The sequence below is a fragment of the Thalassobacillus sp. CUG 92003 genome (assembly GCF_013618635.1).
Taxonomy (GTDB): Bacteria; Bacillota; Bacilli; order Bacillales; family Halobacillaceae; genus CUG-92003.
Genome location: NZ_JABLSJ010000017.1, coordinates 1 through 56,463, shown reverse-complemented (window position 1 = coordinate 56,463; position 56,463 = coordinate 1). Strand labels below are relative to the sequence as shown.

The following is a 56,463-nucleotide window of genomic DNA, read 5'->3' as shown; positions in this document are numbered from 1 at the left end:
AGGATGGTACGATTCAGGATCAAGTCGCCTATTCAGATCGGGACAATTAATTATGTTACCCCCTCAGAAAACCGTTATGATTAGGGTTTAATACCGGTTTTCTGAGGGGGTTTTTAGGTGCTTATAAGATATACCAAACGAGTTACGTTTAATAACCTTTAATAAGGCAATGGATGGACGTCGCCCCTTCATTAAGGTAAGATGGTGAAAGTGAATACAGAGGATAGGAGTAGGATGAACATGACTTTAAATGGACAACAGCGCAGCAACATTCAACCAGGAGCAGAAGTGGAGATTGTATTAAAGAAAGACCAACGTACAGGGGCATTGACGCGAGGAGTCGTGAAGGATATATTGACTAATTCGCCTCAACACCCGCATGGGATCAAAGTACGTCTGCAAGATGGTCAAGTCGGTCGCGTAAAAAATGTAGTATCTTCATAATACTGGGGTGCATAAGTCTATCCGTTTTGTTTCAAGTTCAAGAAATCACGGTAAGGAAGTTCAATCGTAAAGAATGGTTCCTCTTCTTCGGTAGCTGAGATGACCGTATACGTCGTACCGAAAATAGTTTCTAAAGCTTGGTCGCCATTTTCAAATGGTTCGCCCAGTGTAAAACCGCTTTCGAGGAGGCGGTGGCGGTCCTGCTCATTTATCATACTTTTTTCTTCCATCTTGACCATTGGTCGGGTGACCGTGACATCATAGGCATCTTGAATGGTGTCAGCAGCAATCTGAATCTTTACAAGATCTGAGGCGCTGCCCAGCATTTCCTCCACACATGCCTGCAACTCCGAATAATCCAATAAAAACCTTACGTCTTCAGGCTCCAGCTTGTTTAAATAACGAGACATAGAAGCTCCTCCTTTATGATAATAGTGTTTATAAATTGGAAAAGCGGGTCAGACGATGTCTGACCCGCTTGTAAGTGCATTATTTCGACGAATGATAAGCTTCGTCAAGCAACTTGCCAATTTCGCAAGCAGTTAAATGAACCATAGTTAGCCGCGGTTCTTTTCCATGGTAGTTTTACTTATACGACGCAATCCCTACCTCTATTGCATCCTTACAGCTCCGAAGCTGATCCAGTGTGAATAAGTCGTGTCAAAAAACATAACAGGTTGACACAATCTAGCTTACGATTCAAGTTGCGTGTGAAACACTAATTCAAAACTATACAATATGAATTGAAGTTTGTCAATGTTCATGAGAATGTTTCTTGCACGTACTACCCGTACAGTTACAGTTTCACAACCATCCGGCCGCGGGCCTGACCTTCTGAAATTGTCGATAAAGCATTTGGTAGATCTTCTAACGTAATCATGTCTTTCATGGTATCAAGCTTATTTTCCGGCTTCATATCAGAGGCTAAACGGTTCCAAATGTGCTGTCTTCTTTCCATGGGGCAATTAACGGAATCTGCGCCGAGTAAACTGACCCCTCTCAGAATGAATGGAAAAACAGCCGTTGGAACTTGAGTGCCTGCTGTTAATCCGCTCACAGCCGCTGCTCCGCCATATTTTAAATGACTTAAAATGGATGCTAAAGGTTCACCGCCTACCGGATCCACTGCCGCGGCCCATTTTTGTTTCCCGATCGGTTTGAGGTTTCCATCATAGACAGATTTACGGGAAATCACGTCGCTTGCTCCTAATTCTTTCAAGTATCCTTCAGCTTCTTTACCCGTACTTGCAACGACTTCGTAACCTAAATGGGAGAGCATGGCTACAGCCATGCTGCCGACACCGCCGGTCGCCCCTGTAACGAGGATCGGAGCATCTTCTGGTGTTATCCCTTGTTTTTCAAGCAAATCGATAGATAGCGCTGCCGTAAATCCGGCTGTACCGAATACCATGGATTCCTCCAACGTTATCCCGGAAGGTAGAGGCACTGTCCATTCTGCAGGGACACGGGCATATTCACTGTAGCCGCCGTCATGGGAGACACCGATTTCATAGCTGGTAGCAATGACTTGATCGCCTTTTACATAACCTGCATGAGATGATTCTACGACTTCTCCGGCTAAATCAATACCGGGAGTTAAAGGATGCTTCTGGGCAATTTTACTATCGGGTACTGCCGTCATAGCATCTTTGAAATTGACGCTTGAGTAGTGAACCTTGATGAGCAAATCACCAGCTGGTAAATCATCTGTCGTTAAATGTTCCACCTGGGCTGAAAAGGCGTCATCCTCCTGGTTAACACGAAAAGCACGGAATTCTGTTTGTTGCACATTTCCACCTCATTTTGTATATAATTGATGATTTGTGTGCGCGTATTATTTGAAGTCTTCGTCATAATCTTCTTCAGTCGACGAATTATCTTTAGATTTTTCACCTTTTTCCTGTTCAATCTCTTCCTGACGGATATCTTCAAGGGGGATATCTTCCATCATTTGTTCTTTTCTTAGTTTTTCTTCAATGCTGCTGTCTTTTTCTATTTTGCGGAAGTTATTCTTCTTGTTTTCTTTTTTGACGGGCTGTTCACTATTATTCTTTTTTCCAGTCATGGAATCTCACCTCCAAATGATGCTTACATGCTACTCATTCCTGTTTTCCACAGGGGTTAAACCTCCTCATCAGTTCAGAGGGCATAAAAAAACACAGAAGGGGTCAGCTTCTGTGTAGGATGTTAATCGCCTGTCTTTTTAAATTTAGCTATGATGGCTTGGACTGTTTTGGTGTTATAAATCATATCAATTGCGGTACTGATGATCAGCCCGTGAAGGATGACGCCAAAAATGGTAAGGATGACGAGAATGACATCTCCAATTCGCGTGATCGGCTCAAAATTTGTTTGACCGAAAAACGTGATCGCCAATAAGGCGCTCTTAAAAGCCTCCCAGTAGCTTGTTAATTCGGATTCCAACTGGTATAGCGGAATGATTAAAATAAATACGAAGATAAAGGTCAGGCCAAATACCATCATAAGATGCTGGCGTTTCAAAAAGCGGATAAACGGTTTCGTGTAATATTTTGTGATCGATTTCAGTCTAAGCAAGTGGAGAATGCGGGCGAATCGGGCAAATTGGAACACTGCATCAAGCGGGATAGCGGCAATGACGATGAATGGATGCTTTTTAATGAATTCCCATTTGCTTTCACTATTGTATAAACGATACATGAAATCGAGAAAGAAGATGCCCCAGGTTATCCATACGATATAGCTGCTATATTCCGTATCATTCCAAATAGTCGCAACCGACAAGCTGGCCAGGATAATCATACATACTTCATATATAGTTTGCGGCTTGCTTTGATTTTGATTAAAAATTCTCATGGCGATTACTCCAAATCCGGATATTACATCTATTGTACCATGTCAGGAACTAATAGAGCGGTTACCTTTTCATTCTGCATGATAAAACCAGTCGATTACAGGCTGGTTTCATTTTCGCAAAACCGCTCGAGTCAATTTATGAAGTTTTCTAGTTAAGAAGACCTTTTTTGGTTTAATGAATCCATCCCGAAAATAGTAATGTTTATGGTCGGATTCAGGCATCCCGAGAATTTCCCCTTTAAATTGTTGCTTGATATATTTACGCATGGGAAAACTGCGATATCGCCACGGCTGGTAAAAGGAGCGGGAGTAAAGCTTCGGGTAGTCGTATAGCCTCCCCTGGTAAACGAGGGTCAAATCTGCACATTGTCGAAAGTCGTCAGGAGTGACGAGAGAGCTTGCTTTTTTGAATAAAGAACGCCCCGCTCTGTGGAGCACTTCAGCAACGAATTGGGAACAAAAATAAGTGGCCGGCAGCTGAAGCGGCTGATTGACAGGAATACCGAGCAAGCCGATGTAGTTGTACAAATAGTGCTTATACTTGTGTTCGAAAGCTTTAATAATGCGCTCTAACCTTTGATATTCGCGTTGGGTGACGCGTAGTTCATAAATGGCACACGTCGCTTCGGGGAACCAACTGAACGTTCCTTGCACAAAATCTTCTTTAACAAAGCCGCCCCAGAAAGGATTCGATGGCTCACGCCTGCCAAAACTGTAAATACTTCGCAGGTTATCATCAAGGGCCAGCGACGCGTGGTTATAGGGGGCGAGGGTTACAGTTTTAAGAGCTTTATTAAAGAGTGAACCTGTATCGCTTAGTATGATATATATAGATTTCACGCGCATCCATCCTTCGGCTACTATAGCAGAGATGGTACCAATATACAGGAATCGGCAAGATTTGGAAAGAGAAAAATGAGTAAGTATTCATGTTGTGAGGGTATAAGGGTGGGGAGATTTATTCATGAAACGTCTTCCATTTATAAATGGTTGTATTAAAATATAACCATACGTATTGAAGCGGGGAGGAGCTTTAAAAAAACTGAAGATGGGAGAGTGGTTGCATATGAATTTTTCTCTAAACGAAGCCATTCAAGTGCTAGAACGGACGCCAAAAACATTAGAGAGTCTGTTATCTGGTTTATCGGAGGGTTGGCTGCAATGTAATGAAGGGAACGGAACATGGGATCCGTCCCAGGTAGTCGATCATTTAATCGAGTGTGAGAAACATAACTGGATTCCTAGAATAAAAACGATTGTTGAGGAGGGGGGCGATAACGCTTTTCCTCCATTTGATCGAGATGCTCACATAACAAACCCACCACAGAGCTCAATCGCCCAAAAACTAACTGAGTTTGAACACCTTCGCGTAAAGAATATCAATCTAGTAATCGGACTATTAAAATCTGAGGAACAGTTTGAATTAACAGGAGAGCATCCTGCCTTTGGGGAAGTAAAGCTAAGCGAATTACTGTCAACTTGGGTGGTGCACGATTTAACCCACATCTCTCAGATTGTAAGGGCTATGTCAGAACGGTACAGGGATGACGTTGGACCGTGGGAAGCGTATTTGGGCGTTTTGAAGAAACATAAATAACTTTAGTTAATTAACAGTGGCAGGCCGTGGCGAAGCGGTAGTCATTAGACGCCTTCTTTGACAAACAAAAAAGGCCGAACAATTTTAGCGAAATCGTTCGGCCTTTGTGTTTTATTCAGTATAGTCTCAACCTCTTTGTTTGAACGGTGGTAAGGCACAGTTATTTAATAACCACTCCCACGCTCAGTTATCAAAGTAACTGAACGGCTTAATTAGTCCGTAAATGGTTTCGGTATGAGGGAGAGATAGGTTCACTTCAGATGCTAGCCGAAGTGCCCCTCCATGCAGATGTTCCGTTTCAAGCGGCAGCCCTTTCCTCCGGTCCTGGTGCATAGAAGAGGTTGCTTCATGGTCGAGTTTCTTCAAATTAGCAAAAGCTTGTTGGACGTCATCATCAGAAACAGAGACGTTATGCCCGTTAGCAAGGTCTTTCATTTCCTCAAGCATCCGTTCGGCAATCCTGAATGTTCCGGGTACACTGCGAATCTCTCCAATAGGCAAGTTAGCAGCTGTTGTAATTCCGGAAAATGCAGTAATGAACATATATTTTTTCCACAAATCCTCCAGAATGTTCGGGCTCAGTCGAGAGTTAATGTTGGCCTGGTTACATACAACACCCAGTTCTTCGCAGAAAGGCTGCTGAGAAGGGTGGAGCGGTCCATACACAATATCATGAAAGGAACTCGAGTGTACGACGTGCCCGTGTTCATCCAATGTAGCGATAATGTAGGAAGCGCCACCTACTACGGCTTCTTCACCTAACTCCTTTTGTAAAATGGTGAAGTGCTCCATCCCGTTAAGCAAGGGCAAAACTTTAGCTCCTTTTTGCACAAGCGCTTTGAGCCATTCCAGTGTCCCATGCAAATGATATCCTTTGACAGCTAAAAGCACGAGATCTGCTTCATCAATTTCGTCCGGACTTTCTGCAATAGCTGGCTGCTCGATTGTATAGTTTCCATGAGGGCTATGTATTTTCAACCCATGCTCGCGAAGTTGTTCGGCACGTCCTTCACGTACGAGATTCACGACGTTATGACCAGCTTCATGCCAGCGGCTGCCGAAGTATGCCCCCAATGCTCCAGCTCCTAATACGACAATATTCATATTGATTCACCTCCGAAAATTTTGAATGCGGATGTCAACTTGTGAAAGTTGATGTAACTACTCGGTCCATCTCCACAATTTCTTTTAGGTACTGTTTCAAATAATGAATCAAATCATCTGATGATACGTGAGCCATCACTTCATGATAGTGTGCTTCATCACGGAAAATGGTTTGGCCGAACATCAATTCTTCTTCTTCACTCACTTCGATAAAATTAAGCAGTCCCATAGAGCCTTGCTTGCCAGTCAACTCCTCAGGACGAAATATGCGGTGGTCGAGTGCTCCGTGTGCAATTAATATATTGCCTGATTTAGTGGTGACGTCCAGAAATTCTTCTAAATGATTCTTGTTTACCCTGAAAAAACAAACGACTGTAAACATGCGATGTCCTCCTTATAGAGAAGATTGCAAAACTGTAAGCCAGACTCCTCGCTGGGTTCTCCCTCGTTGTACCCGTTCTAATTACAGCCTACACTTAAACCATCAGCTTTGTGTCATTTTTGGTAGCTTGCTGAAGTAAAAGTGGAGGAGACGACTTCGTTCATATCAATCACTTGTTTGATCTGTTGATAGAGGTGCATCGCTATATCATGTGTTTTAATAGCTTCGAGAACGCGCTTGTACTCTTCTTCATTTGCAAATGATACTTGCGCCATGTATATCCTTTCGTCATCAGGGACATCCATTAAATTGAGAAGACCCAGTGAACCATGCCGTCCGGTTAGGAGGCCGCCTTTACAAATGTTAGTTTCTGATGCCCCGTAAGAAGCGACAATATCACCTAGTTTGCTTGCTAATGATAAAAATTCGTGTAATCTTTCCTCTTTCACCCGGACGATATAAAGGACGGTAAACATAATTTATCACCTCACGATCATTAACCTAGACTTCCACAGAGCATTATCTATATCCTTTGTTAATCCTCCATAATTAAGATCCCATATATTGGACTTGGACAGGCTGGATAAACGTTAACTGCCTAGCCCGTAATCCGTCTGCAGATTTTATAGAGACGAGCGTAAAAAGACTCGGCGAAACGTTTTCGTCGAGTCAAGCGCGGTTTTTAGAAACCCCGGTGGAAATCAAAGCGTCAATGAGTAAAACAATTGCTGTTAATGTATGCATGATCCAGCCGATTACAGGAATCAGCCCAATGAGGCTTGCAATGACGCCCAGCACACTGCCGACACTGAATCGGTCATCACGAATTGAGAATACCAGGGTGATGATGTGAAAGATAAGCATAAAGATAAGAGCGTTCCACCCGGTTCCTATGATGAAAATGCCCCCGACCAGTGGTATTGCCAGCAAGGCTTCGAATATTCCTGTAATCCATTTGAGAGATGTTGATATGTGCATGACAATCCTCCTTGTGCGTGACATCCCAATTATACCGGAAATGATGAATTTTATCACGGCGCACGATACTTTTTATGAATTTGTGGCGATTTGCCACCTAACGCCGTACTTGTCTTCAATTCGACCAAAATATGCGCCCCAGAACATTTTTTCAAAAGGCATTAAGACGCGCCCATTTTCTTGGAGGCCGTTAAATACTTCCTCTGCATCTTTATGCCCCGAAAATTCTAAAGTCAAATCAATTTGAGTGCCGGATTGAATAGAATTAGTGGTCACATCAGCGAGGAAAAAATGGATATCAGCTGATTTTAAAACGAGATGCATGACACGACCTTCGAGCTCAGGGTCAGGTTCAGGCAATTCATCATAAGTCTGGACACTTATAATTTCCCCGCCAAGTGCGCTTAAATAGAAGTCTGCTTGTTCACGTGCATTTTCACAAAAAATATACGGATATAGCGTGGCCATATAACTCCCTCCTTATTCCCTCAATTACCGTTCTCATACGCTTGTAAACAAAAGAAAGACAGACCTGGTTGTCTGTCTTTTAAAGCGTATTAACGAGCTGCTTCTTGAATGCGTTGAATCATTTTTAATGATCGGCCGGTTCCGATAGCTACAGACTCAAGGGGGTTAGGGGCCATATGGACAGGAACGTGAATTTCCTTAGACAACCAATCTTGCATACCATTAAGCATCGAACCGCCTCCGGTGAGAATGACACCGTGATCCACGATATCCCCACTTAATTCAGGTGGACACGCTTCTAGAGTCGTACTGATCGTCTCTAGTAGCTGTTCTAATGATTCGCGCAGTGCTCCTTGAATTTCTGTCGAGCTAAGTTCAATCGTCTTAGGAAGGCCTGTAACCATGTCGCGTCCACGTACTTCCATCGTTTCTTCTGGGTGTTCAATCAACGCATAACCGATTCCCATTTTAACGTTTTCGGCTGTACGTTCTCCGATGAGTGTGTTGTATTCTTTTCGAACATATTGGACGATTTCCTCATCCATTTTGTCCCCCCCTAAACGGATGGAACGGGAGGAGACGACCCCTCCGAATGAGATGATAGCAACTTCACTGGTGCCACCGCCAACATCTACTATAACGTTTGCTACGGGCTCATCAACTGGAAGGTCAGATCCGATGGCCGCTGCAATCGGTTCTTCAATCAGACTGACTTGCTTTGCTCCGTAACCTTTGACAGCATTATGTATGGCGCGACGTTCCACAGAAGTAGATCCAGATGGCGTACAAATGACGACATTCGGTTTTCTCATGGAGATGCCGGAGATTTTGCTGACTTTCTTTAACAGAGCTTTCAGCATCTGGGTGGTCATGTCATAGTCAGCGATGACACCATCTTTAAGCGGGCGCACGGGAACGACATTCTGAGGTGTTTTTCCTACCATTTCTTTGGCTTCTGAACCGACAGCCACCACACTCTTCGTTTCCGTGTTGAAAGCGACAACAGCAGGTTCATTTAATAGAATACCTTTTGATTTTGAATAAATGAGTATATTAGCAGTACCAAGATCAATACCGATTTCAGCGTTAGCGAACATTAGACGTACCTCCATTGATGACAGATTCTCTTAAATCTTTTCCTATAAAAACCAAAATTTCTGGGGGTACATGAGACGAAAAATGTAGAAAAATTGTCTGAAGTGAAACCTAAGGAGATAGGGCCCTTTGTTCCGATCCTATGGGTAGTGTTCAGCATTTAATGGCGTGTATAATAGAACTAATGAATGAAGAAGGAGTTTCGATCATGTCTGTCTATCTGACACATCAAGAAATTATCGAGAAATGCGCGAGCATCAATGAACAGTATCACGTGAACGAGCAATTCTTTGATCGTATTATAGATGAGTTGTTGAATAGTGAGTTACCTACTGAAGACGTTATTTTAAATGGCTTTGAGCAATTATTGGGGGAAGTCGACCACGAAATCGGACGCATAGAAGCATTCGCCGGCATGGAAGCAAGCTGCTTCAAAGGCTGCGCTTTTTGTTGTTATTTTCCGATTGTGATAACAAAAATGGAGGCCAAAATGATGCTTCGTGCCATTGAACGTTTCCCGAAAGAGCGTAAAGAATATATTTATCAGCACTGGGAAGGTTATTTCGGGGGTGAAACGGATAAACTGGAAACAGCTATGGCGATGGATTTTAATAATGAAGAAACGAAGCTTGCTTACAAACAGCTTAATGTGCCATGCCCGATGCTCGACCCTGAAACACATACCTGTTTAGCGTACGAAATTCGCCCCATTCCCTGCCGCACGTATCTGAATTATGCCGATCCAAAAGTGTGTGCAGAAAATGATCTCCCTAAAGAGACGTTCAGTTATGAATTCCTTTATGAATATTATATGGGAGCAATGAATGAGATCCTGCAAGCCCTCTATGAAAATGGGGAAGACCTGTTGGTCAACTATCCTACAGATTTGTGGGAGTATGACTATTTACCAGCCTGGATCATGAAACGAAACGAGGTAATGGAGGATGAGTTATAGAGTCGTCTCACTCAATATTGGAATGCCGGTTACACTGCATTCTGAATTCGGAGAGGTAGAAACCGCGATTCGTAAACAGCCTGTTACGTCACGGGTGTATTTAGACACGCTTAATTTTAATGGGGATCAGCAAGCAGACCAAAAGCATCACGGTGGTGTAGACAAGGCTGTTTGTCTCTATCCTCATCAGCATTATGCTTATTGGGAATCGTTTTATCAACGCACATTCCGTATTCCGGCTTTTGGGGAAAATCTGACCGTTTCAGGTGTGTCAGAGCATAACACTCATATTGGCGATATTTACAAGCTTGGTGAGGCGGAGTTGCAAGTCACTCAACCTCGGCAGCCTTGTTACAAAATCACAAGGAATCATGATATCGAAGGCTTCCCAACTGAAGTGATTAAAACGGGATATACGGGATTTTATTTACGTGTGTTAAAACCAGGGTATGTATCACCTGAGGATCAGATGAAGCGGGTGCATATCGATAATGCAAAAGTCACGATCTCCGAAGTGAACGACGTAAAGTATGATGGAAACATTCATGCTGATGAACTTGAGCGTGTTATGGCGGTTGAGGCATTAGCAGAAAGTTTATATGATAGTTTAAAACGCAATTTGTAACATAATATTAACCTTCTGTAATCATTTCCCCCTGTCTTATAAGGTGTCAACCCATTTTTTTGTGAAAATATTAACACGATTACTAGGTGTTTCCAATTTATATGAAAAGGGAATAACAACGGTAGCGGCTGATAACAGGATTTCAGTATTGTAGGAGCATTTGACGCTTGTCAATGGAAGAAAATCCCGCTTATGTAACAAAACCTCTATGCTATCATGAAGCTGTATTCAATTACATCAAAGGAGAGGAGAATAGCATGTTTAAAAGAATAAGTGTTGCAGCGTTGCTTTCATTTGTTTTGGTATTTGCCAGTGCAGGGCCTGCAACTGTACAAGCTAGTAACGGAGGTTCTTCACATTCTGGCTTTAAAGTCATCACAAATATCCAAAGTCAGTGGCAAGATTTCAATGTAAAACAATTTGAGCAAGAACTGCAGACATGGTTCAAAGATGTTGAAAAAGGCTGGAAAGAATTCGAGGCTAAAAAACAACAGCAGGAACAAAACCAGCAACAGCCAAATCAACAGCAAGATGGCCAGTCTAATTCCGAGCAAAACAATAATCAGCCTGAGGGACAAGATGCATCACAATCCGATCAGACTCAAGCTCCGACAGCTGATGAAAATAATAACGATTCCCAACCCGATGACTCAAATGATCAATTGAATGATTTTGAACAAAAAGTCGTCGAGTTAACGAATCAGGAACGTGAAAAGCAGGGCTTGTCTCCATTAAAAATAGACACACAATTAAGTGAAGTAGCACGTGAAAAGTCTCGCGATATGGCGCAAAACGGTTACTTCTCCCACACAAGTCCAACGTACGGTTCTCCGTTTGATATGATGGATCAATATGGCGTGGACTATCGCACTGCCGGGGAAAACATCGCCAAAGGACAGCGTAGCCCCGAGCAAGTTGTTAACGCCTGGATGAATAGTGAAGGTCACCGTAAAAACATCATGAATGATAGCTTTACGCATATTGGCGTAGGCTATATTGAAGATGGTAACGTATGGACGCAGCAATTCATCGGGAAGTAAGAAAGATAAAGAGAGGTCTGACATAGGGTCAGTCCTCTTTTTTGTGGCAACAGTTGCGCATTTTTCCGGCTGGCCCCCTCACACCGCGCGTCAATCGGGGTGAGCTCATCTGAGATATCATGACGTTTTTTTTGCTAAAATAGGGTTAGGTAAAAATCGGGGGAAGGGGGAGAAGCTGGATGGATTTTGGCCATCTTATAGAAGAGAAAATTCGTCAGTCGATTAAAAATGGTGATTTTGAGCATTTGCCAGGCAAAGGTAAGCCATTACCGAAAGATGAGTTGTCTCATGTTCCTGACGATATGCGCAATAGCTATCGCATTTTAAAAAATGCCAATATGCTTCCTGAAGAAATGCAATTGAAAAAGGAGATTGTATCGCTTGAAGAACTTATTGCATATTGCGAAAATCCGGAAGAAGCGGCCGATTATAAACGAGAATTAACAGAAAAGCAGGTTCGTTTCAATGTGTTGATGGAAAAACGGAAGATGGGTCAATCGGGTGCATATCGGCAATACAGCGGAAAAATCGATCGTAAATTCGGCTTCTAGTTTCTAACATGATGCGTGCTTAACCAGCTTGTAGAGAACCCACCGAGTTCTCTACAAGCTTTTTTTGAGCGAACGGGTGGGTGAATACCATTCGCTTCCTGCAAGAATAACCACGCTTAAAGGTTTTTTTATCGTGTCCCGAGGTGAAAAATAAACGTTCATGGAAAAAGTAGACCATCGAGGCTTTTTCGAGAGTCTGAGAGCAGTTTTTTTAGCTGCTTTTTTAGTGGGTTGATTCTTTATGGAAATGTACTATAATAAAAGTGAGTAATCACTCATTAACGAAAAGAGGGATACGATGAACCGAATGATCGCCACTTCACGTGTCAGCCATCAGTTTGGAACTGAACATGTACTGCAGGACATTGATTTAACGATTGACGAAGGGGAAATTTTTGGCTTGTTGGGTCCGTCAGGTGCGGGGAAAACGACCCTCGTTAAAATTATCGTGGGCATCCTGCGACCGTCCTCAGGGACAGTTGATGTCCAAGGTATCAGGATGCCTTCATTGCAGCAAATGCATCACATCGGTTTTATGGCGCAATCGGATGCTTTGTACAATGAGTTATCTGCCAAGGAAAATTTGGATTTCTTTGCCTCGGTATATGGACTGAAAAAAGGGCAGCGAAAGGATAGCATCCGTTCTGTTTTAGATGTCGTTAATCTAACAGAGCATATGAATAAGCCGGTGGAAACTTTTTCAGGAGGAATGAAGCGGCGCTTATCATTAGCGGCAGCTCTCTTGCACAAGCCGGCTCTGTTGATTTTAGATGAGCCGACAGTTGGCATTGATCCTGTTTTGCGTGAATCGATTTGGAAAGAATTGCGACGTTTACAGAAAGCCGGAACAACGATCATTGTCACGACCCATGTTATGGATGAAGCTGAGAAATGTGATCGGTTGGCTTTACTGCGGGATGGTTTCGTTATTGCAAGCGGATCGCCTGGGGAGTTGAAACAGGGAATCAATGCAGGGAGTATGGAGCAGGTATTTTTATATTATGGAGGGGAGCAGTCATGAGAACCTGGGCTATTGTGCGACGCATTTTAATGCAATTTAAGCGGGATAAACGCAGTTTAGCTTTAATGATTGTAGCTCCATTGTTTGTCCTAACGTTATTATGGTTAGTATTGGATAGTGAAGAATTAACCCCAGATATAGCTTTGGTGGACACCCCGGCACCTTTTGCTTTAGCTGTGGAAGAACAGGATGCAAATGTGAAGGAAATGACGTTAGAAGACGCCCATGATCAGTTAGCAGAAAATGAACTTGATGCTTTGATCAGTTGGGAAGAACAGACGCCTCGTGTGGTGCTTGAAGGGAGTGATCCTTCTGCCAATAGTGCTGTGTTACGTATCCTTCGTGAAGCTGGCGCCCAACTTTCGGAAGGAAAGCAGCTAAATCCTGACGTGGAGTTTTTACATGGATCGAATGATTTTAATTTGTTTGATAATGTAGGGCCCGTTTTAGTTGGCTTTTTTGTGTTCTTCTTTGTCTTTATTGTAGGAGGCGTGTCATTCTTGAGGGAACGCACGCAAGGAACGTTGGAGCGGCTATTATCTACTCCTTTAAAGCGAGGAGAAATTGTAACAGGCTATTTGATCGGATTTGGCATTTTTACGATCGTGCAATCCGTTATCATTGCGGCATATTCCATATTTGCACTGGATATGTTTATGAGCGGTTCTTTCTTTTATGTCTTATTGGTCACGTTCTTATTGGCCTTGGCTGCTTTAAGCCTTGGTACACTGCTTTCGTCTTATGCGAAGAATGAGTTTCAAATGATCCAATTCATCCCGCTTGTCATTGTGCCTCAGGTATTCTTTTCAGGGATCTTTAACTTAGAAACGATGGAGCCCTGGCTGAGGGCAATTGGCAAAGTAATGCCGTTGACTTATGGGGCTGAAGCCTTGCGTGATATTATGATTCGCGGTCAGGGGTTCGAGTCCTTTCAGCTTCAAATATATGTGCTGGGCGGCTTCACCGTATTGTTTGCGTTGCTGAATATGTTCGCCTTGAAACGCCATCGCAGGTTATAATAGAGGGAGAAAAGAAGAGGAGGCGCTCAAATGGCTGAACACGATCATTTACAACAATTACTTGAGGCAGGCGACGAAGAACTTAAATTAACCAAAAAACAAGTGAAGATATTAGAAGCTGCGATTGAAATGTTCGCTGAAAAAGGGTACGCCTCCACTTCCACAAGCGAAATTGCTCAAAAGGCAGGCGTAGCTGAAGGAACGATTTTTAGACATTATCGAACGAAAAAAGAGTTGCTTATGGCAATTGTCAGTCCTGTCATTTCAAAGTTTGCGATGCCATTTTTCGCCACCCATTTTGCCCGCCAAGTATTCGAAGGGCCGCCAGCTCAGTTTGAAGATTTGTTGAAAAAATTAATCTATAACCGTTTCGAATTCGTGAAAGAGAACGCACCGCTATTGAAAATTTTACTTCAGGAAGTGTCGTTTCACCCAGAGTTACAGCAGCACTTTCAAGAGGTGTTCGCTGCCAAAGTCCTTCCGAAATTCGAAGAGGCGATTCAAACTTATCAGCAAAACGATCAAATCATCCAGTACCCATCACCTACTATTATGAGGATGATCATGACAACCATCATCGGATTTTTGATTACACGGTTTTTAATCATGCCGGATCACGAATGGGACGATCAGGCGGAAATCGATCGGACCGTCCATTTTATTCTTCATGGTCTGGGAGAACAAAATACGTAAGAGGAGGACGCAACATGTGTGGTCGCTATACATTGTTAGCTGAAGAAGCGGAGATTCTGGAAGCATTTGGTTTATCGTACCTGAGCGACGACTATCAGCCCAGGTATAATATTGCGCCGGGTCAAAAGGTGCTTGCTATCATCCACGACGGCCGAGATAAACGAGCGGGTTACTTGCATTGGGGCCTCGTGCCTTCCTGGGCAAAGGATCCTAAAATCGGTTATAAAATGATCAATGCCCGCAGTGAAACGGCCCATGAGAAACCAAGCTTCAAACAGCTCATGGCGCGTAAACGATGTTTGATCGTAGCGGACAGTTTCTATGAATGGCAAAAGACGGAATCAGGTAAACAGCCTAAGCGAATCTTTCCGCACAATCGAAAACTGTTCGCTTTTGCAGGACTTTGGGATAAATGGCAGCAAGATGAAGAAGAACGCTTTACCTGTACGATTCTGACTAAAGAAGCTAATTCCTACATGGCGCCCATCCATGATCGTATGCCTGTCATCCTGCCAGAGGAGAAACAAGACCAATGGATCGAGAACATCAAATGGGAACCTGGCCAGGCGCATGATTTTCTACAATCCCTTCCATCCCAGGCGTTAGATTCGTATGACATCAGCGACTACGTTAATTCCCCCAAAAATGAGGGACCAGCATGTATTGAATCGCTCACCTCATAAAAAACGTGACCGTGCCCTGCTGCGATCAGGCCGGTCGCGTTTTTTGTGTGTGCGAGAACGGATAGTTAATAACCTTTAATAGCGAGTATGAATAAGATTAAGGTGATGCTGTAATAAAAAAGGATGTTGATTCGTTTTCGATCGTCATTGTTTTTCCAGTAACGCACGAGCAAGTATATGGCATAGATAAACAACCCATACATGAGAGAAACATTGAAAAGCCCGGTGAATAGTACAAGCACTAATATAACATAGGCATTTAATTCTTCTTCTTTTTCCTGTGCGTGTTCTTGGTCCATACAATCAACCTATCGTTAATGGTCTAATAAAGGAAGCATATCAGATCATCCAGGAAATGTTAATGACTCAGGCTGATAAAAAGGTACGGAGCGACGATAATTACGTAGAGAGCGATGATAAAAGTGCGCGGAGCGATGATAAATGCTCACGAAGCGCCGATAAAAGCTCGAGCGCCGATATTTACATAGAGAGCGATGATAAAAGTGCGCGGAGCGACGATAACTGAGCACGAAGCGCCGATAAAAGGTCGAGCGATGATATTTACATAGAGAGCGATGATAAAAGTGTGAGGACCAACGATAAATGGTCACGAAGCGTCGATAATAAGTAAAAAGCGATGATTTTTCTATAATTTTTTCGTGAGAGGTGTAGGGCTGGGAATTTGATGAACGTCTAATAAGGTAGAACGATGTTGCTGGGAAGGGAGGGGCAGACTTATTCAAGATGAAACGTTAATCAAGCAAGCATTAGAAGGTAATCAACAGGCGATCCGGATCATAATTGAGCGCTATAAGCACCATGTGTTTAAAGTGACGTATAGTGTGCTTCGGGATCAGCAGCTGGCGGAGGATATAACGCAAGAAACGTTTATAAAGATGATGGATGCCCTTCCTTCTTATCAGCAAAAAGGATTTAAAACGTGGCTGAGTCGAATAGCCATGAACAAAGCGATCGATCATAAACGGAAACAATCGCGAAAGCCGGAAGACCTTTCAGATTTCAGCGATAAAGAACTGAAGCAGGATGACGGCACGAGTGCTGAAGATCTTGTCATCTCGCAGGAAAGAACCGAACGTATACGGCGTTCGATTGATGCATTGCCGGACAACTACAAGGAGGTCGTGGAGGCATTTTACATAAACGGACGAAGTTATCATGAAATAGCCCAACAGCAGCAGATTTCGGTTAAAACCGTTGAAGTGAAGTTATATAGAGCGAGAAAGTGGATGAAGCATAATTGGAAGGAGGAGGATTTTTGATGGAACATTTACATGTCAAACGTTTGCGCGCCTATATTCATGACGATATAGCTCCGGAAGAACGAAGCAACATAGAAGCGCATCTCGATGATTGTCCTGATTGTTTCATGGAATACCTCGGCCTTATCGATCAATGGGAACCAGACCTTTCGCTTTCAGAGGACTTCACTGACAAGACGATGGAGCAATGGCAAACGCAAGCACCGAAGAAACACGTTAGGCCATCTATGACGCGCAAGCAGACCTTGCTTCACTACGGAGTTGCTGCTGGTTTGACGATCATACTCATGAGCACGGGTGTTTTCCAACACATGATTGAGTGGACGGGTAAGCATGACGAGCCATCTGGAATGCCGCTGACAGAAAAGATCATGAATAGCACGAACGCGTGGCTAGACGAAATGAAAGAGAGGGAAGGCAATGAATAAATCACCGATATTAGCGTTTTTCTTATCCTTTATCCCTGGGTTCGGTCACATTTACCTGGGCAAACCGTTACGAGGTGTGCTGTACCTATTATTATTTTTGGGAGCGTGTCTATCTGCTTTTGCGATAGTGATGACACCTTTCCATACGGGTGAAGCCGTATTTCTCGCCATGGTGGCTGTATTATTGTGGGGTGTCAACCTTCTGGATATGGTGGTCTCGTTGCTGTCGCAATCAGGATCTACTAGGAATGGGGAAAATGAAAACGGAAATGGGCAGGGAACTCCTGTACAAAATGAGCGATTTTTTACAACGCTTTTATCCTTTATTCCTGGGGTCGGCCACTTTTATCTCGGATTGAACCAAAGAGGTCTTACCTTTATGACTGCATTCTTTGGGACTGGCATCATGATATTCTTTGTAGCGTTGTTATCGAGCCAAAGTGTGTTTCTCATTTTTTTACTCGCATTGCCTATTATTTGGATCTACAACATGTTTGACACGATTCAGCATTTGAATCGGAAAAGCGCAGGTGAAGAACTTGAGGATCGCACGTTAATGGATGATTTGGAATGGCATCGTGAAGATGGGCAGAAGAATAAGATGGTGGCCACCGTCCTTTCCATGTTTCCCGGTGCAGGCCACTTGTACCTAGGGTTGCAGAAACGTGGTTTGCAGTTGATGGCAGGGTTTTTATTGTCTATTTACATTTTGGATGTACTGCATCTCTCGTTATTCTTATTTTTAATCCCGATCATATGGTTTTTCAGCTTTTTTGACGGGCTCCAGCAAACGCATCGTGTAAACCAGGGTGATGTGGAAGACAAACCTATTGTGACTTACTTTGTCAATCAGCAGCGTTTGATCGGGATAGCTCTGCTATTGCTCGGAGGTTATTACCTTTTAGATGCGTTGATACTCCCCGCATTCGCTGAACAATTACAAGCGATGTTTAATGTAGACATTTGGTATTATTACCAACGTTATTTCCAAATTGGGCTGATTAGCTTTTTATTCATTGGAGGCGGGTTGTGGTTAATTCTTAAATCACGCCAAACCAAGTAAGAAATGATTAGGACTAACTTACCGAAGAAAGATCATAACTTTTTAGTTGTGGTCTTTTTTTCATAGGTCTTTTCATTTATAATTAATACAACGCTTACATAGATTTCGACTAAATTCGTGTAAAGGTGATGCGATGAACTTCCTGCAGCTCGATCCTTCAGAAGACCGAAAAAAAATACATAAACTATGTGCATCATTAGAAAAACAAGCGTTAACAAAGCCCTCTCAGCAGCTGATTCATGATTTGAGAGAGATTAGTCTCGCCTATGTGACGCGTTACCACCAGGTGAAGGCCGCTTTAGATGATATGGCCGCTTTAGCAATATTAGATGGGAACGGTTGTTTCACGTATGTCGATAGAAAGTTTTGTGAACAAACGAAATACGCCTCAGAAGAACTAGTGGGCAGTCATTATCACCTCTTAGATACTGAGTGTCATAGCGAATCAATTTATCATGATATATGGCAAACGATCATGGCAGGCAGCGTATGGCGTGGAGCTATGAGTTATAAAGCACGTGATCACTCCGTGTATTGGGTCAATCAAACGATTATTCCAATTCGGGATGAAGTGTCCTGTTCTTATACATTTCTTTCCTATACGCAGAGGATTTCGGATGAGGCGGGAGAGCCACAGCTGATTGAAGACGTTCGCAATGACTTTAACCGGACTATCAACGCGCTGGTTAATTTGGTGTTCAAAGTAAAATATTACCCGAAACAGGACGCATATTACTACGAATTATTCGAAGGTAGACTGGCAAGAGAAATAGGATTAACTACCCAACATGTAAAAAGCAAAACGCTAACCGAAATATTTGATGAAACGAAAGCAGCTTTTCTCCGAGAAAAATACCGTCTGGCGTTTACCGGGCAATCGATTTCCTATAAACACACCTTTAAAGGCCGTTATTTTTACACGACACTATCTCCTATCGAGGAGAATGGAGAGTATATTGAAATTATTGGATCGGCCGTTGATATAACGAGCCGGGAGGAAGCAGAGTTAAAGATTCATCATATGGCCTACCATGATCCTTTGACAGACCTTCCGAATCGCCGAAAGCTTGAAGAAGATGTCACCGAACGGATTACAGGACTCATTCAATCGGCTTCGGGCACCCTTGCTTTAATGTATTGTGACCTGGACCGATTCAAGTATGTGAATGATGCGCTAGGCCATGCTGCGGGTGATTATGTCATTCAGACAATGGCGAAACGTATCCAGGAGGTAATGGGTACGAATTGCACGCTTTATCGGTTAAGTGGCGATGAATTCATGATTATGGTGGAAGGCGAAATTCACCGTCATAAAATTGAACAGCTCGGTTACCAGGTACTGAAACGGATGGCTAAACCGATTACCATTCAAGGAAAAGAATTTTTCATAACCGGCAGTATAGGTGTTTCCCGTTACCCAGAGGGAGGCACAACAGCTGAATCTATGATCGGAAACGCTGACATCGCGATGCATTATTGTAAAATGAAGGGTCGTCAAGGGCTGTTGTTCTACACGCAAAAAATGAACCGCTATTATAATGATTTAGTTTCTTTAGAAGGAGATCTGCGTGAGGCCTTAAGTAAAAACGAATTAAGTGTGTATTATCAACCGAAAATTGATGTGTCAACGGGCTTCATCAACGGTTTTGAAGCGTTAGTGCGCTGGCATCATGCCACTAATGGTTTTATTTCGCCTGGAGAATTCATTCCGTTAGCTGAAGAAACCGGATTGATTACCCAAGTAGATGAATGGGTGTTAGAAGAAGTATGTCGCCAAAATAAGCAATGGCACGATGAGGGATATGCTCCGGAACACGTGGCGATCAATGTTTCAGCCATGGAAATTCAACGCAAAGATTTTACAAGCCGTGTTCACAGCATTCTGACTAAAACGGGCTTTCCACCTGAATACTTGGAGTTTGAAGTGACGGAAAACAGTGTGATGCAGAATACGGAGGATTGTATCAAGACGATGCAGGAATTAAAAGCCCTCGGGATTTCACTCTCGATTGATGATTTTGGGACAGGCTACTCCTCGCTGGGTTATTTAAGAAAATTTCCGATTCATTATTTAAAAATTGATCAATCATTTATTAAAGATGTATTGAACGATCCAAGCGATGCTGAAATCGTCAAAGCAATGATACAACTCGCTCATACCTTTAAGTTGCAAGTCATTGCGGAAGGGGTGGAAGTACCCGAAGTTCTACAATTCTTGAATGAACACAAATGCGATTATTATCAAGGCTATTACTTCAGCAAACCTCAACCTCCTCATAAAATCAAACAGCAATACTTGATGCCGAAGTCCTCCTATCAAACAAAGTAAGGCTCCTGGTGTAGAGATGCTGAACAATAGCCGCAAATGTATTGAGGCTGGAAAACTAAATAAAACACAAAAATGCCGCATGCTCGGCATTTTTGTGTTTCAGGGAGGTGTTCCATGACCGCTCCGTCACAACACTTCGCTTTCCACGCTGATGAAAGAAAATATAATGGAGCCTAACAACATTACTGAAAGAACGGCATTCATTAATTTTACCAACACACTATAGAAAACAGAACGCTTGGACATTGAATCTCCAAGCGTTCTTGATTAAGCTCATTTATAGTGTTCGGAATTCTAAATCGTTAAGATGTATACGGTTGTTCCCTTTCTTGCTGGCGTTCCTTTTTAGCCACTTCCAAGAATTTTTTCGTTTCTGAAGCAACGACACCGGACAAGAATAATAAGCCGATCAAGTTCGGGAAGGCCATAAGCCCGTTCATGACGTCTGCGAATTTCCAGACGATGTCTAATTGTTCAATGGCACCATAGAATACGAAGCCAACGAAAATGACTTTGTACAATGGAATGGCTCGTTCACCCGTTAGATAACCGAAACATTTCTCTCCATAGTAGGACCAGCCGACAATGGTGGAAAAGGCGAAGAAAACTAAGCCTAATGTAACGATGTAAGCGCCAATATCACCTAAAAAGACTTCAAAAGAGGAAGAGGTTAAATCTGCCCCGTCTAAATCTCCGCTATATTGATTGGCCATTACGATGGTTACACCTGTAATTGTACAGACCACGATGGTGTCAATGAACACCTGCGTCATAGACACGAGTGCTTGACGCCCAGGGTAATCGGTACGGGCGGCGGCTGCTGCAATGGGAGCAGAGCCAAGTCCGGCTTCGTTCGAGAAGACGCCTCGTGCCACACCGAAGCGAATGGCAGTTCCTAGTAAGCCCCCGCCAACTGCATTGGCTGTGAAAGCATCGGTGAAAATGGTGCCAAGTGCCGCTGGTACCAAATTGAAGTTCATGATGATGATAATAAGACCGCCGATCACATAAAATACGGCCATGATCGGTACGAAGAAGGCTGTAACGCGTCCAATACTTTTAATACCCCCAAGCAGGACAAGTCCTGCGCCTATCGTAAGGATAAGGCCTGTCACCCACGTTGGCACGGAGAATGTGGTATCCATGACATCTGCTACGGAATTCGACTGCACCATGTTACCAATACCGAAAGCAGCGACAGCCCCGAAAATGGCAAATAATACCCCAAGCCATTTCTGGTTCATTCCTCGTTCTAAGTAATACATAGGCCCGCCTGACATCTGACCGTTTTTATCCGTTACGCGGTATTTGACTGCCAGTATGGCCTCCGCATATTTCGTGGCCATACCGAACAAAGCCGTGATCCACATCCAGAAGACCGCTCCGGGTCCGCCGAGAAAGACCGCCGTCGCAACACCAGCGATATTTCCTGTTCCAATGGTGGCTGCAAGAGCCGTCGTCAACGCCTGGTAGTGAGAAATATCTCCTTTAGACTTATTTTCTTGTTTACCGGGTGTGAAAGCTAGCTTCAATGCGTATGGCAACGTTTTGAATTGCAGAAAACCGAGGCGAATCGTTAAGTATACGCCTGTCCCTACTAATAAAATTAATAATACCGGGCCCCATACGACACCGCTTGCCCAATCGAGAAAATTAAATAATGCGCCTTCTTCTTCCATGATCATCCCCCTGTCAAAAATAATGAAGTCAGTATGTGTAAAATACTATATATAAAATATTCCGAAAATTATAGGTGAATGTCAAGCGAATTTCCAAAAGAATTCCCTTATTTTAAATGGTTTACCTGATTAAAGATGGGGAAAATAACTGACATGGGCTTCTGTGACATAATGAATTTATATCGATTTTACTATATAATTCATGTGTGAAGTAAAAAAGCGGGGGATGAAGATGATTCATGTACTTTTTGTGTGCTTAGGTAATATTTGTCGATCACCGATGGCGGAAGCGATTTTCCGTGATCTTGTTGCCAAAGAAGGCCTGAATGATCGTATTAAGGTGGATTCAGCAGGGATCGGTCATTGGCACGTTGGAGATCTGCCGCATGAGGGGACACGTAGAATACTGGACGAATATGGTATTGCCCATGAAGGTATTTTATCCCGACAGGTAAATGAAGCGGATTGGGATCAATTTCAATATATCATTGGTATGGACAATAAAAACATTGATGATTTATTATCGATCCGCGATGATGAGAATGTATTTGTCGGCAGGCTGCTTGATTTTGTTGAAGAAGTGGGCGATAAAGATATACCGGATCCATACTTCACCGGAAAATTTGATGCTGTTTATTCCCTGGTTTCCGAAGGGTGTCAGCAATTATTAAATAAAATTAAACATGAGCATGATTTATCTGAAGGAGGAATAAGCTATGGGTAAGCAAAATTTATGTAAAGGCATGTTAATTGGAGCAATAGTTGGAGGAGCTGCCACGTTATTGGATCATGATACGCGGCAATATGTCAAAACGAAGTCCCAGTCAGCAAGGGTGGCATGCAGGAGTTATGCCGTTCAACCGTCTCTTGCCATTCATCATCTACGTCAAAATTATGATGATGTCATTTCACGGTTGTCTTCTGGTGCAGAAGATGCGCTTGGGGCACTGAATAAGCTCGAGGAGTTACTCGATAAAGTAAGCGAGTTAGATAATCAAGTTGATCAAGAAGTAAAAAAAATAGATGAGCAGCAAAACGTGTCATAAACGTTGACCTGATTTTAGGGGGGAATACATGAAACCGTACATTGATTTTGGAAAAGAGCTGTTCCGCCGTTTTTCCACAGATGATGTAGCGGGGATGGCCGCTCAGCTCGCGTATTTTTTCCTTTTATCACTGTTTCCGTTCATGATATTCCTCGTGACGCTGCTCGGTTATTTGCAGCTATCAGAGGAGAATGTGCTCAGCTTTCTGCAAATGTACGCACCATCGGAAACATACAGCATGATTGAAGAAAATATCCAGGCTGTCCTTAATAACAAGAATACCGGCTTGCTCTCGATTGGTATCATCGGAACACTTTGGTCGGCTTCAAATGGTGTCAACGCCATTATTCGTGTCTTTAATCGGGCGTATGAAGTGGAAGAAAAACGGTCGTTAGTAGCTGGCAGAATGGTCGCGATTGTGTTGACGATCGCGATGGTGATGGTGATTGCCATCGCGTTACTGTTACCTGTTTTCGGCAAAGCCATCGGTGTTTTTCTATTTTCATTTATCGGGGTTTCCGAGGAATTCACGCAGTTATGGGATGCATTACGATGGGTCATTTCTTCCTTGATTTTTTTGATTGTACTCAGCTTTTTGTATATGACTGCGCCCGACCTGAAAGTGAAGTTCAAAGATACAATAGGCGGTGCTATATTTGCTACCGTATGTTGGCAATTGGTCTCTCTGTTATTTTCTTTTTACGTTTCCAATTTGGGTAACTTCTCCGGAACGTATGGAAGTCTCGGAGGGGTGATTGTTCTGATGATTTGGTTTTACTTATCCGGAATCATTATTATAGTCGGCGGTGAAATAAATGCTATTTTGCGTCGCCGGCGTATAGGCATACAAAACTAATAAAAGGGCTGGCTCATAAGCTTCATGAACCAGCCCTTTGTTGTGTATGCGGATGCTGGGTGGGAATACGGATCGCTTTCCGTGGGCATGGGGTGAGCTTCCTCAGGCTACGCCTTGCGGGATCTCACCGCTCATGTTATTCCCACAGGCGTCTCACCGTTTTCCCATCCACCATACAATCATAAGGTGCTCGAAACGACTTTCCGTAACAGGAAGCTTTGACGGAACAAGCTTTCATACGCGTGATGAAATGTGCTATCGGTTCCCTATAGGCAGATGCGCAACCAAGTGATATCGAGAAGCCTATATGGCAACGGCCCTACACGCCTACAAACATCTCGAAATCGAGTCTTACAGAATTCTACCCTGTAGCGAAAGACTCCGTTTCGAGATAAATATCCGCTTCAAATATCAACAACAAACTTTAACAGAGACTTTATTTTAAAAGTCGCAAACCGTTCAATATGACAAGTATGGTGCTCCCTTCATGCCCGATGACTCCAAGGGGTAGATCGAGCAGTTGAAGGAAATTGGTGATGATTAAAAGCATGATCACACTGATTGAAAAGATGACGTTCTGCTTAACGACTGCGTTCATACGATAAGAAAGTTTAATGGCTTTGGCGATTTTCGGGAGATCATTTTTCATAAGAACTATATCCGCTGTTTCAAGAGCAACATCAGTTCCTTTACCCATTGCAATCCCAACGTTTGCTGTAGCCAGGGCGGGGGCGTCATTAATCCCGTCACCGACCATGGCCACATTGTCGAATGAATCTTTCAAGCGTTTGACTTCTGTAACTTTCTCTTCAGGCAGACACTCAGCGATGTAATGATCGATGCCGGCTTCAGCAGCAATTGCCCGGGCGGTCGTCTCGTTATCTCCAGTCAGCATAATGGTGTACACCCCGTACTTGCGTAATGACTGGATGGCATCTTTTGTTGTTGTTCGGACTGTATCTTTCAACGCAATCAAACCCGCTACTCCGTGCTCATCAGCAGCCACTACTACGGTTTTTCCCTCTTCAGCAAGCTTTGTAGCCAGGTTATCCTCGAACTGATCGACTTGATCCTTCCCGATAAAAGACGGCTTACCGATTTTCCACGTATGGTCATTAACAGTAGCTGTTACACCTTGACCGGAGATAGTATCCATATCTGTGACCTCGACATTATGGAGGTCCAGTGTGGACGTATAATCAACAATGGCTTTAGCAAGCGGGTGATTGGACTGTTTTTCGATGGCATGAATCACCGATATGATTGCGTCAGTCTCGTGCTCATTGCGAAAATAGCTATCGGTTACTTCAGGTTTACCATTCGTTAAGGTGCCTGTTTTGTCGAATGCGATCGCTTGTACGTGAGCTAAATTTTCCAGGTGCATCCCGCCTTTAAATAAGACGCCTTGCCTGGCTCCAGTCGATATGGCCGACAATGTCGCCGGCATGATTGACGCAACCAGGGCACACGGGGAAGCGACGACAAGCAGAATCATCGCCCGGTAGAACGTGTCCATCCAGCTCCAGCCAAACAGAAAATGGGGGAGCACCATCATCACGGCCACCACCGCAAGGATAACTTTTACATACGTCCCTTCAAACCGCTCGATAAAAAGTTGGGAGGGCGATTTTTCACTTTGTGCGGATTGTACTAATTCGATTATTTTCTGAAACAAGGACTCATGGGAGGGTTTCGTCATTTCCACAGTAATGCTCCCGTTTATATTAACGGTCCCGGCGTAAACGTCTGCCTCCTTGTTTTTATGGACGGGCATGGCTTCTCCGGTGATGGTACTTTCATCAATACTTGTGCTACCTTTTACAATGCGTCCATCGGCGGGGACGCGCTCACCCGCTTTGATTAATATGTGATCTCCGATTACAAGCTGAGATACAGGGACCACGCTTTCAGTGTTTTGGCGAATCCTTAACGCTTCTTCAGGCTGAAGACTCATAAGCGATGAGATTTCACGCTGGCTTTTGTTTGATGTATAGGTTTCCAGGGCACCACTGAGCGCAAAGATGAAAATGAGTATGGCCCCTTCTGTCCAATAACCGATCAGAGCTGATCCAATGGCTGCGAAGATCATCAGCATTTCTACATTGAGTTCACGATCTTCTAAAGTTGCCTCTATTCCTTCTTTGGCTTTGGCAAAACCACCAATAATAAAGGCAGCGATATGAAGGGCTGTAAACCAAGATGAAGGGAGCGATCCCTCGAACAACCATGCTGCCAATATGATGAACCCACTAAGTAAAGCAGCAACTAATTCACCGTGCTCTTTCACGTTTGCCCAGTTCATGAAGGAAGAGGGAGAGGGTTCGTTTTGGTAAGAGGGGTGGAGAGAACGGGTTTCAGTCGTCAATTTTCTCAACTCCTTTCATGTAAATGAGAATGAAAACCACATTCAATTAGGATATGTGTGAGTGTGTTTTTTCAATCTAAAAGCATTATTTATAATTATTACAATTTAATACATATTATTATAATATCACAATTAACAAGGGAGTCAAGATTAATTCATCGAGTCTTGCCAAAAATTTTCAACTTGCTTTTTTGGAGCGGAGCGTTTGAAATAGGCACGCGACGTTGCTATATTGTAGGAGTGCTTAACTAAGAAGAAAGGTGGAGAGGAACATTGCGAAACGGTCTTATTGTAATTTTGATGGTCATATCGACAATTATGTTGGCGGCATGTGGTTCTGATAACGAAAACGCTGGCGACAATTCTGATACAGGAGAGGAAAATGAATCTTCTAAGTGGGAAGAACTGCAAGAAAAAGGGGAAATCGTGATAGGCACTTCTGGCACGCTGTATCCCGCTTCTTATTATCCTGAGGATTCGAATGAATTGACGGGTTATGACGTGGAAGTCATGCGGGAAGTAGCGAAACGTCTTGACTTAGATTTATCATTTGAAGAATTCGGGGTAGATAGTTTGTTTTCAGCGATCGAAAACGGACGGGTGGATGCCGTTATCAATGATATGGAAATTACCGAATCCCGGCAGGAAAGATTTTCATTCAGTGATCCTTATAAATATTCGTATTCTACGATGATTGTGCGTGAAGATGATTTGTCTGGAATTGAGGAGCTTGAGGATTTAGAAGGTAAGAAACACGGAGGAGGCGCTACAACTGTTTTTGCTCAAATAGCAGAGCATTTTGGAGCTGAAATTGTTTCTTACGGCAATGTAACGAATGATGTATACTTACGGGATGTGGAAAATGGCCGAACTGATGCCATTATCAACGATTATTATTTACAATCATTAGCATTGAAAGCTCTGCCCAATATTAATGTAAAATTGCATCCTGACCTCCAGTTCCATCCGACGAATTCAGGAATCGTGATGGCGAAGGATGCGTCAAAACTACAGGAAGAAATCAACGCAGCATTGCAGGAAATGAGAGAAGATGGGACGCTGACCGAGATATCGAAAGAATTCTTTGGCGGAAAAGATGCCTCCAAGAAACCTGAAAAAGATATTCGGGAAATAGAAGGTTTGGAATTGTAAGTGGGGGGTCTATTCAATTTCGAAGTCGACAATCTACAAATTGATAAAATGTTCAATGTCGAGCGGGCTTGGGATAATCTCCCGTTCCTGCTGACAGGGGTGCCTTATACATTTTTGATTACGATTGTTGGCATGGCTCTCGGGCTCCTTTTAGGATTTTTTCTGAGTTTGGCTCGCAGCTCCAAGCATCGCATACTGCGGTGGCCGTCCCGCATGTACATTTCGTTTATGCGTGGAACGCCCGTCCTTGTCTTTCTGTTTATACTTTATATGGGGCTGCCTTATTCAGGGATCTATCTTCAGGCAAGTTTAGCCGCGGTGCTGGGATTCGGTTTGAATAGTGCTGCCTATATTGCGGAAGTCAATCGGGCTGCTATGGGCAGCGTGCCGAGAGGGCAGTGGGAATCAGCCCAGGCGATCGGCATGAATTATTGGCAGACCATTCGCCGGATCATCTTGCCCCAGGCTGTGCGGATTGCTGTGCCCCCACTAGGCAACATCTTTTTGGACCTGTTGAAAGCTACATCACTCGCAGCAATGATATCCGTTCCCGAATTATTTAACCAAGCCCAAATTGTAGCAGGGCGGACACAAGACACCATGACGATGTATATCCTTGCAGCCTTGATCTACTGGCCCATGACCATAGTCTTCTCAACCCTGCAAGACTACCTCGAAACCAAGTTCAGCAAACACGTATCTTGAACCGTGTACCTGGTACGAAATCGATATTTTGAAATGAGCCGGGCGTGCCATTTTGGTGCGGTCGGTTGTTTGTTTTGTTTTTGTTTTGGGTTAATCTCTTGATTCTGTAGGGGTTGTCCTTTATGATAGGAAGTGCCATTTTAAATCGTAATGATTATGAATTATTTTGTTGACAATGGAATAATTCGAGGTGAGGGATTAATGATGCAAGAAGACAACTTAGTAGAAATTGAAAACGTTTCGTATAAATATGAGCGGCAATATGCTGTTAAAGATGTCAACATGACGATAAAATCCGGGCAGTTTCTTGGATTGGTTGGGCCGAATGGTTCTGGGAAATCAACCTTAATCAAGCTGATGCTCGGTCTTATCAAGCCTGAGGAGGGGAAAGTCCGGCTATTTGGCCAACCACTACGCCAGTTCAAGCGTTGGCAGGATATCGGTTTTGTCTCCCAAAAAGCGAGCAGCTTTAATTCCGGTTTTCCTGCGACCGTACTTGAAGTCGTGAGAATGGGTCTTGTCTCTAAAATTGGCACATTCAAGTTTTTTCATAAACACCATAAGCAGAAGACGATCGAAGCCTTGAAAACCGTGGACATGGAAGCATACCTTCACTATAATATCGGAGAGCTTTCAGGGGGCCAGCAGCAGCGTGTCTTTATTGCACGGGCTTTGGTCAGTGATCCGAAGCTGTTAATTCTAGATGAACCGACAGTCGGGGTGGATGCGCAGCATGTGGCTGAGTTTTACCACCTCCTAAGAAAACTTAATCGAGAAAAAGGCATCACCTTGCTTATGGTGAGTCATGATATCGGCACGATCACCGAACATGCCACCCATGTGGCATGTATCAATAAGACGGTGCATTTTCATGGAGATACCCAAGAATACAATGAATTTGACAGTGAAGACTTAAACCATTTATACGGGCACGTGGTACAGCAGTTGTCACATAACCACCCTGAGGTGAATGAACGATGATTGAAAGTTTTTTTGAATATGAGTTTCTCCAAAATGCAGCCTTGACAGGTGTTATGATCGGTTTTGTCGCCCCGCTTCTAGGCGTGTTCATCGTCGTTCGCCGGCTCTCCTTGATTGCTGATGCCTTATCTCATATTACGCTGACAGGCATCGCGGCAAGCTTGTTATTAGAGAAGAAGGTCACCGGATTGAATAATTTGAATCCTGTCTATATGGGGATGGTTTTCTCGGTAGGTGGTGCGGTATTGATTGAGCAGCTGCGTAAAGTGTATAAGCATTATGAAGAGCTCGCAATCCCTATTATTTTATCGGGTGGAATCGGGCTTGGCGTCATTCTGATTTCACTTGCTGATGGGTTCAATACAGATTTATTCAGCTATTTATTTGGCAGCGTCACTGCGGTAAGCCGTGATAATATGTGGACCGTAGCCATTATTACAGCTGCCGTTTTAGTAATTGTCATTTTATTTTACAAAGAATTATTCGTGTTATCGTTCGATGAAGAACATGCTTCCATCTCCGGCGTGAACGGCAAATGGATTCATTTTCTTTTTATCGTGATGGTAGCATTAGTCATTGCCTCCGCCATGCAGATTGTAGGTATTTTATTGGTGTCGGCTCTCATGACATTACCTGTTGCGGCAGCCTTGCGAATTGCCAGGAGTTTTAAGCAAACAATTGTCTTGTCCATCGTATTTGGTGAAGTGGCTGTGATTTTCGGTTTGTTTTCTTCCTATCATTTGAGCGTGCCCCCAGGCGGCACGATTGTGATGCTGGCGATTATCCAGTTAATTTTAGCGATGGGATATAAAAAAATCATGGCCCAAAAATGGTTAAAGGGTGAAACGGCATGAATATCGAACGTGCATTACAATTGCTTAAAGAAAAAGGTTATAAACGAACGCGGCAACGTGAACGGATGCTCGAGATATTTACGGGTCAGGATCATTATATTGCTGCGAAAGCCATTTTGAAAAAGATACAAGAAGATTTTCCGAGCGTCAGCTTCGATACCATATACCGCAATCTTTATTTACTGACAGATGAAGAAATCCTTGAAGCTACTGAGCTGGAGGGCGAAAAGCATTTCCGCCTGGCGTGTGACACGTACGGCCATCATCACCATTTCATCTGCACGGATTGCGGTAAAACAAAATCGATCGCATTTTGCCCCATGGAACAAGTGAACGAGAACTTGGCAGAATATGAAGTAGAAAATCATAAATTTGAAATTTATGGCAAGTGCCCGCAATGTCAAGTGTAGGTGTTGAATCGGCGTCATTCTCCCTGCAGAAGAATGACGTCGATTTTTTATAAAAAAGGAGTAATGATTACTATTTACTAAGCGTAACGATTACGATACAATTCTGTTTGGATTGATAGAGAAGGAGGGACATGATGAATAAGAGGAACGTGTTATTATCTGGATTACTACTATTAAGCTTATTCCTCACTGCCTGTTCCGACGAGAGCGCGAATACTGAGGGTTCTGATCCTGATGAAGCCTTACAAATCAACACCACCGTGTATCCGTTAAAATACTTTGCGGAGCGTATTGCTGGTGAGCATGCTGAAGTGTCGTCCATATTACCCGCTGGATCTGATCCGCATTCATATGAACCGACCACGAAAGAAATGGTGAAAATGGCTGAAGCGGACGGGTTTATTTATAATGGCGCCGGACTTGAAAGCTACGCAAAATCGATATCCGATGCGATCGAATCTGAGGATGTCAACATTATGGAGGCGTCCGCTGGCATTGATTTGCACCAGGGTGTCCATAACCGCAGCGGCCAGAAGTCTGAAGATAAGGATCATGCCCATGATGCCGATCACAACCATGAACAGGAGAGCCAAGAAGAAGAACATGGCCATGATCACGGTGATGAGAACCCGCACATCTGGCTTGACCCGCTACGGTCTGTTCAGCTGGCTGAAAATATAAAAAGCATGCTAATCGAACTTAAGCCAGAGCAGGAAGACCAATTTGAGAACAATTTTGCTTCGCTCAAAAAAGATCTGGAACAATTGGATGAACAATTTCACAACCAACTTAAGGATAAGGCTAAAAATGAGCTCATTGTTTCACATGCGGCTTATGGCTACTGGGAAGAAGCCTATGGTCTAGAACAAATTGCTGTTTCAGGTTTAAGCCCTACGAATGAACCTTCGCAGAAAGAAATGGAACATATCATCACCACAGCGGAGGAAAAAAACGTCGAGTACGTTTTATTTGAACAGAATATTACGCCTAAAGTGGCGGATGTCGTTCGCAAAGAAATTGGAGCAGAGCCGCTTCGCCTGCATAATTTATCGGTATTGACCGAAGAGGATATCGAAAAAGGGGAAGATTATATCAGTCTCATGAACCATAATTTGAATGTGCTCAACAAGGCGTTATCCGAGTAATAAAACAGCCGGCCGCTGCGACAAGAAGGGCCGGCTGTTTTATTTTATGTTTCATGTTCGATAACGGCAGGTTCAGATTTTAGTAAAGTCGCCGTTAGCACTAGCAACAGCAGCGCTACGAGCACGTAAAAAAAGGAAATACCCGGGATGGCATCAAGCAATACACCCGTTAGGAATGGCCCTGCGATACTGCCGATGCTGAACGCCATTCCGCACATGATGTTTCCCGCAGGAAGTAATTGCCGAGGCAAAATGTCGGTCATGTAAGAAATTCCGAGCGAATATAAAGAACCGACGCATATGCCGGCGAAGGTGAACAAAATAAACAACCAGACAGTTGAATGCTCCAGCCAGCCTGCAGCAAGAAAAGCAATCGATCCTAATGATACGACCATCAGTATGACTTTCTTTCTGCCGATATGATCACTCAGAGTCCCGAGCGGTATTTGCGAAAGCAGACTGCCTGCTGCGAAACAAGGAATAATGACGGACAACATATTGACATCATGGCCAAGCCGCATCCCATAGACAGGAAATATGCCGTGCAAGGTAGCTTCAAGAAACCCGTAAGTCAATGGAGGGAGGAATGCTACCCACGCATAGCGTGCCGCTTGGGCAAATCGTTTTAAAGAACTGTTGGCGTGAGCTGAGGTGGTCTCACGTTCCGGCCATTCATTCCCCACCCACCACATCGTTCCCCAGACCGTTGCACTTAAGCAGGCGGAGACGATAAAAGGCAGAGCTATATGTATGCTTAGCAGGTTGGTCATTAAAGGGCCGAGTGTAAAACCAACACTGAAAAATAAGCCGTAAAATGCAATGCTTCGCCCCCGGTTTTGGGCTGAAGACGTTGACGTAATCCACGTTTGTGTCCCGAAATGCAACATTTGATCGCCAATACCAATTGTGATTCTCAGCATGAACCAAAACCAAAGTGACTCCCAGATTGGGAACAGGGCAAGCGAAGCGCAAACTAAAGCGCCGCCAATTAAAATGACGGGTTTGTATCCCACTTTTTGCAATGGTTTTTCCATAAATGGGGATGCTACCAATATGCCGATATAGATGCCAGTTGCGTGCAGTCCGTTCAAGGAAGTAGAGGTCCCATTTTGTTCTAGGATGACTGCTAATAAAGGTAAGAGCATACCTTGAGAAAAGCCGGAAATGGTCACGAGACCAATCAGAATCCAAAATCTTTTTTGAACTGAGACCATCAAACCCCTCCTTCAATAAACGTCATCATCACTTTATCGTAACGAAAGCAACGGGGTATCGCAAGAAAAGAACATGTTATTCGCTGAAGTAAAATGGTTATTGTATAATAGAACTAAATAATTATATCGATAAAGGAGTGGTCAATTAATGGACTTTTATCTCAAGGAAAATGGCGTTCGGACTTCATTTGAATACGGTCAGCTCAATGTTTCGGGAGATGAAGAATTCGGTTTCCGCCCTTACCAGCTTATGGTCTCTTCCATAGCGGGCTGCAGCATCGGTGTTTACCGTAAGATTTTGGATAAACAGCGGATTCAATACGAAGATATAAAAGTCATGACCGAAGTGGAACGAAATCCCGATGAAGCCAACCGAATTGAAAAAATCAACCTCCATTTTGTCGTTAAAGGCTACCACTTGAATCAGGACAAGCTTTTGAAAAATTTGGAAACGTCCAGTAAGAATTGTTCCATGGTGCAATCAGTTAAGGGTAGTATCGAAGTGAATGAAACATTAGAGTGTATCCAATTAAGTTGAGACACAAAAGGGGAGTTATCCATTGAGATAAACTCCCTTTTTTTGTGTCCTCAACCACTTGATGGATGCTGTGCCCATGTATAATTGCCGCCAATTTTCAAAAGCTATACAAAAATGAAAGGTGGCAACCTGTCATGAAAAAAGGGTTGATGATCTTATTAGGTTTTATGCTCCTGTTCAGCTTTATGGAGCCGCTTACTTCCTATGCAAAAGATAAAGAAACAAAAGGGGAACTCCCCAGTCATGTGTTGAATATCTCTAAGGATAATACCTATCCGAATTCAACTGAAGATCAAATTGTATTAGAGCCAAGTGAAATGACGAAAGAATTGCTCGACGATGCTGATGTTAAAATTACAAACCCTGAACTTGTGGAAATGCTCAATGAGTCCACTTTGAAACCTTCGCCTATTGCGATTGGATATCGCGGCGAGATTTTTCTGGGGCGTTGGCCGTTAGCTTATCACTCCAAGGAAACAAGCATTAATTGGGAATATCAGGATATCAACAGCAACCAACTTAACAATCAAGGGTCTCAAGCCAATGAGAAGATCAGCTATATGCAAAAAGAAGAAAAACACATTAAAGGTGGATTAACTGCCAAAATCAATCAAGCTGATCAAGTCAAGAAACTGATCCTTCTGGAAGCTCAGCAAAATACGAAATTACCACTGGCTTTCCATACCGTTATCGGACAAGGGTCGAAACAAAATAATACGTATGGCGTTCCGATCAACAAAACAGGCATCCTTAACGCATACGCACCTGCCGTCAATGAAAAAGGTGAAATCGCATTTGGCGAAGTTTATTTGAAACTAAAAGGATCGAAGAAAGAATTAATCGTGAAAAATGTGGCCAATCAAGGGATTGGCGCCTGGATCCCCATTCAGGACCACGTGAGTTTCTCTTACAACGTACAATAATTCATCCGCCTATTCCAGATTATCTTTCTGGGGGGCGGATTTTAATTCGATTCGTTGTTCGGCCAGCTCGATTTGATGCTCATAAAGGGTTTCTGCCATTATGCGGCGTGTTTCTTTCGAAGCTGTCCAATAGACAAGATCACTGACTAAACCGGTGACAGTATATTGATAACCGCGATTCTCATGATTTAGAGAAGACATCCCGTACAGTTGAAAGGGTTCAAAAGGTCGATCAGTTAAATCCTTTTTTAAATATGTCCCGAGCTCGTCATTGAGTCGATTACACGCTTGATGCAGAATATCAAACATTTTTTTGGGATCTTCATGAAAATTGGTCGTAATATGCTCGATGACCCGCATATGTTCGAAGTTGTAGTTTTCAATAGTTTTGATCTGACCATTGCTCATGGTCAGTAGTTTTCCGCTCCATTCCCGGATTTTTAAGAACCTTAAACCGATGTCTTCCACATTGCCGTGATGCTCGCTGTTGACGGTGACAAAATCGCCTTTATGCAGCTGTTTTTCATACAGAAGGAACAACCCGGCAAAAAAATCGCGAATGAGGTTTTGTGCGCCAAAACCGACGATAATACCGATGACCCCGGCACCAGCTAATATTTTGGTGATCGGAACATCCAATACTTCTAGAACAAAAATGATATAACCGAATGTTGCGGCGTAACCAATGATTGAGTTGATCATGGATTCCAGCGTTTTTTCTTTTCGCTCTTCTATGAATTCAGTTTTTTTAAAGAAAGAGTGGATGAGGCGGCGAAGGATAAAGACGATCAGGATAAAAACGAGTGCGCCTCCCACAATCCAGCCTGCTAATGATAAGAAATCAAACTGCTCAAGATTCATGTATGTGCCTCCTAACAATGCGTCTATTATAGCATGAATGCCCCTTTAGTTAGAATATAGACAAAACCATGTAATTTTACTAAGATAAAGCAAGTAGACGCAAGAGCCAAAGGAGCAATGTAAAATGACTCAGCAAGAAAAACTGGAAGACTTAAAAAGCAGACTATCCTTGTTCATGATTCGATTAGATAGCTTGGATCCGGAAGAAACGTCGGTTGAAGACGTTGATCGTTTGATTCGCATGATCGAAGAAGTAGAAGCGGGATTAAAATAACTAACTGTTTCCGTTAGAATTGTCCCAAAATAAATGGCGTTTTCATGGAAAGGCGGCTCACGCAGAAGGTGAATCTTGACGAAAGACTCTGCGCACATTCCCGATTCATGATGATTTGTCGAAAAATAGGGGGAGAGCTGATGGAAGGTTTGATCTTTTTAATTTCACCTGTGATCGGTTTTACCATGATGCTCTACTTAATCATGATATTCGTACGTATGAGCGCTGGTAAAAAGGTCACAAAACATCAACTGGTTCCTTTCTGTCTAACGTGTGCAGCCGTCATCTTCATTCTGATTTATGTGAGTTGAGAAAAAAACTTGATTTTTTCTTACCCTATCTTTATCATGGTAAATCGTTAATGAGTTACCATGTGACAAGTTAAAGATAGGGAGGCGTTGTTATGGCTTGGGCTGTAATTATTTCCGTCCTGGTGATGACTGTGCTCAGTTTGCTCAGGATTAACGTCATTATTGCCATTCTTGCAGCGGCATTGACGGCAGGCGTCATGACAGGCGAGGGGTTAATCGATTCTGTTGAGTTACTGGTCGACGGTATGGGCGAACAAGCCAGCGTTGCCTTAAGTTATGTATTACTTGGGGCGTTTGCTGTTACGATCAGTTATTCAGGTATTACGGGATTATTTGTCAGGTATTTGATTCGTGTTTTAAAAGATAAACGGACATTTCTTGTTTTAGTATTAGCAGGGGTAGCATGCTTATCTCAGAACGTTATACCCGTTCATATTGCATTTATTCCGATACTTATACCACCGCTCCTTCATGTATTTGACCGATTGAAGCTTGATCGTCGTGCCGTAGCGTCTGCATTGACCTTCGGTTTGAAAGCGCCTTATGTGATGCTGCCCGTCGGTTTCGGTCTCCTCTTTCATGAAACCATCCAGACGGCTATGGAAAATAACGGGATGACGCTAGGCATATCTTCCATCGCGCAATCGTTGATTTTACCGGGCTCCGGTATGATTGTCGGCTTGTTGATCGCCGTATTGATCACGTATCGTCGACCGAGAGAAGCGCAGGAGCGCGATCTGAATGCGATTGAATTTAAGGATGAGTCAGTGGAGTATTCAGAGCAGCCGAGGTTCGGGATGACGCATAGTTTTACATTAATGGCTATTGTAGTGGCGCTGTTTATTCAGGCATTTTGGGAAAATCTGATATTAGCTGCACTAGCCGGGTTGATTTTAATGTTTGTATTTCGGGTCGTGCCTCATAATCTTGGCGATAAAGTCGTATCTGACGGCATTGGCATGATGGGAACCATTGCGTTTGTGATGCTAGTTTCGGCAGGATATGCCAATGTCTTGAAATCGACAGGTTCAGTGACAGCATTGGTTGAAAAAAGTTCTGCCATACTTGGAGACAATCATGCCTTGATTGCGTTTGCACTGCTTTCAGTCGGTCTCATTGTAACGATGGGCATAGGATCGTCATTCGCCACTGTTCCCATTTTGGCGTCCTTGTTCGTGCCGATCTGCCTCAGTGTCGGTTTTTCGCCGATGGCTACAGCTGCTTTGATTGGAACGTCCAGCGCTTTAGGAGATGCAGGCTCACCAGCTTCAGATAGCACGTTAGGCCCGACTTCAGGGCTGAATGCTGACGGTCGGCATCATCATATCTGGGACACCTGTGTGCCGACATTCCTTCACTTTAATATTCCGTTGTTCATTTTTGGGTGGGCAGCAGCCTTAATCCTCTAGGTGATGGTACATGTTACCATCACCCTTTTTTTATATTATCGACAGTTTAGTTGCACACTAAGCAAAAAAGTGAGGGCTATTTATGAAGATTAAATGGTGCTTAATCATAACCCTGATGTTAACGGTTGTTTTGCCTCATTCAGTCTCAGCAGCCGGCTGGGGATATAAGAAAAACAAAGGAGAACTGCCTGAAGTCGGAAAATATCAAGACATGATTGAAAAGCATGATGGCATTTTTGCAGATCTTTCGGGTGATAAAGTCGTGTACTTGACCTTTGATAACGGGTATGAAGCGGGATACACCCCGATGGTATTAGACACGCTGAAAAAGAAAAATGTACCTGCCACGTTTTTTGTCACTGGCCATTATTTGAACAGCGCCCCCGAACTTGTTCAGCGCATGGTCAAGGAAGGGCATATTATCGGAAATCATTCGTGGAACCACCCTGATTTAACGACGCTTTCTCAAGCGAAGTTGGAAGAGGAATTGAAGCGGGTTGATGAAAAGGTAGCCGAACTGACCGCTCAAGATTCGATTACATTCTTGCGCCCTCCTAAGGGCACGTTCGATGACCAATCTTTGCAAATGACAAGGGAGCTTGGCTATATACATGCTTTTTGGTCGATTGCTTTTGTTGATTGGGAAACAGACAAACAAAAGGGCTGGGAATATGCTTATAACAGTGTTGTCGATCAACTGCACCCTGGGGCAGTCATCTTACTCCACACGGTCGCCAAAGATAATGCTGAAGCGCTTGAACACCTTATTGACGAATTACACAAGCAAGGTTACACATTTAAAAGCCTTGATCACTTGATGATGAAAAAACTGCTTCCTTTCCCCGTTTATGGCATGTAACCCATGATGAGCCGCCTTTAGCGTGGCTCATTTTTTATGCACGCCTAAACGCGCTCTTTTGACAAACGGCCCCATTCAACCAATAATAGCCATAAGACGAAACACCCGGCTCTTTTCTAAATTCCGATTTTGTACCAGGTATGGAAAATAAGGGGGATAATCATGTGGAAGGTTCGGCTCCGTTTAGGGGAGTTGTTTGATTTTGATTTTACGCTGTTGAGGTGGTCGATGGATCCTTTGGTGTATCTTAGCTTACAGGATAGATGGGTGAAGCTTCCGGTTAAATTAGACAATGATAAGCATATTTTACATGTTCAAGCTGTCGGGAAGGATGAAACAGTTTTAGAAGTGACTAGTGACAGTTATGACGCAAAGGAGGCATTAATTCATTACGCCCAGGATCTATTTATGGCAGACACTCATCACGAACAGATCCAATCACATTTTTTAAATACGAATTTAGCCCAGCTTTTCAATCGATACCGCGGAACGCCCATCGTCAAAGATTTCCAGCTTTATGATTGTCTGATGAAGACTATCATTCACCAGCAGCTTAATATGAAATTTGCTTACACATTGACGTCACGCTTTGTCGAACGTTATGGAGAACAAAAGGATGGGGTGTGGTTTTATCCAGACCCAGCAGTCGTGGCCAATTTGAACTATGATGAGTTGAGAAGTTTACAATTCAGTCAGCGAAAATCTGAATATGTCATCGATATTTCCCGTGCAATTGAAGCGGGGCATTTGCATTTAGAATCACTAGCGTGGTTACCCGATTCAGAAATCATGACCCAATTGGTTAAGTATAGGGGGATCGGCCCGTGGACTGTCCAGTGTTGGCTATTATTTGGCCTGGGAAGGACAGATTTGCTTCCGAAGGGGGACATTGGCATACAGAATGCTATGAAGCGTTATTTTGCCATGGAGAAGAAGCCAACCCCCTCAGAAATGGATAGCCTAAGTGAACAATGGACACCCTACAGAAGTTTTGCTGCTCTTACACTGTGGAGGAGTATCGAAGGCTGAAACTGACTGGAGAAATTGCTGAAATGAATAAATAATATACTATTTTGATATTTTTGATAGCTTTCTTACCCTTATCATATCAGCACTTCTATTTTTCTTGACAAAATTCGGCATTTATTTTGCTTTGAACTTGCTGAAAACATGTGCAAATTTTTAACGATATGCGTTATAATGAAAAATGTGTTGGAAAAATATGAGTTATTAGCTGATATAAGTAAAGCTCAAATTAGAGGAGTGAGGCTTCGAAATGGTGTTGCACGAAGGGAATGCATTGCTTATTCAAGAAGAAGAAGCATTAAAAATTTTAGAATTACACCATGATCCCGCATGTATTGTAAATTTGCATGGGGAAGAAGTAATATGTAACTCATCTATGATGAATGTTCTTAATAAAGAAACCAATAGCATGTCTCTACAGGATTGGTTAAATGAATTTTATAGCAAGGATCAATCCGATGTTTACCACGCCCTTTACCACATCTCTTCGCAAAAAGATTTCAAAATCAAAGCGCGTTTTAAGTATTCATCGCACCCCGAATTTGCAGATTGCAAATTTACGCATTTTTCTCGCGGACGTATTGCAGCAGTTTTTTCTATGCCTAAACGCACGGAACAATTCCACTTAACTAAATCTACTCCTTTCAAAGAGAGTGTGGGGGCCTATCATTATTCAACCGCACAACTGACGCTACCATACGAAAATTCAGGGCAGCACTATCTATTTGATTATACAAACAACAATGTGAACGAGGTTCAATATCAGCTAGCAGATATGGTGGAAAAATTCCCTCATGCTTTAGCCATCATCAGTAACGATTGGGAAATCGTGTATGCGAACCCCGAAATGGAAAGCCTCACACAGAAAAAATTAGAAAATCACTATAAGCAAAAGCTGTGGGAAGTGTTTCCTGTTGAAGACTATCACGAACTGTTTCGCCACTACCTGAGAGCCATGGAAACGAAAGAAACGGTGGAGTTTGAAGGGTACCTGAATCAGTTAGGTGTCCACATCCAGATGACTGTGCACCCTACAAGTGATGGATTGACGATTTTTGCACGGAACCTGACCTCCTACTATAAGCAAATTCAGGCCCTGAAACGCTCAGAGGAGAGGTTTTCGTTATTGGCTCATAATATAAAGGAAGTTTTTTGGATTACGGATCCTTCTTTCGAAAAATTCCACTACATCAGTCCGCCCTTTGAGGACATGTTTCATATGCATCCGAATGAAATTATCGAGGATCCTTTCTTGATTTATCATCTCATCCACCCCGAAGACAGAGAACGGGTTTGTGAAGAAGTGATGCTGATGCAGCAGCGTAAGCATTCGATTGAGTATCGGATCCAAACACAAAATCACCAGGTCAAATGGATTCGGACAAGAGGATTTCCGGTCAATCAAGAGGGGCACAAGTATATTATCGGAATACATGAAGATGTGACCCATTCAAGAGAAATAGAAAGTTTAGAACTGAATTCAAGACAATTACAGACCATTACACAAATGTCGGCTGGTATCGCCCATGAAATCAAAAATCCGTTAACAGCCATTAAAGGCTTTGTACAAATTGGCGCAGCTAACCCAGACCTTCGGGATAATTATAATGACATTATCATAAATGAACTCAGCAGGATAGAAACCATTGTGAACGATTTTATGATGCTCTCCAATCCGAAATCCACGATCGAACTACAACCCATTCATCTTGGAGAAATAGTGGGTTATGTATTGCAATTGTTTAAATCGGTATTGGAGCAAAACCAGATGTTTGTCGAATCTTATGTCAGCAGTAGTGATGCGGTTATTTACACCGAACCGAAGCGGCTGAAGCAAATTTTGGTTAACTTGATCAAAAATGCCCTGGAGTCGATGGGGGAAAGAGGTCGTTTGGTTATTCATGCTGAGCAAGATAACGAAGGTATTTGTCTTAAAGTGAAGGACGATGGAGAAGGGCTCACTGACGAACAAATGCAAAAGCTCGGGGAACCTTTTTTTACTACAAAAAAAGAGGGGACTGGCTTAGGCGTTATGGTCACGAAGAAAATGGTGGCGGATTTGAATGGTACGATCAATTATGAAAGTGTTATTCATAAGGGTACGACGGTCGTAGTGCGCCTTCCTTTACAACACGAAGGGGTCTGTCATGAATAACGCTCTGTAATTTAATAAAGAAAAATGTCGTATTTCCCGGGGAATACGACAATTTTCTTGCTGTCTAGGAAATGATAAAATTTGGCCCTGTGGATAACACATCCCTCATAAGCCACGTCCGGCTCAAGCGCCCAGCTCTTCGCGACATAAGCAACCTACCCTGCGGAAGGACAAACCACCTTCCTCCTGGTGTTTTGCATATGCGTGCCGGAGCTTCCGGTGCGCTTGCGCATTTGTTCTTTGCAGTTAATTTTGAATGTTAGCGATATAACGGATCTCTTTTCCATCCAATAATGCGATAATGATGTGATCTTCACTGGAGGTGTACAGCTTCGTCCCGACCGGCAGAATGGTAGCCATGAAGTTTTTCAGCTCATCATTGCGTTGATAGACACCTTGAATTTCACCAATTAGTTTTCCTTTTTCAAGGTCAGCAGTTTGGATCCACTCTACATCTCGATCATAGATGATGTTTTTTAGTCTGATTAAATCTGCGTTGGGATTGTCTTCTAAAAGTTCACTCGGGTCAGTGAAGGCCTGGGCATGGAGCCCCTTTTCCTTGTGTTCATTGCCAAGGAGTTGTTCAGAACATCCTGTAAGAACTAGCATGATAAGGCCGGCAAATACGAGAATAAATCGATTCAAAACTTCCACCTCCTGTAAATTTCCTTAAGTTTAGCAAAGCTTTCGCTTCCGAAAATCTGCTATTAGCCCTAGTGAATGATTCAGTTTTGACAGTATGAATTTTTGAAATCTTTATGTTCCGTTGAGACAGGCGTTCAATTACGAGTGGTTCTGAGAAAATGGCGTGTTACTATGTTATGTGTTAATTCACTCGTTAACTTCTAAATTATCTAAGTATTACGAAAAATATGATATAATAGAAACGATAATAATCAAGTGATTGATGAGAAAGGGGACTTCGAATATGAATCGTGAGGATTTAATTGCACCTGAACTTTATAATGTGGTAGAAGAGATAGAAAAATTTGCCGATGGTACTGGAGGGCAGGCTATATTATGGGAAGATGATCAACAGAATCAAAAAGCCATTACATATGATGATCTTGTGGTGAACGCAAGTAAGATTGCCAATACGTTTAATCGTTATGGGCTAGAAAAAGGGGATAAAGTACTGGTCATGATCCCAAGAATGATTGAAGCGTATCAGGTATACGTCGCTGCATTAAAAGCTGGTATCATCCTCATTCCAGGTTCGGAAATGCTGCGCAGTAAAGACTTGAAATATCGAATTAATCATGGGGAAGTGAACGCGGTGGTGTGTCATTCTCCTTTGACTTCCAAATTTGATGAACTTAACGAAGCTTCAGACTTGATAAGATTCTCTGTCGAGGGGGACGCCGAAAATTGGTTGAGCCTCGATGACCTGATGGAAGAGGAGTCAGGCAACGTCGATTTCGTCAAAACGACACGTGATGATATAGCTTTCATCTCCTACACTTCAGGCACGACTGGCAATCCTAAAGGTGTGGTTCATACGCATGGCTGGGGTTTTGCTCATCTGAAAACAGCTGCGGAGAATTGGCTGTGCATCAACGAAGGGGATACTGTTTGGGCAACGGCAGGACCGGGCTGGCAAAAATGGATTTGGAGTCCGTTCTTATCTGTGTTGGGATCAGGTGCTGCAGGTCTGGTTTATCAAGGAAAGTTTGAGCCTAAAACGTATCTTGGTTTATTAGATAAGTACGAGGTGAACGTACTTTGTTGTACGCCTACTGAATACCGCTTGATGGCGAAAGTAGATAATTTGGATGATTATAGTCTTCAAACGCTGCACAGTGCTGTTTCAGCAGGTGAACCTTTGAATCGGGAAGTCATCGACACCTTTCAAAAGCATTTCAATCTAACAGTACGAGATGGGTATGGTCAAACAGAGAATACGTTGCTTGTCGGCATTATGAAAGATATGGAAGTACGACCAGGCTCCATGGGGAAACCGACACCGGGTAATAACGTAGATATTATTAATGACATGGGGGATCCCGTTGATGCAGGTCAGGTTGGGGATATTGCGGTTCATCTTGACACCCCTGCCTTATTCAGAGAATATTATAAAGATCCGGAACGGACTAAAATGTCATACCGTGGAAGTTATTATGTTACCGGAGACCAAGCATCCAAAGATGAACAAGGGTATTTTTGGTTTGAAGGGCGCAGTGACGATATTATCATCAGCTCAGGCTATACGATCGGCCCGTTTGAAGTAGAGGACGCTCTTGTGAAACATCCCGCTGTTCAGGAATGTGCGGTAGTGGCCAGTCCTGACGAAGTAAGAGGCAGTGTAGTTAAGGCGTTTATCGTTCTTCAGGAGGGCTATGCAGGGGATGAAAGACTGATGAAAAATCTTCAAGATCATGTTAAAAGCTTAACGGCCCCTTATAAATATCCAAGAAAAATCGAATTTATTGATGGATTGCCTAAAACAACGTCCGGAAAAATCAGACGTGTTGAACTCAGGAAAAACGAAATGCATTCCTTATAACCCAAAAGCCGTCTCTCAGGCGGCTTTTTTATTGCTTAGGACACTAAAAAACTCGGGCCTTTTGGGTAACATATACCTCATAAGCCACGTTCGGCTCCAGCTCCCAGGGCGCTTGCGCCTTTGTCCTTTTGCGCTGTAGAAATAGTGTTACACATTTAAGGGTTGGTTTATCACTAGCGAATTAGGGAAATGATAGAGGCAATGAGATCCCATATTGTAGGGGGAAGGTCGCAATGAAACAGGAGAATATTTATCGGTTATTAATCGCTACTCTGATCATGACTTCCGGCGCATTCGGCATGTTGTGGAATAGCGAAAAGAAAGAACTGGAAAGCAAAAAAGATTCAATGACAGAAGTACTGTATAACGATATAGAACAAATTGGCACGCAATTGCTTATCAGTGCTGAGGTCCTTGGGGAATATGAAGAAGGGTTCACTGAAAAAGAGCAAATTTTGTTTGAACAGTCGTTAAGGAGTGATGGCAAGGTTATCTCCCAGCTAGGGGAGAATAGCCAGCATATTATTGAACAGCTTGAAGTTGAAAATCGAGCGATACAAGAGGTTGATGAAAAGTACTTCAGCACAATTGAACAGTCGATCCTCCTCACAGCTGACGGAAAAGTGACAGATCAAGCTAAAATAGGCGAGTTACAAGCGATTCTAAGGGAGTATGGCAATCGTCTTACCCAATTTTTCGATCAGAGCGAACAAAAAGAAATTATTCAAAATCCTGATAATCAGGAACAATTTATAAAGATATTAACAGATTTAGAAAGCGAACTTGTAGCGTGGTGAGGCTGTAGGGTCGGTCGCACAAGCAGTCGTATTAAAGGCAAAAAACGCTTGGAAATTCATTACCAAGCGTTTTAGAGTGCATCTTATTACGCAGCCGCCAACTACATCGGTACGCACATGGCGGCCGCTTTTTTATGACGCCGAAATGTTCCAGTGATCATGGATGGCCCCTCTATTACCATATACGGGGTCAAAGTTTGGTAGTCTTGCATGAGGGATGTTTTCTAAGGCTTGTTCGTGCTCTTGCCCATCACCTGTTTTTAAATCGTAATCCTCACCAAATGGGTAGCCGCCCACAACTTGAAAGTCTTTACTTGCTTCATTATTCTTGTGACCGACCCCGGCAGGGATAATGAGGACATCTCCTTCTTTAATGGGGAGCTCCCGGCCGTTCTTACCACCTAAGGTGAGGACAGCTGAGCCTGACACCACCCCTAATACCTCATGGCTGTTACTGTGAAAGTGGTGATAACCAAAAACCCCACCCTTCCAGTTATTCTTCCAATTATTATCGTGGAAGATCTCCTGGCATTTATCCGTTTTGCCATCAATGGCTCCCTGGTATATCAATAAAGGCAGGTCTTTGTTATTGGGGATTACCCCATCATCTTCAAATGTAAATGTTTGTACTTCCTGCTGACTCATACTTATCCCTCCTTCAACACATATGGTAATCATTTTCCCGATTCGTCTATAGGTAAACGAGGTTTTATGCAGTGAGTTTGAAACTTTGTCACAATCATCTCCGTCTAAACATAGGGAACAGGATGATTAAAGGGGGCATTGCGATGAAAAAAGGGATACTTACTGTTTTCTGCCTGATTCTTGCAGGGGTGTCGGGTTATATTTATATGGACCACGTATACTTTTATCAGCCCTTTGCTTTTGAGCAAGATGCTGTCACACACCAGGAGTGGAACGACTATAAGGAACCCATAAAGATGAAATACCACAATTTCGAGCAAAGCGGGGAGGATCAAGTCATCGAACAGGAAGAAAAAATCCGTCAGCTTCTGCGTGCTTTAAAACAAGCGGAATCGGTTAATGTCAATGCTTCGCAAACCAGGCAACAAGCGACAGGAGGCCTGACGCTTAGCTCCGATGGCGATTTGTTACTTGAAGTATTGTTCTTTTCAAATCACTGGGAACTGATGGATCATCAATCAGAACATTATGACCTGACCCCTCGATTAAAAGAACACCTATCTCCGCTTTCATCATCATAGAACACTACTCTTTCCATACTCTGATGGCATAGACAAAAAGCCTCGTCACATGTGTGTCCATTCCTGCCCGTCACGCGCGTCATTTCCTGAAATATGACGTCGCCTGTTAATTAATGTGCAGGAGTATGAAGCATAAGGGTTTGGACCATGCTGATTACATAAAAGACTTGTTAAGGCGCATTCTTCTTACGCCTGGCACCATATCAAGAGGGACGGGCTTTAAAGCCTACCCTTCCCAAACTTCTGTAATTGAATAACAAGCATGATAAGCACAACCAAAAGTCACAGTATGTTACCCTATGGGTTTCGTATAGGAATTTCTATCGACGTTCCCCTGCATAGTTGATGATATAATTAAACGAGGAAACAGCACCCAAGGAGGGTCATGATGAGTAACCGATTCATTCATCCATTTAATATATTAGTTGGCTTACTTTTGATTATAGAAGGCGGCCTTTATATTTTTATGACAAATAAAGGAGAGCAATTTCATCTGAGAAGCATCATCATGTCGTGCCTCCTATTGCTTGCATGGGGGATGTCCTATCGCAAACAAATAAAAGATGAGAATCGTAATGCATGGGTGATTGTAACCATCATTATCATGATACCGATGATACTTCCCTGGTTATTTTTTATTTAGTTATGTCCCCCGCAAAAAAAGGAAGGCCAGTGGAATGTGAGCGTTCCCCTGCCTTCACAAACTCTCAGCATGCTCCTATTATTCCTCAATTGATGAAAAATCAGCTCAATGCTCTTGTTTAAAAGTGGAAATCTCTAAGCAGAAAATTTAATATACCAAACAGCACCGCACTGCTTAAATATATATGGCCGAATAACCTGTGTTTCATCTCTTCTGAAGCCATTTCGGTGATGCCAGAGAATACAAGGAATAAACACCCGATGATCCACGTCGTCATTTCGACTGCATTCCAGGGCCCCTCGATGAACAATAAGAATATTTCTATCGGAATCACCGTGAATAACGGTAGATAGAGCGGATTAAAGGAACGTTCTAAGTTTTTGAACCAGTTGAACATGAACAGACCTCCCTGTCCCCTTGACTAGGTGGGGATGTGCACAGCTTCCGAAAAGAAGCTGTTTTTTGTTTATTACAGTAACAACCAGGCGAGAAGACTACCAGCGGTTCCAAACCAAATTGCAAATATTAAGTTCCATTTCGTTATGCGATATGGATTCCGATTTGTCAATTCGCTCATCATTGTCACGGTTGTGTTGAATGTTCCTGCTGCGTCGCTTGCTAAGGTCGAAGTTAGTAATACAATGGATAGGCTGAGTGGGCTTAAAGCTGTTAGAATTGGTTGGATCAAAGTTCCCATCAGACTGATCGTAACAAGGGGATGGACCCCTATCATAGAAAAAATGAGTGAGATTAACTGGATGGTGATGAACAGCAAGAGCGGCCACTCCGTCATTGATAAGAGCGGACGTTGCATGAAATCAATCAGAGCGGTTTGTTCAAACATGTCGCTGAAAAAACCGAGTGATAGGAACAATAACATAAAATTTTGCAGTCCATTCACCTGGCCGACCCAGGTTTTTTTATTATAACGCATAAACGCGCTGAATTGGTTAATAGAAAGCGCCCAAAACAGTGTAAACGGAAAGATGAGCAAAATTACAGCGTTGAAGTAATCGATCCCAAGCAACGTTTGAAGGCCAAAAGCCGTAATGATGAACAAAAAGAGCATTACGAAGAGATAACCAATTTTCTTCCATAACCGTTTATATTCGATTGCAGGAGCGTGTGAAGGTGCTTCATAACGGGTTGTCCGGTATTTGAACCACCCGATCAGCCAGTCTGTCATTAGCAGAGTGATGGAGAATAGCAGGGCCCAGGGAAGTAGGTGAAAATACTGTACCCCTGTGATCGTAACCGTCAAAGCAATGAATATCTCAATTGGACTCCAGACATTCGCTAAGGCAAATGCACGTAGAATCGTTTGGCTGGAGAATTTCTCCATGATACGCTTGTCGACATTTTCTGAAACGTCTCTTACGACTTGCTGCACAATGGTAATGGCAGAAAAGAAGACAAATAGACATAGCACATAAGAGATCAGCGACCCGCGATAATATAATTGACCTAAATGCCTCGTTCGTAGTTGCAGCAAGTTTTTCAATTCTTGGTCATATCCCCCGACAACCATGAGGTGATTAATGAACGGAAGAAAATAAAGGAGACTGAGCAATAGGGCAGTGGACGTTAAGTACAAGGGAAAGCTACTCAAAGCTAAATCAGATGTTAGGAAGATCATAATTCCAAAAGCGAGGAAGATCAAAGAAATAATTTGAAACGTACGCGCTGCCCCTTTAAACGAGATAAATAATATAAAGCATGCGACGCACCCTAGACAGTAGGAGATGAGTGAAGCATCAATGAATAAGGAAACTACGTATAATCCTGTAAATAATGTGTAAGTCATGGCTTTTATACGTTCAATCTTCATCAACCCCTTTCGGAAAAAGCACTGATAACTTGATTAGCTTAACGTTTTTTTATGTAAAAAAGCGATTGTTTATCTAATCGTGCGAAAAAGCTAGGAAATTGTCAACTTTTCGGTACTCATCCTCCTAATTAGGGTATAAGTGTATTTACAAGAGGTTGTCGTATGTAAAGCAAACTAGTAAAGTACACGATTGGCATAATATGCTGAAAGGTGTCGAATGATAATAGCTAAGTAACTTTCGGTATAGTGATTAAAAAAGTATGGATGTCGTATGTACATAAGAAAAGGCATCCGAGCAAAAGGAGATGAAGGTTTGAAGACGAAGATGATCGATTGGTCGACGTTTATTGGAGCTTTGATTTTACTAGTCGGTGTTACACTTCCGCTGGTGTTATATCCGGAAGCGGGAAAAACGTTTGTCACGAAGGCTAATGACTTTATGACCGGTAATTTTGGCTCGTTATATTTAGCCATGGGGCTGATCGTTTTTGCGTTTTTACTATTTGTGGCTTTCAGTAAAAATGGCCATGTAAAGCTTGGGGACGTCGGCGAGAAGCCAGAGTTCAAAACATTTTCCTGGGCAGCTATGCTTTTTGCGGCCGGGATAGGCTCAAGTATCCTATATTGGGCGGTTATTGAATGGGCCTTTTACTACCAAGGGCCTCCATATGGGCTTGATGCTGAATCTAAAGAAGCCGTACAATGGGCCACGGCCTACGGCATCTTTCACTGGGGTCCGATCGCATGGGCCATTTACACCCTTCCCGCTCTTCCGATTTCATATTTTTATTATGTTCGGAAGAAGCCGGTCTTGAAAGTGAGTGAAGCAGTTCGCCCTGTCCTTGGCAGGTGGGTGGACGGACCTGTAGGCACTATTATTGATGTGCTCTTTATGTTTGGGCTCCTGGGTGGTGCAGGGACAACCCTGGCACTGGGGACACCAATGATTGCCGCCGGAATCAGTGATTTGACAGGCATACCTGTCACGTTAGGGATGCAAGCTGTTATTATGCTGATTTGTACAACCATATTTGCGATAAGCGCCTATAGTGGATTGAGACGCGGGATAAAACTACTCAGCGATATCAATCTATGGCTCGCCTTGTTTATATTGGCATTCATTTTTATTTTTGGTCCAACTGTATTTATTGCAGAAACAACGTTCAATTCTTTAGGTATCATGTTGGATAACTTTTTCAAAATGGCAACATGGACCGAACCGTTTGGCGGTGTTGGCGGCTATGAAGAAACAGGATTCCCGGAAAGTTGGACAGTATTCTACTGGGCCTGGTGGCTTGTATACGCGCCGTTTGTCGGCTTGTTCGTTGCAAGGATTTCCCGGGGGCGTACCATCCGTCAAATGATTCTCGGCACGATGATTTACGGTACGCTCGGCTGTGTGCTTTTCTTCGGGATTATGGGGAACTTCGGTCTGTACATGCAGTTGACAGGACAATTTGATGTCATCAGCTTTATGGATCAGAATGGGACACCTGCTGCGATTATTGCTATCATTAACCAATTGCCGCTAGCACGTGTGCTTGTTCTGGCGTTTACAGTGTTGGCCATCATCTTCCTTGCCACCACATTCGATTCCTCTTCTTATATTCTGGCGTCTGTGGTGCAAAAAGAAGTGAAAAATGAGCCGCTTCGCTGGAATCGTTTGTTTTGGGCGTTTGCACTATGCTTGATGCCGCTGGTTCTCATGTTCCTCGGGGGTCTGGATACCCTGCAAACCGCGAGTATTGTAGGTGGTTTTCCGCTGATATTCATCATGCTATTACTAGCCTGGTCATTCATGAGAGCCTCGAATACGGATATCCGCGCGTCTGACGATTATGAATCCAAGACGATCAATATTGATCGTAAGCAAATTCTGAAACGTTTGCGCGAACGTAAGAACAAGAAACCGAGACGTTCGGCATTAGATGTTGTTGAAAATCGAGATCAGGAGGATAAAGACTAGAAAATAAAACCCCGTCACGGACATAGCAGTCCGTTAGACGGGGTTTTTTAGGGCAGGTAATCAAGGGCTTCATGCATGGTAAAGTCTCTTGTTTCCTGAAGAAATTGATATAGAAGATAGAGATGATCACTCCCGATCAAGACGAGTGTCCGATCATCGGGATGGCTTATACGTGCAATATTGGCAGCAATGGCTAAGTCACGATGGTACCACTGTTTAAGCCAGTGAACGCCCACTTGATGTTGGCGATCACCCACCCGGCTCAGCTTCATGTAAATACGTTGAAGCTCTTGGCGGTACGCAGGTTTATTTCGGTATCTCATGATAGCAAGAACGGATTCACCTGATTCCATTTCCTTTAATCGTGTTTGAACATGCAGTATTTCATTGAATAAGGAAGGCTGGTATTCTTTCGCCCATTCAAACACCTGATTTAAAGACGGATTAGCCATATCAACGTTTTCGTCAACTGTAGATAATGAATCAAGCCCTGCCTCTTTTGCGATACGGAAGGCAAATTGATCGACTTCGTCATAGATGAGTTGGTAATCATCTTGAAGATACTGATGATAACGCCGATTGATTTCGTCTTCGAGAAAAAAACTTTTTTCGATGGCGATTTTTGTAGGCTGGAATTCAGCTAACGTGCTGGCGACGTTTTGAATATCGCGCTGAGACGTATTGACATATTCGGGGTTCACAGCTAAATGAAACGTGCCGCATAATAACAATTCAGGTTGATTTTCGGTTGTCAAGGAAGCACACCACCTATTTATAAATTAGCTCTGAAAAAAACGTTTATGTGAATGGACACCAGGGTCCGTCGTCTATGAATGTCTCTACGTATTTGAAAACGCAGGCAGCACATACGTGCCCAATTCCTCGAGCACTTCCGCGACAGGACGACTGCTTTGAGCGAGGTTAAAAAAGATGTGATTGACCCCACTTTTGCGATAATCCTCCAGCAAGTCTAAGAGGGCATGCCGACCGATTCGATAGCCGGCGGGTATTTTTTCAGGCGGATAATCAGGTTGATCCATAAGCTCAAGCGGCATTGGCATTAAAAAGGGTTTAAACGTATGCGGTTGGTAATAGGCAGCTGTCTCTCGATAGGTCTGAATAGTTTTCTTCTGCTGCTCAGGACGTTGAGGATAAAACATCCACCCGTCTCCATGCTGTGCAATCCAATCAATGGATTGCTGACAATAGCCCGTCATATATATCGGAAGTGAGCGGGTTGGTTTGGGGACTAAATTAGCCTTTTCAACTGTTCCCAGGGGCGAGCTGATATGAGGAAACTCCTCATAAAGGATGCGCGTAAAATATGCGTAGCTTTCACGAAACCATTCACCTCGTTCCATGATGGGAATGTTGAGTGCGCTAAAATCCTTTCTGCGGTCCCCGGACGAGATGCCGAGTACCAGCCGACCAGGAAAAAGTCGTTCGATACTCGCTACTTCTTTCGCAGTTCGGAGTGGATGCCGCAGGGGGAAAACGACGGCTGCTGTGCCCAGTTTGATTGTACGCGTATGACTGGCTAAGTAAGTCAGGTAAATCAGGCTGTCGTAAATTTGACCGGTAGCGGGGTCTTCAAAGCTTGGATCCTCAAGCAGCACATCCTGAAGCCATAAGCAAGAAAAGCCTAATGTTTCTGCTCGTCTGGCATGTTCAACTTGGTCTTGCATATGAGGGACTTGACTGCCGTAATTCTCGATGGGAATCGTCAAGCCGAAACTTAATTGGTCAGACTGGAAGAGGTCAGAATAATTGGAGCTCAAATCAACACCCCACAGTTAGAATGGATTCTAAATTCAAACCATGAAAAAGTCCTCAACACCACCGTGTGAGAGGACTTTTACATCAAATAAATTACAATGTACAACGTCAGCGCCAGTATGATGGCGCCACCGAGGCCGTAAATAAAATCTACCCGGCTGAATTTCCTCTGTTTTCGCATGGGCCTTGCTCCTCCGAGATTATGGTACACCTAGAAAGTGGTAATGTACCAAGAATACCATGTTACGAAGCTTAAGAAAATGTAAATACATAAATCATACAAAACGCTAGTGTAAAGTGACGCCTAGCGCGATATCGGAGAGAGAAATTTCGCTTCGAGTTCTTTTGGCGGAACGGGCGGGCTGAAATAATAGCCTTGCATATTAGGGCAATTCAAATTGGTCAAGTAGGCCAATTCTTCAGCCGTCTCGACTCCTTCGGCAATTGTTTCAAGGTTTAATCGTTCAGCGAGTAAGAGAATGGTCGAAACAATGGCTGATTTAGCAGGCATTTGGTCTATAGAACGAATAAAGGATTGATCAATTTTAATGATATCAATGGGAAGTTTATCAATATGACTTAACGAACTGTAACCTGTCCCGAAGTCATCAATACTGATTCGGATGCCTGTGGATCTCAATGTTTCCAGTTGTTTAATTGTTTCGCTTTCATTGAAAATGGTCATGCTTTCTGTCAGTTCCAGCTCAATGAGTGAAGGGTCTACACAGTAGTGTTCCATGCTTTTCTTAATTTTATCAGCTAACCGCGGGTCGGTGAACGATCGTTGGGACAAATTGACCGACACGGGCAGATGGTCAACGTCTTGAGCCCGCCACTTTGCCAATTGTTCACATGCTTTTTGTATAATGTGATTATCAAGTTGGATAATGAGGTTCGTTTCTTCTGCGATCTGAATGAATGACCCGGGTGTTAACAATCCATTTTGAGGGTGATTCCAGCGCACCAGAGCTTCAAATCCGATCAGTCGCTCCGAGTCAGCCTCGATTTTGGGTTGGAAATAAAGGTCGAATTGATTCTGTTTGATAGCTTCTTTCAAGTCATTTTCAATCTTGAGTTTGCCTTCGGAGTTTTCTTCCGCGTTTTGGTTATAGATTGAATAACCTTGATATTTTCGTCTGTTCACTTGACTTTTCGCTATATCAGCGTATTTTATCAACATTTCCGGTTTATTATCGTGGAAAGGAAATAAAGCCATGCCGATTTTACTATCCATGGTAATCTCTTGCCCATCTAATTTGATAGGGAAGTTGACCATGCGTTGGATATCTTCAATCGTTTGATGGAATGCCTCATCGCTTGGAACCATCGGTAAGATGGCAACTAGCTCATCGCCGCCCAAACGGGCCAACTGACCACCGTCTTTGAAAAATTGCTGCAAGCGAGCGACTAATTCTTTCAATATTAAATCCCCATGATGATAGCCAAATGCTTCATTGATGTTTTTCATTCGTTCGATTTCAATGGCCATCAACGTAAAGGGCTGATCAGAGGCGATGGTCTCGTTAACAATCTCCGTGAATTTTCGCCGGTTAGGAAGCTCGGTCAACTCATCGTAATTCGCTAGGAAGTGAATCGTTTCCATGTTCTTATTCTGCTCTGTAATATCATTGGCAATGCCATAAACACCAACGATTTCCCCCTGTACAATAATCGGTAAGTTGGTTACCTCAAGGTCGATCACATCGTTTTTTCCTTGTATGGAAATTTCGAATTGATTAGATTCCCCGTTCAGGGAAGCATCAAATTGCTTTACCGCGGTAGGGAGATCCCCTTCAACGACTAGAGGGAGAAAACTGGATCCTTCCAACTCTTCAGGAGCATAACCCGACATATCGGCTGCAGCCTGGTTTACGTTATGGAACAAACCTTTTTCATCCAAAGAAAAGATCGCCTGGGGGTTGTAATAGAATAATGATTGATAATGTTGCTCGTTTTCCTCCAGCTGAATCATTTGCTCCCAAATTTTAGACTCTCCCAGTAAATCGGGGATGATCATTAATATGAGCATAAGAGCCATGGCGAAAGCGTAGCAGTAATAGAATGAATTGGACATCCACGTAGAATCAGGAAAGATGCCTTGTAAATCAATTAAAGAAAACACCGTTAGAATCGGCATACCTGCCAGAGCGAGTCCCGTGATTACACTGCCGAAAAGCAGCCATCTACTGGAACGTTTTGGATCTGGTTCGCGGTTTAACCAAAGCATGAACCGTAAAGCAGAAAAGGAAATACCGGACGTCGTTAAAGCAGCAATCAGAATGAAGAAAAATTTCACAATCAATAGGTCATAAAATAGTAATAATGTCGCCATGACATTGGCCATAAGGATGGCAACTGTCATGCCAAGTCCGCTGATTACATACTGAGTGTTCGTTAAATTCCCTTTAAAACCGATATTCATGGTCATAATGGTGCCCCCGATACATAATGTCAAAAGCACACCAGCATACAAGCATAGCGCCATCCAATTAAACTGCTGTTCAATGGCGAGCATGGTAAAAAAGTTAGTGAAAAAGAATGTCAGGCCGACCAGACTACCATTCATTCCTACATGAGGGGGGCGGGCATCCTGTGTAGAGGTGTTACGTTGAATGAATCGTAACAGTAAAAAACAATTTACAATAGAGCTTAAAACACTCAAGGTGAAAAAATATATATTGAAATCATCGGGCATGATCTAGCGCTCCTTCATCGTCAGGTTGACATACAATAGATACTTTAAAAATAACCGTCCCCATTATAGTCGCTTTTAAATGCATATTGTAAGGGGGGATAAGAAAGATAGCAGAAAAATACTGTACTACTTCTATTTTCGGCTATTCTGTGACATGATTAAAACAATTTTCGACAAAATTTTACCCTAATTAGAAGGTTATTGCCAACTATTCTCGTGTATGTGTAGATTTCTCGAAATTTTGCTTGTATAATATTTTGTATATAATGGGTCTTGCACTGATGCGAGAAAAGAAAAGGGGAACGACAATGGTGGAAAACGTTAAATTTCGAAATGTTCAAGAGGTTGGAGAATCGATTATTCAACATTTTGAATCGATCGCTACTCAATCATTGGAAACGCAATACACCTTGAATGACAATTCTGTGCTCGTGCAAATGTCGTTAGAAACGACGAAACGGCTCGTCTACCATATCGGAAAAGTTATTCAGTCTGATGATCATGCAAGTAATGGGACAAAAACGACGATGCAAACGTTAAGTCGTGAAGAAGGCGAGAAGGCACTGCTGGATCAGCAATTGATCAGCACAGTCGTCAGTGCTATTCCCTATATCACACGACAGTTGTGGGAACATATCGAAGAGCAAAGTGACGCTCTAGAACTCAGTGTGACCGATGTCTTCTACATAACAAAGACAATTGATCCGCTGATTGGCGAGTTCGTCCAGGGCTATACCAAGGTCTTCATGGAACAAGCCGAAGACAATTTCAAAAGTTTCAATGATAAACTGACCCAAATGAGCGTCCCGATCATTCAATTGTTCGACGGTGTGGGCATTTGTCCAATCATTGGCGAACTGGATGAAGATCGGGCGCAACTGCTTAATAAAAAGGCGTTAGAGGAAAGTAAAAGCTTGCGCTTGAATTATTTAATCCTGGATCTCTCAGGTGTTGCTTTAATCGACACTCAAATTTCCCGTCATTTAATGGAAGTGATTCAATCATTAAAATTAATGGGTGTGGAAGTCGTAATGACAGGGTTGAGTGCTGAGGTGGCGATGACGATCACCTCTCTTGGGATCGATATGTCCCCATATGCAATTAAGCAAAACCTGCAACAAGCCGTCGAAAATTTACCCATTCGCCCTAAATGAATGACCGTACCGTCACAAAGCCAGCCCCTTACAGGGAGTTGGCTTTTTTTGCTTGGAAGACCTGCTAAAGAATATGATATGATAGTTGTAACGAGGCTACGGATTAAATGATTATTAACTAAAAATCAAAAGGAGGGCGAAAAGCGTGGAACGATTATCGGAAGAAGTTAAACAGCAGGAAGTGGATAAGTTAGAAGGGTGGAGCCTTAAAGATGATAAATTCATCGAAAAGCGTTACCGGTTTACGGACTTTTTAACAGGGGTTCAATTTGTGAATAATGTTGCGGAGTATGCAGAAGACATCCAGCACCATCCGTTTATCAGCATTGATTATAAAATGGTGACACTCAAATTAACATCGTGGAGTGCTAAAGGGCTGTCCGATTTAGATTTGCAATGTGCAGAGAAATATGATGTCCTGTACGAGCAGGTTAAAAATTAATCGCATCTCTTTTTTCCCTTAATCACCCCCTCGTATAATACTTATAAGAGCTCTTCCTAGAGGAATTTCCAGTTGGATCC

62 protein-coding genes (1 of these 62 only partly in view) are annotated in these 56,463 nt (G+C 43.1%); 39 read left to right on the top strand and 23 right to left on the bottom strand.

Annotated elements, in window-relative coordinates; translation table 11 throughout:
- Both HOP45_RS19050 and HOP45_RS19045 read left to right on the top strand, forming a co-directional pair.
- Positions 1–50, top strand: the end of a protein-coding gene (locus HOP45_RS19050) for a DUF2188 domain-containing protein (protein ID WP_181350968.1). It extends 421 nt beyond the left edge of the window; 50 of the gene's 471 nt are visible here — the last part of the coding sequence; its start codon lies off the left edge, out of view; the stop codon is at positions 48–50.
- Between the two features lie 190 nt (positions 51–240).
- A complete protein-coding gene (locus tag HOP45_RS19045) occupies positions 241–444 on the top strand; it encodes a YwbE family protein (protein WP_181350966.1) in 204 nt (67 codons plus the stop codon).
- A gap of 17 nt (positions 445–461) precedes the next feature.
- Here HOP45_RS19045 and HOP45_RS19040 read toward each other — a convergent pair whose 3' ends face one another.
- The 5 genes from HOP45_RS19040 to HOP45_RS19020 all read right to left on the bottom strand — a co-directional run bounded on the left by HOP45_RS19040 (position 462) and on the right by HOP45_RS19020 (position 4,119).
- Positions 462–854 (bottom strand): hypothetical protein, encoded by a 393-nt coding sequence (locus tag HOP45_RS19040; protein ID WP_181350965.1) that lies wholly within the window; start codon positions 852–854, stop codon positions 462–464.
- Between the two features lie 386 nt (positions 855–1,240).
- Positions 1,241–2,233 (bottom strand): acrylyl-CoA reductase family protein, encoded by a 993-nt coding sequence (locus HOP45_RS19035; RefSeq protein WP_181350963.1) that lies wholly within the window; start codon positions 2,231–2,233, stop codon positions 1,241–1,243.
- Positions 2,234–2,278: 45 nt separating this feature from the next.
- The gene (locus HOP45_RS19030; RefSeq protein ID WP_181350961.1) at positions 2,279–2,509 is read right to left on the bottom strand and encodes a hypothetical protein; all 231 of its coding nucleotides are present in this window, start codon (positions 2,507–2,509) and stop codon (positions 2,279–2,281) included.
- A gap of 122 nt (positions 2,510–2,631) precedes the next feature.
- Entirely contained in the window at positions 2,632–3,279 is a 648-nt protein-coding gene (locus HOP45_RS19025) for a hypothetical protein (protein ID WP_181350960.1), read from the bottom strand.
- A gap of 108 nt (positions 3,280–3,387) precedes the next feature.
- Positions 3,388–4,119: a hypothetical protein gene (locus tag HOP45_RS19020; RefSeq protein WP_370458069.1), complete on the bottom strand. Its 732-nt coding sequence runs from the start codon at positions 4,117–4,119 to the stop codon at positions 3,388–3,390.
- A 226-nt stretch (positions 4,120–4,345) separates the two neighbouring features.
- On the opposite strand from HOP45_RS19020, the gene HOP45_RS19015 reads away from it, so the two are divergent.
- Complete coding sequence (locus HOP45_RS19015) at positions 4,346–4,876, top strand: DinB family protein (RefSeq protein ID WP_181350959.1); 531 nt, start codon at positions 4,346–4,348, stop codon at positions 4,874–4,876.
- Between the two features lie 183 nt (positions 4,877–5,059).
- Here the strand turns inward: HOP45_RS19015 and HOP45_RS19010 are convergent, their stop codons facing one another.
- From HOP45_RS19010 to mreBH, 6 genes are all read right to left on the bottom strand, one after another.
- Positions 5,060–5,980 carry a ketopantoate reductase family protein gene (locus HOP45_RS19010; RefSeq protein WP_181350958.1) on the bottom strand — a complete coding sequence of 307 codons (921 nt, stop codon included), beginning with the start codon at positions 5,978–5,980 and terminating at the stop codon, positions 5,060–5,062.
- A gap of 34 nt (positions 5,981–6,014) precedes the next feature.
- Complete coding sequence (locus tag HOP45_RS19005; protein ID WP_181350957.1) at positions 6,015–6,362, bottom strand: DUF1428 family protein; 348 nt, start codon at positions 6,360–6,362, stop codon at positions 6,015–6,017.
- 113 nt (positions 6,363–6,475) lie between these two features.
- A complete protein-coding gene (locus HOP45_RS19000; RefSeq protein ID WP_181350956.1) occupies positions 6,476–6,838 on the bottom strand; it encodes a DUF1428 family protein in 363 nt (120 codons plus the stop codon).
- A 193-nt stretch (positions 6,839–7,031) separates the two neighbouring features.
- Positions 7,032–7,340, bottom strand: a complete 309-nt coding sequence (locus tag HOP45_RS18995) for a hypothetical protein (RefSeq protein WP_181350955.1) — start codon at positions 7,338–7,340, stop codon at positions 7,032–7,034.
- Between the two features lie 72 nt (positions 7,341–7,412).
- Positions 7,413–7,808: a VOC family protein gene (locus HOP45_RS18990; RefSeq protein ID WP_181350954.1), complete on the bottom strand. Its 396-nt coding sequence runs from the start codon at positions 7,806–7,808 to the stop codon at positions 7,413–7,415.
- Between the two features lie 89 nt (positions 7,809–7,897).
- Entirely contained in the window at positions 7,898–8,905 is a 1,008-nt protein-coding gene (gene mreBH / locus HOP45_RS18985; RefSeq protein WP_181350953.1) for a rod-share determining protein MreBH, read from the bottom strand.
- A 206-nt stretch (positions 8,906–9,111) separates the two neighbouring features.
- Between mreBH and HOP45_RS18980 the strand changes: the two genes are divergently transcribed.
- From HOP45_RS18980 to HOP45_RS18945, 8 genes are all read left to right on the top strand, one after another.
- A complete protein-coding gene (locus HOP45_RS18980; RefSeq protein WP_181350952.1) occupies positions 9,112–9,858 on the top strand; it encodes a YkgJ family cysteine cluster protein in 747 nt (248 codons plus the stop codon).
- Positions 9,848–10,483 carry an MOSC domain-containing protein gene (locus HOP45_RS18975; protein ID WP_181350951.1) on the top strand — a complete coding sequence of 212 codons (636 nt, stop codon included), beginning with the start codon at positions 9,848–9,850 and terminating at the stop codon, positions 10,481–10,483. The genes HOP45_RS18980 and HOP45_RS18975 overlap by 11 nt, the downstream gene beginning before the upstream one ends.
- A 257-nt stretch (positions 10,484–10,740) precedes the next feature.
- Positions 10,741–11,523 (top strand): CAP domain-containing protein, encoded by a 783-nt coding sequence (locus HOP45_RS18970; protein ID WP_181350950.1) that lies wholly within the window; start codon positions 10,741–10,743, stop codon positions 11,521–11,523.
- A 179-nt stretch (positions 11,524–11,702) separates the two neighbouring features.
- Positions 11,703–12,074, top strand: coding sequence for a DnaJ family domain-containing protein (locus HOP45_RS18965; RefSeq protein WP_181350949.1), 372 nt, complete (start codon positions 11,703–11,705; stop codon positions 12,072–12,074).
- A 298-nt stretch (positions 12,075–12,372) separates the two neighbouring features.
- Positions 12,373–13,095 (top strand): ABC transporter ATP-binding protein, encoded by a 723-nt coding sequence (locus HOP45_RS18960; RefSeq protein WP_181350948.1) that lies wholly within the window; start codon positions 12,373–12,375, stop codon positions 13,093–13,095.
- Complete coding sequence (locus tag HOP45_RS18955) at positions 13,092–14,114, top strand: ABC transporter permease (RefSeq protein ID WP_181350947.1); 1,023 nt, start codon at positions 13,092–13,094, stop codon at positions 14,112–14,114. The genes HOP45_RS18960 and HOP45_RS18955 overlap by 4 nt, the downstream gene beginning before the upstream one ends.
- A gap of 30 nt (positions 14,115–14,144) precedes the next feature.
- Positions 14,145–14,807, top strand: coding sequence for a TetR/AcrR family transcriptional regulator (locus HOP45_RS18950; protein WP_181350946.1), 663 nt, complete (start codon positions 14,145–14,147; stop codon positions 14,805–14,807).
- Between the two features lie 14 nt (positions 14,808–14,821).
- Entirely contained in the window at positions 14,822–15,490 is a 669-nt protein-coding gene (locus HOP45_RS18945) for an SOS response-associated peptidase (protein ID WP_181350945.1), read from the top strand.
- Positions 15,491–15,555: 65 nt separating this feature from the next.
- On the opposite strand, the gene HOP45_RS18940 is transcribed toward HOP45_RS18945, so the two are convergent.
- On the bottom strand, positions 15,556–15,789 hold the full coding sequence (locus tag HOP45_RS18940; protein WP_181350944.1) for a hypothetical protein: 234 nt from the start codon (positions 15,787–15,789) through the stop codon (positions 15,556–15,558).
- Positions 15,790–16,227: 438 nt separating this feature from the next.
- On the opposite strand from HOP45_RS18940, the gene HOP45_RS18935 reads away from it, so the two are divergent.
- The 4 genes from HOP45_RS18935 (at position 16,228) to HOP45_RS18920 (ending at position 20,590) form a co-directional block, all read left to right on the top strand.
- Entirely contained in the window at positions 16,228–16,770 is a 543-nt protein-coding gene (locus tag HOP45_RS18935; RefSeq protein WP_181350985.1) for an RNA polymerase sigma factor, read from the top strand.
- Positions 16,770–17,198 carry an anti-sigma factor family protein gene (locus HOP45_RS18930; RefSeq protein WP_181350943.1) on the top strand — a complete coding sequence of 143 codons (429 nt, stop codon included), beginning with the start codon at positions 16,770–16,772 and terminating at the stop codon, positions 17,196–17,198. The genes HOP45_RS18935 and HOP45_RS18930 overlap by 1 nt, the downstream gene beginning before the upstream one ends.
- Positions 17,191–18,261, top strand: coding sequence for a hypothetical protein (locus HOP45_RS18925; protein ID WP_181350942.1), 1,071 nt, complete (start codon positions 17,191–17,193; stop codon positions 18,259–18,261). The genes HOP45_RS18930 and HOP45_RS18925 overlap by 8 nt, the downstream gene beginning before the upstream one ends.
- A 133-nt stretch (positions 18,262–18,394) precedes the next feature.
- Entirely contained in the window at positions 18,395–20,590 is a 2,196-nt protein-coding gene (locus tag HOP45_RS18920) for a sensor domain-containing protein (RefSeq protein ID WP_181350941.1), read from the top strand.
- A 302-nt stretch (positions 20,591–20,892) separates the two neighbouring features.
- On the opposite strand, the gene HOP45_RS18915 is transcribed toward HOP45_RS18920, so the two are convergent.
- The gene (locus HOP45_RS18915; protein ID WP_181350940.1) at positions 20,893–22,269 is read right to left on the bottom strand and encodes an alanine/glycine:cation symporter family protein; all 1,377 of its coding nucleotides are present in this window, start codon (positions 22,267–22,269) and stop codon (positions 20,893–20,895) included.
- Between the two features lie 232 nt (positions 22,270–22,501).
- Here HOP45_RS18915 and HOP45_RS18910 point away from each other — a divergent pair, with 232 nt between their 5' ends.
- The 3 genes from HOP45_RS18910 to HOP45_RS18900 are packed head-to-tail and all read left to right on the top strand — an operon-like array spanning position 22,502 to position 24,171.
- Positions 22,502–22,993 (top strand): low molecular weight protein-tyrosine-phosphatase, encoded by a 492-nt coding sequence (locus HOP45_RS18910; protein WP_181350939.1) that lies wholly within the window; start codon positions 22,502–22,504, stop codon positions 22,991–22,993.
- On the top strand, positions 22,986–23,315 hold the full coding sequence (locus HOP45_RS18905) for a YtxH domain-containing protein (protein WP_181350938.1): 330 nt from the start codon (positions 22,986–22,988) through the stop codon (positions 23,313–23,315). The genes HOP45_RS18910 and HOP45_RS18905 overlap by 8 nt, the downstream gene beginning before the upstream one ends.
- A 28-nt stretch (positions 23,316–23,343) precedes the next feature.
- Positions 23,344–24,171 carry a YihY/virulence factor BrkB family protein gene (locus tag HOP45_RS18900; RefSeq protein WP_181350937.1) on the top strand — a complete coding sequence of 276 codons (828 nt, stop codon included), beginning with the start codon at positions 23,344–23,346 and terminating at the stop codon, positions 24,169–24,171.
- Between the two features lie 436 nt (positions 24,172–24,607).
- On the opposite strand, the gene HOP45_RS18895 is transcribed toward HOP45_RS18900, so the two are convergent.
- Entirely contained in the window at positions 24,608–26,536 is a 1,929-nt protein-coding gene (locus HOP45_RS18895; RefSeq protein WP_255437763.1) for a heavy metal translocating P-type ATPase, read from the bottom strand.
- A gap of 273 nt (positions 26,537–26,809) precedes the next feature.
- Between HOP45_RS18895 and HOP45_RS18890 the strand changes: the two genes are divergently transcribed.
- The 6 genes from HOP45_RS18890 (at position 26,810) to HOP45_RS18865 (ending at position 31,783) form a co-directional block, all read left to right on the top strand.
- A complete protein-coding gene (locus tag HOP45_RS18890) occupies positions 26,810–27,688 on the top strand; it encodes a transporter substrate-binding domain-containing protein (protein ID WP_181350936.1) in 879 nt (292 codons plus the stop codon).
- Positions 27,689–27,736: 48 nt separating this feature from the next.
- Positions 27,737–28,393, top strand: coding sequence for an amino acid ABC transporter permease (locus HOP45_RS18885; protein WP_181350982.1), 657 nt, complete (start codon positions 27,737–27,739; stop codon positions 28,391–28,393).
- A 201-nt stretch (positions 28,394–28,594) separates the two neighbouring features.
- Positions 28,595–29,374: a metal ABC transporter ATP-binding protein gene (locus HOP45_RS18880; protein ID WP_181350935.1), complete on the top strand. Its 780-nt coding sequence runs from the start codon at positions 28,595–28,597 to the stop codon at positions 29,372–29,374.
- Complete coding sequence (locus HOP45_RS18875) at positions 29,371–30,228, top strand: metal ABC transporter permease (protein ID WP_181350934.1); 858 nt, start codon at positions 29,371–29,373, stop codon at positions 30,226–30,228. Before HOP45_RS18880 ends, HOP45_RS18875 begins: the two co-directional genes overlap by 4 nt.
- Complete coding sequence (locus tag HOP45_RS18870; RefSeq protein ID WP_181350933.1) at positions 30,225–30,638, top strand: Fur family transcriptional regulator; 414 nt, start codon at positions 30,225–30,227, stop codon at positions 30,636–30,638. The genes HOP45_RS18875 and HOP45_RS18870 overlap by 4 nt, the downstream gene beginning before the upstream one ends.
- A gap of 134 nt (positions 30,639–30,772) precedes the next feature.
- Positions 30,773–31,783: a metal ABC transporter solute-binding protein, Zn/Mn family gene (locus tag HOP45_RS18865; RefSeq protein WP_181350932.1), complete on the top strand. Its 1,011-nt coding sequence runs from the start codon at positions 30,773–30,775 to the stop codon at positions 31,781–31,783.
- 44 nt (positions 31,784–31,827) lie between these two features.
- Here the strand turns inward: HOP45_RS18865 and HOP45_RS18860 are convergent, their stop codons facing one another.
- On the bottom strand, positions 31,828–32,997 hold the full coding sequence (locus HOP45_RS18860) for an MFS transporter (RefSeq protein ID WP_181350931.1): 1,170 nt from the start codon (positions 32,995–32,997) through the stop codon (positions 31,828–31,830).
- Between the two features lie 148 nt (positions 32,998–33,145).
- Here HOP45_RS18860 and HOP45_RS18855 point away from each other — a divergent pair, with 148 nt between their 5' ends.
- The gene (locus HOP45_RS18855) at positions 33,146–33,535 is read left to right on the top strand and encodes an OsmC family protein (protein ID WP_181350930.1); all 390 of its coding nucleotides are present in this window, start codon (positions 33,146–33,148) and stop codon (positions 33,533–33,535) included.
- A 134-nt stretch (positions 33,536–33,669) separates the two neighbouring features.
- Positions 33,670–34,458 carry a YfkD famly protein gene (locus HOP45_RS18850; RefSeq protein WP_181350929.1) on the top strand — a complete coding sequence of 263 codons (789 nt, stop codon included), beginning with the start codon at positions 33,670–33,672 and terminating at the stop codon, positions 34,456–34,458.
- Positions 34,459–34,467: 9 nt separating this feature from the next.
- Here HOP45_RS18850 and HOP45_RS18845 read toward each other — a convergent pair whose 3' ends face one another.
- Positions 34,468–35,319 carry a mechanosensitive ion channel family protein gene (locus HOP45_RS18845; RefSeq protein ID WP_181350928.1) on the bottom strand — a complete coding sequence of 284 codons (852 nt, stop codon included), beginning with the start codon at positions 35,317–35,319 and terminating at the stop codon, positions 34,468–34,470.
- Between the two features lie 124 nt (positions 35,320–35,443).
- Here HOP45_RS18845 and HOP45_RS18840 point away from each other — a divergent pair, with 124 nt between their 5' ends.
- From HOP45_RS18840 to HOP45_RS18815, 6 genes are all read left to right on the top strand, one after another.
- A complete protein-coding gene (locus HOP45_RS18840; protein ID WP_181350927.1) occupies positions 35,444–35,593 on the top strand; it encodes an SE1561 family protein in 150 nt (49 codons plus the stop codon).
- A gap of 140 nt (positions 35,594–35,733) precedes the next feature.
- A complete protein-coding gene (locus tag HOP45_RS18835) occupies positions 35,734–35,904 on the top strand; it encodes a hypothetical protein (RefSeq protein WP_181350926.1) in 171 nt (56 codons plus the stop codon).
- Positions 35,905–35,996: 92 nt separating this feature from the next.
- Complete coding sequence (locus tag HOP45_RS18830; protein ID WP_181350925.1) at positions 35,997–37,313, top strand: Na+/H+ antiporter family protein; 1,317 nt, start codon at positions 35,997–35,999, stop codon at positions 37,311–37,313.
- An 82-nt stretch (positions 37,314–37,395) separates the two neighbouring features.
- Positions 37,396–38,172 carry a delta-lactam-biosynthetic de-N-acetylase gene (pdaA, locus tag HOP45_RS18825; protein ID WP_181350924.1) on the top strand — a complete coding sequence of 259 codons (777 nt, stop codon included), beginning with the start codon at positions 37,396–37,398 and terminating at the stop codon, positions 38,170–38,172.
- A 162-nt stretch (positions 38,173–38,334) separates the two neighbouring features.
- On the top strand, positions 38,335–39,201 hold the full coding sequence (locus HOP45_RS18820) for a DNA-3-methyladenine glycosylase family protein (RefSeq protein ID WP_181350923.1): 867 nt from the start codon (positions 38,335–38,337) through the stop codon (positions 39,199–39,201).
- Between the two features lie 247 nt (positions 39,202–39,448).
- Entirely contained in the window at positions 39,449–41,353 is a 1,905-nt protein-coding gene (locus tag HOP45_RS18815; protein WP_181350922.1) for an ATP-binding protein, read from the top strand.
- A gap of 246 nt (positions 41,354–41,599) precedes the next feature.
- Here HOP45_RS18815 and HOP45_RS18810 read toward each other — a convergent pair whose 3' ends face one another.
- Positions 41,600–41,998, bottom strand: a complete 399-nt coding sequence (locus HOP45_RS18810) for a hypothetical protein (protein WP_181350921.1) — start codon at positions 41,996–41,998, stop codon at positions 41,600–41,602.
- A 283-nt stretch (positions 41,999–42,281) separates the two neighbouring features.
- Here HOP45_RS18810 and mbcS point away from each other — a divergent pair, with 283 nt between their 5' ends.
- Positions 42,282–43,856, top strand: a complete 1,575-nt coding sequence (gene mbcS, locus HOP45_RS18805) for an acyl-CoA synthetase MbcS (protein ID WP_181350920.1) — start codon at positions 42,282–42,284, stop codon at positions 43,854–43,856.
- 233 nt (positions 43,857–44,089) lie between these two features.
- The gene (locus HOP45_RS18800) at positions 44,090–44,653 is read left to right on the top strand and encodes a hypothetical protein (RefSeq protein ID WP_181350919.1); all 564 of its coding nucleotides are present in this window, start codon (positions 44,090–44,092) and stop codon (positions 44,651–44,653) included.
- A gap of 132 nt (positions 44,654–44,785) precedes the next feature.
- Here the strand turns inward: HOP45_RS18800 and HOP45_RS18795 are convergent, their stop codons facing one another.
- Positions 44,786–45,298, bottom strand: coding sequence for a cupin domain-containing protein (locus HOP45_RS18795; protein ID WP_181350918.1), 513 nt, complete (start codon positions 45,296–45,298; stop codon positions 44,786–44,788).
- A 143-nt stretch (positions 45,299–45,441) separates the two neighbouring features.
- Here HOP45_RS18795 and HOP45_RS18790 point away from each other — a divergent pair, with 143 nt between their 5' ends.
- Both HOP45_RS18790 and HOP45_RS18785 read left to right on the top strand, forming a co-directional pair.
- Complete coding sequence (locus tag HOP45_RS18790; protein WP_181350917.1) at positions 45,442–45,879, top strand: hypothetical protein; 438 nt, start codon at positions 45,442–45,444, stop codon at positions 45,877–45,879.
- A 388-nt stretch (positions 45,880–46,267) separates the two neighbouring features.
- A complete protein-coding gene (locus HOP45_RS18785; RefSeq protein WP_181350916.1) occupies positions 46,268–46,522 on the top strand; it encodes a hypothetical protein in 255 nt (84 codons plus the stop codon).
- Between the two features lie 118 nt (positions 46,523–46,640).
- Here HOP45_RS18785 and HOP45_RS18780 read toward each other — a convergent pair whose 3' ends face one another.
- A complete protein-coding gene (locus HOP45_RS18780; protein WP_181350915.1) occupies positions 46,641–46,919 on the bottom strand; it encodes a hypothetical protein in 279 nt (92 codons plus the stop codon).
- A gap of 72 nt (positions 46,920–46,991) precedes the next feature.
- Positions 46,992–48,350, bottom strand: coding sequence for a hypothetical protein (locus HOP45_RS18775; RefSeq protein ID WP_181350914.1), 1,359 nt, complete (start codon positions 48,348–48,350; stop codon positions 46,992–46,994).
- Between the two features lie 271 nt (positions 48,351–48,621).
- Between HOP45_RS18775 and HOP45_RS18770 the strand changes: the two genes are divergently transcribed.
- Positions 48,622–50,316 (top strand): BCCT family transporter, encoded by a 1,695-nt coding sequence (locus HOP45_RS18770; RefSeq protein ID WP_219914680.1) that lies wholly within the window; start codon positions 48,622–48,624, stop codon positions 50,314–50,316.
- A 47-nt stretch (positions 50,317–50,363) separates the two neighbouring features.
- Here HOP45_RS18770 and HOP45_RS18765 read toward each other — a convergent pair whose 3' ends face one another.
- The 3 genes from HOP45_RS18765 to HOP45_RS18755 form a co-directional block, all read right to left on the bottom strand.
- Entirely contained in the window at positions 50,364–51,071 is a 708-nt protein-coding gene (locus HOP45_RS18765) for a DUF5694 domain-containing protein (protein ID WP_181350912.1), read from the bottom strand.
- Positions 51,072–51,155: 84 nt separating this feature from the next.
- Positions 51,156–52,094, bottom strand: coding sequence for an LLM class oxidoreductase (locus HOP45_RS18760; protein WP_255437761.1), 939 nt, complete (start codon positions 52,092–52,094; stop codon positions 51,156–51,158).
- A 302-nt stretch (positions 52,095–52,396) separates the two neighbouring features.
- Positions 52,397–54,787 (bottom strand): putative bifunctional diguanylate cyclase/phosphodiesterase, encoded by a 2,391-nt coding sequence (locus HOP45_RS18755; RefSeq protein ID WP_181350911.1) that lies wholly within the window; start codon positions 54,785–54,787, stop codon positions 52,397–52,399.
- A 311-nt stretch (positions 54,788–55,098) separates the two neighbouring features.
- On the opposite strand from HOP45_RS18755, the gene HOP45_RS21065 reads away from it, so the two are divergent.
- Complete coding sequence (locus tag HOP45_RS21065) at positions 55,099–55,941, top strand: STAS domain-containing protein (RefSeq protein ID WP_181350910.1); 843 nt, start codon at positions 55,099–55,101, stop codon at positions 55,939–55,941.
- A 145-nt stretch (positions 55,942–56,086) separates the two neighbouring features.
- On the top strand, positions 56,087–56,383 hold the full coding sequence (locus tag HOP45_RS18745; protein ID WP_181350909.1) for a 4a-hydroxytetrahydrobiopterin dehydratase: 297 nt from the start codon (positions 56,087–56,089) through the stop codon (positions 56,381–56,383).
- Positions 56,384–56,463 lie beyond the last annotated feature (80 nt).

What these genes read in the sequence shown, in the direction of transcription:
- HOP45_RS19030 (WP_181350961.1), bottom strand. Translation starts at nt 2,509, where the DNA reads ATGACTGGAAAAAAGAATAATAGTGAACAGCCCGTCAAAAAAGAAAAC.
- HOP45_RS18945 (WP_181350945.1), top strand. Translation starts at nt 14,822, where the DNA reads ATGTGTGGTCGCTATACATTGTTAGCTGAAGAAGCGGAGATTCTGGAA.
- HOP45_RS18780 (WP_181350915.1), bottom strand. Translation starts at nt 46,919, where the DNA reads ATGTTCAACTGGTTCAAAAACTTAGAACGTTCCTTTAATCCGCTCTAT.
- HOP45_RS18755 (WP_181350911.1), bottom strand. Translation starts at nt 54,787, where the DNA reads ATGCCCGATGATTTCAATATATATTTTTTCACCTTGAGTGTTTTAAGC.
- HOP45_RS18820 (WP_181350923.1), top strand. Translation starts at nt 38,335, where the DNA reads ATGTGGAAGGTTCGGCTCCGTTTAGGGGAGTTGTTTGATTTTGATTTT.
- HOP45_RS18950 (WP_181350946.1), top strand. Translation starts at nt 14,145, where the DNA reads ATGGCTGAACACGATCATTTACAACAATTACTTGAGGCAGGCGACGAA.
- HOP45_RS18930 (WP_181350943.1), top strand. Translation starts at nt 16,770, where the DNA reads ATGGAACATTTACATGTCAAACGTTTGCGCGCCTATATTCATGACGAT.
- HOP45_RS18990 (WP_181350954.1), bottom strand. Translation starts at nt 7,808, where the DNA reads ATGGCCACGCTATATCCGTATATTTTTTGTGAAAATGCACGTGAACAA.
- HOP45_RS18875 (WP_181350934.1), top strand. Translation starts at nt 29,371, where the DNA reads ATGATTGAAAGTTTTTTTGAATATGAGTTTCTCCAAAATGCAGCCTTG.
- HOP45_RS18845 (WP_181350928.1), bottom strand. Translation starts at nt 35,319, where the DNA reads ATGAATCTTGAGCAGTTTGATTTCTTATCATTAGCAGGCTGGATTGTG.
- HOP45_RS18800 (WP_181350919.1), top strand. Translation starts at nt 44,090, where the DNA reads ATGAAACAGGAGAATATTTATCGGTTATTAATCGCTACTCTGATCATG.
- HOP45_RS18840 (WP_181350927.1), top strand. Translation starts at nt 35,444, where the DNA reads ATGACTCAGCAAGAAAAACTGGAAGACTTAAAAAGCAGACTATCCTTG.
- HOP45_RS18860 (WP_181350931.1), bottom strand. Translation starts at nt 32,997, where the DNA reads ATGGTCTCAGTTCAAAAAAGATTTTGGATTCTGATTGGTCTCGTGACC.
- HOP45_RS18975 (WP_181350951.1), top strand. Translation starts at nt 9,848, where the DNA reads ATGAGTTATAGAGTCGTCTCACTCAATATTGGAATGCCGGTTACACTG.
- HOP45_RS19040 (WP_181350965.1), bottom strand. Translation starts at nt 854, where the DNA reads ATGTCTCGTTATTTAAACAAGCTGGAGCCTGAAGACGTAAGGTTTTTA.
- HOP45_RS18965 (WP_181350949.1), top strand. Translation starts at nt 11,703, where the DNA reads ATGGATTTTGGCCATCTTATAGAAGAGAAAATTCGTCAGTCGATTAAA.
- HOP45_RS19025 (WP_181350960.1), bottom strand. Translation starts at nt 3,279, where the DNA reads ATGAGAATTTTTAATCAAAATCAAAGCAAGCCGCAAACTATATATGAA.
- HOP45_RS18815 (WP_181350922.1), top strand. Translation starts at nt 39,449, where the DNA reads ATGGTGTTGCACGAAGGGAATGCATTGCTTATTCAAGAAGAAGAAGCA.
- mreBH (WP_181350953.1), bottom strand. Translation starts at nt 8,905, where the DNA reads ATGTTCGCTAACGCTGAAATCGGTATTGATCTTGGTACTGCTAATATA.
- HOP45_RS18850 (WP_181350929.1), top strand. Translation starts at nt 33,670, where the DNA reads ATGAAAAAAGGGTTGATGATCTTATTAGGTTTTATGCTCCTGTTCAGC.
- HOP45_RS18830 (WP_181350925.1), top strand. Translation starts at nt 35,997, where the DNA reads ATGGCTTGGGCTGTAATTATTTCCGTCCTGGTGATGACTGTGCTCAGT.
- HOP45_RS18790 (WP_181350917.1), top strand. Translation starts at nt 45,442, where the DNA reads ATGAAAAAAGGGATACTTACTGTTTTCTGCCTGATTCTTGCAGGGGTG.
- HOP45_RS18960 (WP_181350948.1), top strand. Translation starts at nt 12,373, where the DNA reads ATGAACCGAATGATCGCCACTTCACGTGTCAGCCATCAGTTTGGAACT.
- HOP45_RS18980 (WP_181350952.1), top strand. Translation starts at nt 9,112, where the DNA reads ATGTCTGTCTATCTGACACATCAAGAAATTATCGAGAAATGCGCGAGC.
- HOP45_RS18970 (WP_181350950.1), top strand. Translation starts at nt 10,741, where the DNA reads ATGTTTAAAAGAATAAGTGTTGCAGCGTTGCTTTCATTTGTTTTGGTA.
- HOP45_RS18905 (WP_181350938.1), top strand. Translation starts at nt 22,986, where the DNA reads ATGGGTAAGCAAAATTTATGTAAAGGCATGTTAATTGGAGCAATAGTT.
- HOP45_RS19045 (WP_181350966.1), top strand. Translation starts at nt 241, where the DNA reads ATGACTTTAAATGGACAACAGCGCAGCAACATTCAACCAGGAGCAGAA.
- HOP45_RS18900 (WP_181350937.1), top strand. Translation starts at nt 23,344, where the DNA reads ATGAAACCGTACATTGATTTTGGAAAAGAGCTGTTCCGCCGTTTTTCC.
- HOP45_RS19010 (WP_181350958.1), bottom strand. Translation starts at nt 5,980, where the DNA reads ATGAATATTGTCGTATTAGGAGCTGGAGCATTGGGGGCATACTTCGGC.
- HOP45_RS18865 (WP_181350932.1), top strand. Translation starts at nt 30,773, where the DNA reads ATGAATAAGAGGAACGTGTTATTATCTGGATTACTACTATTAAGCTTA.
- HOP45_RS18795 (WP_181350918.1), bottom strand. Translation starts at nt 45,298, where the DNA reads ATGAGTCAGCAGGAAGTACAAACATTTACATTTGAAGATGATGGGGTA.
- HOP45_RS18955 (WP_181350947.1), top strand. Translation starts at nt 13,092, where the DNA reads ATGAGAACCTGGGCTATTGTGCGACGCATTTTAATGCAATTTAAGCGG.
- HOP45_RS18995 (WP_181350955.1), bottom strand. Translation starts at nt 7,340, where the DNA reads ATGCACATATCAACATCTCTCAAATGGATTACAGGAATATTCGAAGCC.
- HOP45_RS19005 (WP_181350957.1), bottom strand. Translation starts at nt 6,362, where the DNA reads ATGTTTACAGTCGTTTGTTTTTTCAGGGTAAACAAGAATCATTTAGAA.
- pdaA (WP_181350924.1), top strand. Translation starts at nt 37,396, where the DNA reads ATGAAGATTAAATGGTGCTTAATCATAACCCTGATGTTAACGGTTGTT.
- HOP45_RS18915 (WP_181350940.1), bottom strand. Translation starts at nt 22,269, where the DNA reads ATGGAAGAAGAAGGCGCATTATTTAATTTTCTCGATTGGGCAAGCGGT.
- HOP45_RS19015 (WP_181350959.1), top strand. Translation starts at nt 4,346, where the DNA reads ATGAATTTTTCTCTAAACGAAGCCATTCAAGTGCTAGAACGGACGCCA.
- HOP45_RS18910 (WP_181350939.1), top strand. Translation starts at nt 22,502, where the DNA reads ATGATTCATGTACTTTTTGTGTGCTTAGGTAATATTTGTCGATCACCG.
- HOP45_RS18880 (WP_181350935.1), top strand. Translation starts at nt 28,595, where the DNA reads ATGATGCAAGAAGACAACTTAGTAGAAATTGAAAACGTTTCGTATAAA.
- HOP45_RS18920 (WP_181350941.1), top strand. Translation starts at nt 18,395, where the DNA reads ATGAACTTCCTGCAGCTCGATCCTTCAGAAGACCGAAAAAAAATACAT.
- HOP45_RS18775 (WP_181350914.1), bottom strand. Translation starts at nt 48,350, where the DNA reads ATGAAGATTGAACGTATAAAAGCCATGACTTACACATTATTTACAGGA.
- mbcS (WP_181350920.1), top strand. Translation starts at nt 42,282, where the DNA reads ATGAATCGTGAGGATTTAATTGCACCTGAACTTTATAATGTGGTAGAA.
- HOP45_RS18855 (WP_181350930.1), top strand. Translation starts at nt 33,146, where the DNA reads ATGGACTTTTATCTCAAGGAAAATGGCGTTCGGACTTCATTTGAATAC.
- HOP45_RS18835 (WP_181350926.1), top strand. Translation starts at nt 35,734, where the DNA reads ATGGAAGGTTTGATCTTTTTAATTTCACCTGTGATCGGTTTTACCATG.
- HOP45_RS19000 (WP_181350956.1), bottom strand. Translation starts at nt 6,838, where the DNA reads ATGTTTACCGTCCTTTATATCGTCCGGGTGAAAGAGGAAAGATTACAC.
- HOP45_RS18870 (WP_181350933.1), top strand. Translation starts at nt 30,225, where the DNA reads ATGAATATCGAACGTGCATTACAATTGCTTAAAGAAAAAGGTTATAAA.
- HOP45_RS18770 (WP_219914680.1), top strand. Translation starts at nt 48,622, where the DNA reads ATGTACATAAGAAAAGGCATCCGAGCAAAAGGAGATGAAGGTTTGAAG.
- HOP45_RS18785 (WP_181350916.1), top strand. Translation starts at nt 46,268, where the DNA reads ATGAGTAACCGATTCATTCATCCATTTAATATATTAGTTGGCTTACTT.
- HOP45_RS18885 (WP_181350982.1), top strand. Translation starts at nt 27,737, where the DNA reads ATGTTCAATGTCGAGCGGGCTTGGGATAATCTCCCGTTCCTGCTGACA.
- HOP45_RS18940 (WP_181350944.1), bottom strand. Translation starts at nt 15,789, where the DNA reads ATGGACCAAGAACACGCACAGGAAAAAGAAGAAGAATTAAATGCCTAT.
- HOP45_RS18925 (WP_181350942.1), top strand. Translation starts at nt 17,191, where the DNA reads ATGAATAAATCACCGATATTAGCGTTTTTCTTATCCTTTATCCCTGGG.